The 57,671-nt window shown below is 67.2% G+C and carries 46 protein-coding genes and 2 pseudogenes (2 of these 48 running past the window's edge); 40 read left to right on the top strand and 8 right to left on the bottom strand.

Annotation, left to right across the window (positions count from 1 at the left end; translation table 11 throughout):
* Positions 1-210 carry the 5' end (the start) of a hypothetical protein gene (locus F3J15_RS11250; RefSeq protein WP_166890814.1) on the bottom strand. It extends 390 nt beyond the left edge of the window, so only the first 210 of its 600 coding nucleotides appear in the window; its start codon is at positions 208-210; its stop codon lies beyond the left edge, outside the window.
* Positions 211-594: 384 nt separating this feature from the next.
* Here F3J15_RS11250 and F3J15_RS11245 point away from each other — a divergent pair, with 384 nt between their 5' ends.
* The 3 genes from F3J15_RS11245 (at position 595) to F3J15_RS11235 (ending at position 5,259) form a co-directional block, all read left to right on the top strand.
* Positions 595-2,100 carry an aldehyde dehydrogenase gene (locus F3J15_RS11245; protein ID WP_166890811.1) on the top strand — a complete coding sequence of 502 codons (1,506 nt, stop codon included), beginning with the start codon at positions 595-597 and terminating at the stop codon, positions 2,098-2,100.
* A gap of 81 nt (positions 2,101-2,181) precedes the next feature.
* On the top strand, positions 2,182-3,573 hold the full coding sequence (locus F3J15_RS11240; RefSeq protein ID WP_166890808.1) for an aspartate aminotransferase family protein: 1,392 nt from the start codon (positions 2,182-2,184) through the stop codon (positions 3,571-3,573).
* 300 nt (positions 3,574-3,873) lie between these two features.
* Positions 3,874-5,259 carry a cytosine permease gene (locus F3J15_RS11235; protein WP_166890806.1) on the top strand — a complete coding sequence of 462 codons (1,386 nt, stop codon included), beginning with the start codon at positions 3,874-3,876 and terminating at the stop codon, positions 5,257-5,259.
* Between the two features lie 48 nt (positions 5,260-5,307).
* Here F3J15_RS11235 and F3J15_RS11230 read toward each other — a convergent pair whose 3' ends face one another.
* The gene (locus F3J15_RS11230; protein WP_166890802.1) at positions 5,308-6,324 is read right to left on the bottom strand and encodes an AraC family transcriptional regulator; all 1,017 of its coding nucleotides are present in this window, start codon (positions 6,322-6,324) and stop codon (positions 5,308-5,310) included.
* A 144-nt stretch (positions 6,325-6,468) separates the two neighbouring features.
* On the opposite strand from F3J15_RS11230, the gene F3J15_RS11225 reads away from it, so the two are divergent.
* From F3J15_RS11225 to F3J15_RS11215, 3 genes are read left to right on the top strand one after another with little or no spacing between them, the layout of a single operon-like run.
* Complete coding sequence (locus F3J15_RS11225) at positions 6,469-8,136, top strand: acyl-CoA synthetase (RefSeq protein WP_166890799.1); 1,668 nt, start codon at positions 6,469-6,471, stop codon at positions 8,134-8,136.
* Positions 8,137-8,158: 22 nt separating this feature from the next.
* Positions 8,159-8,926, top strand: coding sequence for a 3-hydroxyacyl-CoA dehydrogenase (locus F3J15_RS11220; RefSeq protein ID WP_166890796.1), 768 nt, complete (start codon positions 8,159-8,161; stop codon positions 8,924-8,926).
* 18 nt (positions 8,927-8,944) lie between these two features.
* A complete protein-coding gene (locus F3J15_RS11215) occupies positions 8,945-10,135 on the top strand; it encodes an acetyl-CoA C-acyltransferase (RefSeq protein WP_166890793.1) in 1,191 nt (396 codons plus the stop codon).
* Positions 10,136-10,248: 113 nt separating this feature from the next.
* On the opposite strand, the gene F3J15_RS11210 is transcribed toward F3J15_RS11215, so the two are convergent.
* Positions 10,249-10,941, bottom strand: a complete 693-nt coding sequence (locus F3J15_RS11210; protein WP_166890790.1) for a TetR/AcrR family transcriptional regulator — start codon at positions 10,939-10,941, stop codon at positions 10,249-10,251.
* Positions 10,942-11,297: 356 nt separating this feature from the next.
* Between F3J15_RS11210 and F3J15_RS11205 the strand changes: the two genes are divergently transcribed.
* The 8 genes from F3J15_RS11205 (at position 11,298) to F3J15_RS11170 (ending at position 22,000) form a co-directional block, all read left to right on the top strand.
* Entirely contained in the window at positions 11,298-12,578 is a 1,281-nt protein-coding gene (locus F3J15_RS11205) for a Zn-dependent hydrolase (RefSeq protein WP_166890787.1), read from the top strand.
* 135 nt (positions 12,579-12,713) lie between these two features.
* On the top strand, positions 12,714-14,051 hold the full coding sequence (locus tag F3J15_RS11200) for an NAD(P)-dependent oxidoreductase (protein ID WP_166890784.1): 1,338 nt from the start codon (positions 12,714-12,716) through the stop codon (positions 14,049-14,051).
* Between the two features lie 64 nt (positions 14,052-14,115).
* Positions 14,116-15,432, top strand: coding sequence for an NAD-dependent dihydropyrimidine dehydrogenase subunit PreA (gene preA, locus F3J15_RS11195; protein WP_166890781.1), 1,317 nt, complete (start codon positions 14,116-14,118; stop codon positions 15,430-15,432).
* A gap of 100 nt (positions 15,433-15,532) precedes the next feature.
* The gene (locus tag F3J15_RS11190; RefSeq protein ID WP_166890778.1) at positions 15,533-17,041 is read left to right on the top strand and encodes an NCS1 family nucleobase:cation symporter-1; all 1,509 of its coding nucleotides are present in this window, start codon (positions 15,533-15,535) and stop codon (positions 17,039-17,041) included.
* Between the two features lie 34 nt (positions 17,042-17,075).
* Positions 17,076-18,533, top strand: a complete 1,458-nt coding sequence (gene hydA, locus F3J15_RS11185) for a dihydropyrimidinase (protein WP_089449087.1) — start codon at positions 17,076-17,078, stop codon at positions 18,531-18,533.
* A gap of 338 nt (positions 18,534-18,871) precedes the next feature.
* The gene (locus F3J15_RS11180; protein ID WP_069249965.1) at positions 18,872-20,146 is read left to right on the top strand and encodes a NupC/NupG family nucleoside CNT transporter; all 1,275 of its coding nucleotides are present in this window, start codon (positions 18,872-18,874) and stop codon (positions 20,144-20,146) included.
* A gap of 38 nt (positions 20,147-20,184) precedes the next feature.
* Positions 20,185-21,501: a thymidine phosphorylase gene (gene deoA / locus F3J15_RS11175; protein WP_166890775.1), complete on the top strand. Its 1,317-nt coding sequence runs from the start codon at positions 20,185-20,187 to the stop codon at positions 21,499-21,501.
* A gap of 109 nt (positions 21,502-21,610) precedes the next feature.
* On the top strand, positions 21,611-22,000 hold the full coding sequence (locus F3J15_RS11170; RefSeq protein ID WP_089476578.1) for a cytidine deaminase: 390 nt from the start codon (positions 21,611-21,613) through the stop codon (positions 21,998-22,000).
* Positions 22,001-22,034: 34 nt separating this feature from the next.
* Here F3J15_RS11170 and F3J15_RS11165 read toward each other — a convergent pair whose 3' ends face one another.
* From F3J15_RS11165 to msrB, 4 genes are all read right to left on the bottom strand, one after another.
* A complete protein-coding gene (locus F3J15_RS11165; protein WP_166890772.1) occupies positions 22,035-23,150 on the bottom strand; it encodes an aromatic ring-hydroxylating dioxygenase subunit alpha in 1,116 nt (371 codons plus the stop codon).
* Between the two features lie 256 nt (positions 23,151-23,406).
* Positions 23,407-24,102 (bottom strand): peptide-methionine (S)-S-oxide reductase MsrA, encoded by a 696-nt coding sequence (gene msrA, locus F3J15_RS11160; protein WP_166890840.1) that lies wholly within the window; start codon positions 24,100-24,102, stop codon positions 23,407-23,409.
* A gap of 123 nt (positions 24,103-24,225) precedes the next feature.
* Positions 24,226-26,094 carry a cytochrome c biogenesis protein DipZ gene (locus F3J15_RS11155; protein ID WP_166890769.1) on the bottom strand — a complete coding sequence of 623 codons (1,869 nt, stop codon included), beginning with the start codon at positions 26,092-26,094 and terminating at the stop codon, positions 24,226-24,228.
* 37 nt (positions 26,095-26,131) lie between these two features.
* Positions 26,132-26,662, bottom strand: coding sequence for a peptide-methionine (R)-S-oxide reductase MsrB (gene msrB, locus F3J15_RS11150; protein ID WP_166890766.1), 531 nt, complete (start codon positions 26,660-26,662; stop codon positions 26,132-26,134).
* A gap of 1,419 nt (positions 26,663-28,081) precedes the next feature.
* Here msrB and F3J15_RS37755 point away from each other — a divergent pair.
* Positions 28,082-28,159 (top strand): annotated as a pseudogene (locus F3J15_RS37755) (GlxA family transcriptional regulator); the annotation flags it as partial.
* A gap of 561 nt (positions 28,160-28,720) precedes the next feature.
* Here the strand turns inward: F3J15_RS37755 and F3J15_RS11140 are convergent.
* Entirely contained in the window at positions 28,721-28,966 is a 246-nt protein-coding gene (locus tag F3J15_RS11140) for a hypothetical protein (RefSeq protein WP_144020748.1), read from the bottom strand.
* Between F3J15_RS11140 and F3J15_RS11135 the strand changes: the two genes are divergently transcribed.
* The 25 genes and pseudogenes from F3J15_RS11135 to F3J15_RS11015 all read left to right on the top strand — a co-directional run.
* A complete protein-coding gene (locus F3J15_RS11135; RefSeq protein ID WP_089449094.1) occupies positions 28,965-29,975 on the top strand; it encodes an isocyanide synthase family protein in 1,011 nt (336 codons plus the stop codon). The two genes, F3J15_RS11140 and F3J15_RS11135, sit on opposite strands and share 2 nt — an antisense overlap.
* Positions 29,976-30,018: 43 nt before the next feature.
* Positions 30,019-31,212: a multidrug effflux MFS transporter gene (locus F3J15_RS11130; protein ID WP_166890763.1), complete on the top strand. Its 1,194-nt coding sequence runs from the start codon at positions 30,019-30,021 to the stop codon at positions 31,210-31,212.
* A gap of 29 nt (positions 31,213-31,241) precedes the next feature.
* A complete protein-coding gene (locus F3J15_RS11125; RefSeq protein ID WP_089449096.1) occupies positions 31,242-31,712 on the top strand; it encodes a protein tyrosine phosphatase family protein in 471 nt (156 codons plus the stop codon).
* Entirely contained in the window at positions 31,709-33,562 is a 1,854-nt protein-coding gene (locus F3J15_RS11120) for an L-tyrosine/L-tryptophan isonitrile synthase family protein (protein WP_166890760.1), read from the top strand. Before F3J15_RS11125 ends, F3J15_RS11120 begins: the two co-directional genes overlap by 4 nt.
* A 25-nt stretch (positions 33,563-33,587) precedes the next feature.
* Positions 33,588-34,877 (top strand): nucleotide disphospho-sugar-binding domain-containing protein, encoded by a 1,290-nt coding sequence (locus F3J15_RS11115; RefSeq protein ID WP_166890757.1) that lies wholly within the window; start codon positions 33,588-33,590, stop codon positions 34,875-34,877.
* A gap of 130 nt (positions 34,878-35,007) precedes the next feature.
* A complete protein-coding gene (locus F3J15_RS11110) occupies positions 35,008-37,395 on the top strand; it encodes a hypothetical protein (RefSeq protein ID WP_166890754.1) in 2,388 nt (795 codons plus the stop codon).
* A 10-nt stretch (positions 37,396-37,405) separates the two neighbouring features.
* Complete coding sequence (locus F3J15_RS11105; RefSeq protein WP_089449100.1) at positions 37,406-38,086, top strand: class I SAM-dependent methyltransferase; 681 nt, start codon at positions 37,406-37,408, stop codon at positions 38,084-38,086.
* A 17-nt stretch (positions 38,087-38,103) separates the two neighbouring features.
* Entirely contained in the window at positions 38,104-39,522 is a 1,419-nt protein-coding gene (locus tag F3J15_RS11100) for a UbiA family prenyltransferase (RefSeq protein WP_166890751.1), read from the top strand.
* Positions 39,519-40,898: an FAD-binding oxidoreductase gene (locus F3J15_RS11095; protein WP_166890749.1), complete on the top strand. Its 1,380-nt coding sequence runs from the start codon at positions 39,519-39,521 to the stop codon at positions 40,896-40,898. The genes F3J15_RS11100 and F3J15_RS11095 overlap by 4 nt, the downstream gene beginning before the upstream one ends.
* Positions 40,895-41,635, top strand: coding sequence for an SDR family oxidoreductase (locus F3J15_RS11090; RefSeq protein ID WP_166890746.1), 741 nt, complete (start codon positions 40,895-40,897; stop codon positions 41,633-41,635). Before F3J15_RS11095 ends, F3J15_RS11090 begins: the two co-directional genes overlap by 4 nt.
* The gene (locus F3J15_RS11085; RefSeq protein WP_060362602.1) at positions 41,632-42,567 is read left to right on the top strand and encodes an NAD(P)-dependent oxidoreductase; all 936 of its coding nucleotides are present in this window, start codon (positions 41,632-41,634) and stop codon (positions 42,565-42,567) included. The genes F3J15_RS11090 and F3J15_RS11085 overlap by 4 nt, the downstream gene beginning before the upstream one ends.
* Positions 42,568-42,577: 10 nt before the next feature.
* Positions 42,578-43,873 carry an NAD(P)/FAD-dependent oxidoreductase gene (locus F3J15_RS11080; RefSeq protein WP_089449104.1) on the top strand — a complete coding sequence of 432 codons (1,296 nt, stop codon included), beginning with the start codon at positions 42,578-42,580 and terminating at the stop codon, positions 43,871-43,873.
* On the top strand, positions 43,870-44,319 hold the full coding sequence (locus F3J15_RS11075; protein ID WP_089449105.1) for a GtrA family protein: 450 nt from the start codon (positions 43,870-43,872) through the stop codon (positions 44,317-44,319). Before F3J15_RS11080 ends, F3J15_RS11075 begins: the two co-directional genes overlap by 4 nt.
* Before the next feature lie 276 nt (positions 44,320-44,595).
* A pseudogene (locus tag F3J15_RS37750) lies at positions 44,596-44,855 on the top strand (integrase); the annotation flags it as partial.
* Between the two features lie 424 nt (positions 44,856-45,279).
* Entirely contained in the window at positions 45,280-45,669 is a 390-nt protein-coding gene (locus F3J15_RS11065) for an FAD-dependent oxidoreductase (protein ID WP_240158971.1), read from the top strand.
* A gap of 92 nt (positions 45,670-45,761) precedes the next feature.
* On the top strand, positions 45,762-47,288 hold the full coding sequence (locus F3J15_RS11060; RefSeq protein ID WP_166890743.1) for a ferritin-like domain-containing protein: 1,527 nt from the start codon (positions 45,762-45,764) through the stop codon (positions 47,286-47,288).
* 9 nt (positions 47,289-47,297) lie between these two features.
* The gene (locus tag F3J15_RS11055) at positions 47,298-48,734 is read left to right on the top strand and encodes a hypothetical protein (RefSeq protein ID WP_166890740.1); all 1,437 of its coding nucleotides are present in this window, start codon (positions 47,298-47,300) and stop codon (positions 48,732-48,734) included.
* Entirely contained in the window at positions 48,724-49,587 is an 864-nt protein-coding gene (locus tag F3J15_RS11050; protein WP_089449108.1) for a hypothetical protein, read from the top strand. The genes F3J15_RS11055 and F3J15_RS11050 overlap by 11 nt, the downstream gene beginning before the upstream one ends.
* 277 nt (positions 49,588-49,864) lie before the next feature.
* A complete protein-coding gene (locus F3J15_RS11045) occupies positions 49,865-50,989 on the top strand; it encodes a radical SAM protein (protein ID WP_240158980.1) in 1,125 nt (374 codons plus the stop codon).
* The gene (locus F3J15_RS11040; RefSeq protein ID WP_166890735.1) at positions 50,986-52,500 is read left to right on the top strand and encodes a tryptophan 7-halogenase; all 1,515 of its coding nucleotides are present in this window, start codon (positions 50,986-50,988) and stop codon (positions 52,498-52,500) included. Before F3J15_RS11045 ends, F3J15_RS11040 begins: the two co-directional genes overlap by 4 nt.
* 864 nt (positions 52,501-53,364) lie before the next feature.
* A complete protein-coding gene (locus F3J15_RS11035) occupies positions 53,365-54,264 on the top strand; it encodes a LysR substrate-binding domain-containing protein (protein WP_069249971.1) in 900 nt (299 codons plus the stop codon).
* A 158-nt stretch (positions 54,265-54,422) separates the two neighbouring features.
* Positions 54,423-55,172, top strand: a complete 750-nt coding sequence (locus F3J15_RS11030; RefSeq protein ID WP_166890732.1) for a glucose 1-dehydrogenase — start codon at positions 54,423-54,425, stop codon at positions 55,170-55,172.
* A 74-nt stretch (positions 55,173-55,246) separates the two neighbouring features.
* Complete coding sequence (locus F3J15_RS11025) at positions 55,247-56,572, top strand: MFS transporter (RefSeq protein WP_166890729.1); 1,326 nt, start codon at positions 55,247-55,249, stop codon at positions 56,570-56,572.
* A 40-nt stretch (positions 56,573-56,612) separates the two neighbouring features.
* Positions 56,613-57,458: a transketolase gene (locus tag F3J15_RS11020; protein WP_089449113.1), complete on the top strand. Its 846-nt coding sequence runs from the start codon at positions 56,613-56,615 to the stop codon at positions 57,456-57,458.
* Positions 57,455-57,671 carry the 5' portion of a transketolase family protein gene (locus F3J15_RS11015; RefSeq protein WP_166890726.1) on the top strand. Its footprint extends 782 nt past the window's final position, so the window shows 217 of its 999 coding nt (coding positions 1-217); it begins with the start codon at positions 57,455-57,457; its stop codon lies off the right edge, out of view. Before F3J15_RS11020 ends, F3J15_RS11015 begins: the two co-directional genes overlap by 4 nt.

The following is a 57,671-nucleotide window of genomic DNA, read 5'->3' as shown; positions in this document are numbered from 1 at the left end:
TGCCGTGCACCACGCGGACGGCCCGGCACCCGCGACGAACTGGCCGGCAGCCGCGATCGCCGTGACGACCGACCACACGAGCCATGTGAACAGATGCGGACGAACCGTGCGCCGGTAGATTGCGAGCGCATACGGAATCGCCGCCAGCAAGGACACGGCCGTTCCGATCACGCCAAAGATCGAAGCGGCGCCCTGATCGACACTCATCATCGATGCACCCTCGTTCGCGCAGGCCGACCAGTATGTGGTCGGACGGGCCGGGGCGCAATGGCGTACCGGCCAGGTGTCGTCGCGGATGACACGTCGACTCTCATCGGAAAGCCGATGCGATCACACGCAAAACAAACGGCACCGGGATTGCGACGCGGCAGGAAAACCCACTGCACGACCGCGGAATGAATAGAAATAACCTCTTCAATGAGAAGAAAAACTGTTCTTTCGAATCTCATTTTGATGACCGACAGTTTGCCAACCGGACGACTGCGGCGATGCGCGGCGGTCATGGGCATCGGCCGTGCCCGCTGGGTCTTTCGTCGGGTCGAGTTCAGGTGGAGAACAACGCATAAACGCCTGGTCGTCAAAACGGAGTCTTGAATGAACCCAACTTCAGCAGAAAATCGTCAGCACGCGGACTGGAGACGTCTCGCGGTGCAAGTGGTCCCGAGAACGCTCGCGCATATCGGCGGCCGCGGCGTGCCGGCCCGAAGCGGCCGGACGTTCGCCGCGATCAATCCGGCGACGGAGGCCGTCATTGCGGAAGTCGCGTCGTGCGATGCACCGGACGTCGACGACGCAGTGCGTGCCGCGCGTCACGCGTTCGAATCCGGCGTCTGGTCACGTTGCGCACCGGCAGAGCGCAAGCGCGTGCTTTGCCGGCTTGGCGAACTCATCGCATCGCACGGTGCGGAGCTCGCGCTGCTCGACTCGCTCAACATGGGCAAGCGCGTGGCGGACGCGTTCAGCATCGACGTGCCGGCCGCGGGCGGCCTGTTCAGCTGGTACGGCGAAGCCGTCGACAAACTGCATGGCGAAGTCGCGTCGACGGACCCCGGCAACCTCGCGGTCGTCACGCGCGAACCGTTGGGCGTGGTGGGCGCCGTGGTGCCGTGGAATTTTCCGCTCGACATGGTCGCGTGGAAGGTCGCGCCGGCGCTGGCGGCCGGCAACAGCGTCGTGCTGAAGCCGGCGGAACAATCGCCGCTGTCGGCATTGCGTCTCGCGGAACTGGCGCTCGAGGCCGGCCTGCCGCCGGGCGTGCTGAACGTCGTGCCGGGCTACGGCGAGACGGCGGGGCGTGCGCTCGGGCTGCATCCCGACGTGGACGTGTTCGCCTTCACGGGATCAACGGCCGTCGGCAAGAAATTCCTCGAGTACGCCGCGCAGTCGAACATGAAGCAGGTGTGGCTCGAGTGCGGCGGCAAGAGCCCGAACCTGGTCTTCGACGATACGGACGATCTCGACCTGGCCGCACGCAAGGCGTGCTTCGGCATTTTCTTCAACCAGGGCGAGGTGTGTTCCGCCAACTCGCGGCTGCTGGTCCAGCGTTCGATTCACGATGCATTCGTTGACCGGCTGGTTGCGCATGCCGCCGCGTTCATGCCGGGTGATCCGCTCGATCCGGCGAGCGGGATGGGCGCCATCGTCGACGAGCAGCAGCATCGGCGCGTGCGCGAGTGGATCGCACGCGGCCGCGATAGCGCGACGCTCGCGATCGGTGGAGGCGCGCCGCGCGTCGACGGCAAGGGCTACTTCATCGAGCCGACGATCTTCATCGACGTGAAGCACGACGACGCCATCGCACGCGAGGAGATCTTCGGGCCGGTGCTGTCGGTGATGGCGTTCGACACCGAGGACGAGGCCGTCCGGCTCGCGAACGACTCGATCTATGGGCTGGCCGCGTCGCTCTGGACCGGCAGCCTGTCGCGTGCGCACCGTGTATCGGGGCGGCTGCGTGCCGGCACGGTGTCCGTCAACACGGTCGATGCGCTGAGCGCGCAGACGCCGTTCGGCGGGTTCCGCCAGTCGGGCTTCGGCCGCGATCTTTCGCTGCATGCGATCGACAAGTACACGGGCCTCAAGACGACCTGGATCAGTTACTGATTCGACGCGGCAGGCCGCACGCGGTTGCGCCGCGCAACACGACAACGCTTTTTATCCACAAAACGAACCGGAGACTCGCCCATGAATGCGCCCAACTTTCCGCATCGTACGACGCAAGACTATCAACGCAGCGACGCCGCGCATCACCTGCACGCATTCGTCGACCAGAAGGCGCTGAACGAGGAAGGCGCGCGCGTGATGGTGCGCGGCGAAGGTGTCCATCTATGGGACAACGACGGCAACCGCTACCTGGACGGCATGTCCGGGCTGTGGTGCACGAACGTCGGCTATGGGCGGCCGGAGCTGGTCGACGCCGCCGCGCGGCAGATGAAGGAACTGTCCTACTACAACATGTTCTTTCATACGACGCACCCATCGGTGATCGAACTGTCGGAGCGGCTGTTCGCGTTGCTCGGCAATCGCTTCAGTCACGTGGTGTATACCAATTCGGGATCCGAATCGAATGAAGTGCTGATTCGCACCGTGCGGCGGTTCTGGGACGTGATAGGCAAGCCGCAGAAGAAGGTACTGATCGGCCGCGTGAACGGCTATCACGGCTCGACGGTGGGGAGCGCGTCGCTGGGTGGCATGGCGTTCATGCATGAAATGGGCGACCTGCCGATTCCGAACATCACGCACGTGGACGAACCGTACTGGTACGCGAACGGCGGTGACCTGAGCCCCGAGGCATTCGGCAAGCAGGCGGCGCTGTCGCTCGAGCGCAAGATCCTGGAGATCGGTGCGGACCGCGTGGCCGCGTTCGTCGCGGAGCCGTTCCAGGGCGCGGGCGGGATGATTTTTCCGCCGGACGGCTACTGGCAGGAGATCGAGCGCATCTGCCGTCAGTATGACGTGCTGCTCTGCGCGGACGAGGTGATCGGCGGCTTCGGCCGCACCGGCGAGTGGTTCGCGCACCGTCACTTCGGCTTCGAACCGGACCTGATCTGCATGGCCAAGGGGCTGACCTCGGGCTACGTGCCGATGGGCGGGCTGATCATGAGCCGGCGCGTCGGCGATGCGCTGGTCGACAAGGGGGGCGTCTACGCGCACGGGCTGACCTATTCGGGGCACCCGGTCGCGGCCGCCGTCGCACTGGCCAACCTCGACGTGCTCGAGCGCGAAGGCCTCGTCGAGCGGACGAAGACGGATACCGGGCCGTACCTGCAGAAGGCGCTGCGCGATGCGTTCGGTAACCATCCGCTCGTCGGCGAAATCCAGGGCGTGGGCGCGGTCGGCGCGATCCAGTTCGCGAAGAACAAGGCGACGCGCGAGCGCTTTGCGAACGAGGCCGACCTGACCTGGCACAGCCGGACCGTCGGGTTCGAACTCGGCGCGATCGTGCGTTCGACGAACGGCCGACTGATCGTTGCACCGCCGCTGGTGATCGATCATGCGCAAATCGATGAACTGGTCGACACGATGCGCAAGGCCGTGGATGCCACCGCGCGTGAAGTGCTCGGGATCGACTGCTGACGAGGTGAGCGGCGCGCTTTCGTCCGATGAGCGTCGGGCGCAAGCGCGCCAAACCACAGGATCCGGTTCGGAGACGAGTCGACTGCGCGCGGCCACCGGAGTGGCAATCCGGCAGAGCGAAGACCGGGTATCGTGGGCGATGGTCGCAATAAAGCGATGTTCCGCCGGCTGCTTATTGATAAGGAATGCAAATGGTATAGTCGGCGGATCGAAGCGCGCACGCTTTGAGCCAGCCACGTATTCCTGGTCACCCTTCAATCCCCGAATCCACGAACATCACAACAGAAACAAGGAGACGAAATGAGTCAGGGCGAGTCCATTGCTCATCTCGAGGAAAGCACCATCCAGCCGATTCCGCTCACCGAGCGGCACGGCAGCGCGAAGGACCTGTTCACGATCTGGTTCGGGTCGAACATCATGATGCTGACGATCGTCACCGGATCGCTCGCGACCACGGTGTTCAAGCAGCCGTTCTGGTGGGCGGCGCTCGCCACGCTCGTCGGCAGCCTGATCGGCGCGGTCTTCATGGCGCTGCATTCCGCGCAGGGGCCGCAGCTCGGCGTGCCGCAGATGATCCAGACCCGCGGGCAGTTCGGGTCGTTCGGCGCGCTGCTCGTGGTCGGGCTGGTCGTCGTGATGTATGTGGGCTTCTTCGCATCGAACTGCGTGTTCGGCGGGCAGGCGCTGCACAGCCTGAGCACCGGCATTCCGCTCGATGCGGGCGTCGTGGTGATCGGCCTGATCAGCCTGCTCGGATCGATCTACGGCTACAAGCTGATCCACGCGTATGCGCGGCTTTTGAGCTGGTGCTCGGGCAGCGTGCTCGTGCTGGCGTTCGTGTGGATCATCTTCGTGCACGGATTGCCCGCCGATACATTCTCGAAGCATTCGCTGAACCTGTCGGGCTTCCTGGGCGCGATGTCGGTCGCCGCGCTGTGGCAGATCGCCTATGCGCCTTACGTGTCGGACTATTCGCGCTACCTGCCGCCCGATACCGGGCCGCGCACGGCGTTCTGGTCGAGTTACTGGGGCTGCGTGCTCGGCTCGTTCTTCCCGATGCTGCTCGGTTGCCTGGTGGGGCTCGCGACGCCCGACGGCAATGTCGTGAGCGGCCTCACGGGCCTCACGCAAGGGATCAGCGTGCTCGTGATCGTCGTGCTGTCGTTCGGCATCGCGGCCAGCAATGCGATGGAACTGTATTGCGGTGCGCTGTCGGCCATCACCGTGCTGCAGACGCTCTTCCCGTCGTGGTCGGGCAAGGCGCGTGCGCGGGCGATTACCGCGATCGTCCTGTGCGGCATCGCGCTCGCGATCGCGCTGTTCGGGCAGGACAATTTCCTCGCCGGCTACACGAACTTCATCCTGCTGCTGCTGTACGTGCTCGTTCCGTGGACCGCGATCAACCTCGTCGACTACTACCTCGTCTGTCACGGCGAGTACGACGTAGATTCGTTCTTCCGGCAGGACGGCGGCATCTACGGACGCTTCAATACGATCGCCGTTGGCTCGTATTTCATCGGTATCGTCGCGCAGGCGCCGTTCATGGCGACCGATCTCTATACGGGAGAGCTGGCGAGCCGGCTCGGCGGCGCGGACGTGTCGTGGATCGTCGGTTTGTCGCTGACGTCGCTCGTCTACTACGCGGGGTGCAAGCTGTTCTCGCGGCCGTTGCAGGGCGTCGCGTGAGCGTTTCCGTGCCGGCCGGGCATGCAGTGTTGAAGACAGCCCGCCGCATCATCCGCTCGCCACCCCCGGCTCCTCCGCCGCATGCACGTCCCGCCGGAACGCACCCGGGCTCGTGCCCGTCCATTTCCGGAATGCGCGATGAAACGCGCTCGGCTCGGTGAACCCGAGCTCGGCCGCGATCTCCGCGACACTGAGCGCATGCCCGCGCAGCAGCGACTGGGCCAACGCACCGCGCAGCTCGTCCTTGATTGCCGCGAAGCTTTGCCCTTCGCTGCGCAGACGCCGTCGCAGCGTCGCGGGCGTCGTGCCGAGGCGCACGGCCAGCGTATCGAAGTCGGGCCACTCCGCGGCCGGCAGCGTCTTCAGCTGCGCGCGCGTCTTCGCGACCCAGCCCGTATCGTGCCGGTAGCGGACCAGCAGGTTGCCGGGCGCGCCGCGCAGGAAGGTCTTCAGTGCCTGCTCGGAGCGGATCGTCGGCAGCGCGAGGTACGCGGCATTGAACGCAAGCCGGCTGTCGGGCCGGTCGAAATGCACGGGCACGCCGAAGAACTGGTGATAGTCGCTGCGCTGGTCGGGGCTCGGGCACGCGAAGTCGATGCGCTGCAGCGGGATGCGCCGGCCGATCAGCCAGCACGCGACACCGAGCAGGATCAGCCAGAACGTCCGGTACGCGAACGCCGGATAGGGCGCGCCCGTCTGTGTCAGCACGATCTGCGCCTGTCCATCGGCCACGACGAGCTCGCCATGCGGCTCGTCCAGCACCACGCGCAGGAACTGCAGCGCGCGCCGCAGCGCCTTGTCGAGCGTGCCGGCGTGCAGCACCGCATGGCACAGCAGCGTGAAGCTGCCGCGCCGCATCGGGCGCGCGGCGAGCCCGAAGAATTCGTCGTCGAGCGCACCGGCGATCGCGAGCCACAGCCGGCCGTACTGCTGCGGCGTGACGGGCTCGCGTACGACGGCCGGCAGGCCGGCGGCACGCAGCACGGCTTCCGTCGGAAGGCCTTGCCGGCGCAGGCACGCGAGCGCGTCGTCGACGAAATCCGGCGAAATCATCTGCGGCCCCATTTTCCTGCATCCTCCCAACATGGCAAAAGCGATCACGATTCTAGATTCTGTTTGTCATTGATTGCAATGTACGGGCTGTCTACTATCGAACTATCCCCGTCGCGCCCCTGGCTCGCCGGCGGCCATAACGCACAGGAGACACGCATGTCTGATGGAGCTACCGCCCGCGCGGTGCCGGCCTACGCCGACGCCGTGGCCCGGTTCAGTATCGAGACCGCCGCGCAGCAACTGCACGGCGACCTGGAGCGCGGCCTGAACGCGTGCGTGGAATGCTGCGACCGGTACGCATCGGCGGATGCGATCGCGCTCGACTGGATCGACGCCGGCGGGCAGCACCACCGCTACACGTTTGCGCAGATGAAGGCGCTGTCGGCGCGCGTCGCGAACCTGCTGGTCGCGCAGGGCGTGAAGCCGGGCGACGTGGTGGCAGGCCTGTTGCCGCGCACGCCGGAACTCGTCGCGACGATCCTCGGCACGTGGCGCGCGGGCGCCGTCTACCAGCCGCTGTTCACCGCATTCGGCCCGAAAGCGATCGAGCACCGGCTGCGCATGAGCGACGCGCGCCTGGTCGTGACCAACGTCGCGAATCGCGCGAAGCTCGACGAGATCGCCGGCTGCCCGCGCGTTGCGACGGTGCGCGAGCCGGGCGAGACACTGCCCGAAAACGACATCGATTTCCGCGCGGCGCTCGACGCGCAGTCCGACTCGTTCGAGCCGGTGCTGCGCAAGGGCACGGACCTGTTCATGATGATGTCGACGTCGGGCACGACGGGTTTGCCGAAGGGCGTGCCGGTGCCGCTGCGCGCGCTGCTCGCGTTCGGTGCGTACATGCGCGAGGCGGTGGACCTGCGTGCCGGCGACCGGTTCTGGAACATCGCCGATCCGGGCTGGGCGTACGGCCTCTATTACGCGATCACGGGCCCGCTGCTGCTCGGCCACGCGACGACGCTCTACGAGGGCGGTTTCACGGTCGACAGCACGTACGACGTGATCGAACGGCTCGGGATCACGAGCCTCGCCGGCTCGCCGACGGCGTACCGGATGCTGATGGCGGCCGGGACGGAAGCGGCGGCGCGTCTGAAGGGCAAGCTGCGCGTGGTCAGCAGCGCGGGCGAACCGCTGAATCCGGAAGTCGTGCGCTGGTTCGACGCGGCGCTCGGCGCGCCGATCTACGATCACTACGGCCAGACCGAACTCGGGATGGTCGTGAACAACCACCATGGCCTCGCGCATGTGGTCCACGCCGGTTCGGCCGGCTTTGCGATGCCCGGCTACCGCGTCGCGGTGCTCGACGACGCGAGCCGCGAGCTCGGCCCCGGCGAGCCGGGCAACCTCGCGATCGACATCGCACGCTCGCCGCTACTGTGGTTCCACGGCTACTGGCGGCAGGACACGCCGGCGATCGCGGGCGGCTATTACCGGACCGGCGACAACGTCGAGCTGGAGCCGGACGGCACCGTGAGCTTCATCGGCCGCGCGGACGACGTGATCACGTCGTCCGGCTACCGGATCGGCCCGTTCGACGTGGAAAGCGCGCTGATCGAGCATCCGGCCGTGAGCGAAGCCGCCGTCATCGGCGTACCCGACGCGGAGCGCACGGAGATCGTCAAGGCGTTCGTCGTGCTGTCGAAAGACTATGACGGCACGCCGGCGCTGGCCGAGGAATTGAGCCAGCACGTGAAGCGGCGGCTGTCCGCTCACGCCTATCCACGCGCGATCGACTTCGTCGACGCGCTGCCGAAAACCCCGAGCGGCAAGATCCAGCGCTTCGTGTTGCGCAAGATGGAAGCCGAGAAGGCCGCTCAACCCTGAACACAACCTGTACGGACTGCGAATGGATATCAAGGATCGCGTTTTTCTGATTACGGGCGCCGGTTCCGGCCTCGGCGCCGCGGTGGCGCGCATGGTGGTCGCGGAAGGCGGCAAGGCCGTGCTGCTGGACGTCAACGAAGAAGCAGGTGCGGGCCTCGCGCACGAGCTTGGCGCGGCTGCACGCTTCGTGAAGACCGACGTGACGAGCGAAGCCGACGGCCAGGCGGCCGTTGCCGCCGCGCGTGACGCGTTCGGCCGCATCGACGCGCTCGTCAACTGCGCAGGCGTCGCGCCGGGCGAGAAGGTGGTGGGCCGAGATGGCCCGCACTCGCTCGACCGCTTCGCACGCGCGGTGTCGATCAATCTGGTCGGCACGTTCAACATGATCCGGCTGGCTGCCAACGCGATGTCGACGCAGGACGCCAATGCGGAAGGCGAGCGCGGCGTGATCGTCAACACGGCGTCGGTCGCGGCGTTCGACGGGCAGATCGGGCAGGCCGCGTATGCGGCATCGAAGAGCGGCGTGGTCGGCATGACGCTGCCGATCGCGCGCGAGCTCGCGCGGTTCGGCATTCGCGTGGTGACGGTCGCGCCGGGCATCTTCGCGACGCCGATGATGGCCGGCATGCCGCAGGACGTGCAGGATGCGCTCGGCAAGAGCGTGCCGTTCCCGCCGCGGCTCGGCCGCCCGGAAGAATTTGCGGCGCTGGTGCGCCACATCGCCGAGAACACGATGCTGAACGGCGAAGTCATCCGTCTCGATGGCGCGTTGCGCATGGCACCGCGCTGACACTGGAGGAAGCGAATCATGACGACTCAGGATCCGATCGTAATCGTTGGAATGGCGCGTACGCCGATGGGTGGTTTTCAGGGCGACCTGGCGGCTGCCAGCGCGAGCGACCTCGGCGCGGTGGCGATTCGCGCGGCGCTCGAGCGCGCGAACGTGCCGGCCGAGCGCATCGATGAAATCGTGTTCGGCTGCGTGCTGCCGGCGGGCCAGGGCCAGGCGCCGGCGCGGCAGGCCGCGCTGAAGGCCGGGCTGCCGCTCGCCGCGGGCGCGACCACGGTCAACAAGATGTGCGGCTCGGGGATGAAGGCCGCGATGTTCGCGCACGACCTGCTGCTGGCGGGCTCGGCAGGCGTGGCCGTCGCGGGCGGGATGGAGAGCATGACGAATGCGCCGTACCTGCTGCCGAAGGCGAGGGCGGGGATGCGCATGGGTCACGGGCAGGTGCTCGATCACATGTTCCTCGACGGGCTCGAGGACGCGTACGAGAAGGGCCGCCTGATGGGCACGTTCGCCGAGGATTGCGCGCAGGCGTACCAGTTCACGCGCGAGGCGCAGGATGCGTTCGCGATCGCATCGCTGACGCGCGCGCAACGGGCGATCGCCGACGGGCATTTCGTGTCGGAAATTGCGCCGGTGACCGTGAAGGCCGGCAAGACAGAAACGGTCGTGTCGATCGACGAACAGCCGGGCAAGGCGAAGCTCGACAAGATCCCGACGCTGAAGGCTGCGTTCCGCGATGGCGGCACGGTGACGGCCGCGAATGCGTCGTCGATCTCGGACGGCGCGGCCGCGCTCGTGATGATGCGCCGCTCGGAAGCCGAGCGCCTCGGCCTCACGCCGAAGGCCGTGATCGTCGGGCATTCGACCTACGCGGACAAGCCGGGCCTGTTCGCGACCGCGCCGATCGGCGCGCTGCGCAAGCTGTCGGAGAAAACCGGCTGGAACCTGCGCGACGTCGACCTGTTCGAGATCAACGAAGCGTTCGCGGTCGTGCCGATGGCCGCGATGCGCGATCTCGACCTGCCGCACGAGAAGGTCAACGTGCATGGCGGCGCGTGCGCGCTTGGGCATCCGATCGGTGCATCGGGTGCGCGCGTGATGGTGACGCTGCTGGCCGCGCTCGAAACCTATCGGATGAAACGCGGCGTCGCATCGCTGTGTATCGGCGGCGGCGAGGCAACGGCCATCGCGATCGAGCGCATCGTGTAACGCATCACGCAGTACATCACGCGTAGTCGGCAAGTGGCGACGCGTACGACGGGTATCGCACGGGAATTACCGGTGCGATACCCGTTTTGCTTATGGCGGATCGCGTGGTCCCGCTACGCCTTCGCGCGCGGCGACACCGCCCCGCACGCACGAAGCACGAGCTGCACGACCTGTTCGGTCTGCTCGTCGTACGCCTTCTGCGTGAACGTCCGCTTGCCGCTCAGCGCGCGGACCTGTGCATCGAAATCCGCGTAGTGCTGCGTGGTTGCCCAGATCAGGTACATCAGCGCATGCGCGTCGATCGGCGCGAGCAGCCCGCGCGCGATCCAGCCGTCGATGACCTTCACGCGCGTATCGAACCACGGCTTCACGCGTTCCGACAGGATGTCCTGCATGTGCTCCGCACCGTGGATGATCTCGTTGGCCCAGACCTTCGAGCCGAGCGGGCGCCGCCGCGACAGCGCCATCTTCGCGCGCACGTAGGCACCGATCGCTTCGACGGGATCGTCGTCGGCCTCGAACGAACCGGCCGCGCGATGCCAGTCCTCGAACAGGTCGTCGAGCACGCGGCGGTACAACGCAAGCTTCGTCGGGAAGTAGTAATGCAGGTTGGCTTTCGGCAGGCCGGCGCGCTCCGCGATCATCGCGGTGCTTGCACCGTCGAGCCCGCGTTCCGCGAACACGGCCTCCGCGCAGGCGAGCAGATGCGCTTCGTTGGACTCGCGGATGTGCGCCTTGCGTCGCCGCAAAGGCGCGGGCGTTTCGTCGCTGTCGGTGGCTTCGGTTGCCGCCTCGTCATGTCTCATCGTTGCCCTCGCGCGGCGGGCGTGCCGCGTTGGGCTTCATTCTAGCCGCTGATTCGCATCGAACGCACGCGTGCTGATCTCGTGCATCCGTCGCCATGCTGCGTTGCGATGGCACGTTTCTCGCTCCATTCATTCACGCAAGAAAGAGATTGATTTGGTGATTTTGATCGTCTAAAACCTGTCCAATCGGACAGGATTCGACGAGCGGCGGAAACCTGTCAACCCGATTCGTCGGACGATCTTCGCGAACGACCGGGGCATGCACCGCGCTTGGGCGGCATTGCCCCAAAACAGGCATGACACGCACCGGCACAGACCGGGCTGACGACATCACCGACCCCACAGGAGCGATACGAATGAACGCGGTATCGGAAACAGTGAAGCGGGCAGCTTTCGACACGTCGATCAAGGTCGACGGCAAGCGGTTGTGGGACAGCCTGATGGAAGTCGCGAAGATTGGCGCGACGCCGAAGGGCGGCGTGTGCCGCCTTGCGCTGACCGATCTCGACAAGGCCGGCCGCGACCTGATCGTCGGCTGGGCGAAGGCCGCCGGCTGCACGGTGACGGTCGATACGATGGGCAACGTGTTCATGCGCCGCGCGGGCCGCGTGGCCGATGCGGCGCCGGTCGTCACGGGCTCGCACGCGGATTCGCAGCCGACGGGCGGCCGCTTCGACGGCATCTACGGCGTGCTCGGCGGCCTCGAGGTGATTCGCAGTCTCAACGATCACGGCATCGAGACCGAGCATCCGGTCGAGGTCGTGATCTGGACCAACGAGGAAGGCTCGCGCTTCGCACCGGCGATGGTAGCGTCGGGCGTGTTCGCGGGGGTGTTTTCGCTCGAATACGGACTGTCGCGCAAGGACGTGGACGGCAAGACGATCGGCGAGGAGCTGGCGCGCATCGGCTACGCGGGTGACGTGCCGTGCGGCGGACGCAAGCTGCACGCGGCGTTCGAACTGCATATCGAACAGGGACCGATTCTCGAAGCGGAATGCAAGACGATCGGCGTCGTAACCGATGCGCAGGGGCAGCGCTGGTACGAGATCACGTTCACCGGCCAGGAAGCGCACGCGGGGCCGACGCCAATGCCGCGGCGGCGCGACGCGCTGCTCGGCGCATCGCGCGTGGTCGATCTCGTCAACCGGATCGGCCTCGATCATGCGCCGTTCGGCTGCGCGACGGTCGGCATGATGCAGGTCTACCCGAACTCGCGCAACGTGATTCCGGGCCGCGTGTTCTTCACCGTCGATTTCCGTCATCCGGACGACGCAGTGCTCGCGAAGATGGATGCCGCATTGCGCGACGGCGTGGCGCGCATCGCGGGCGAGATCGGGCTCGAGACCGATCTCGAGCAGATTTTCTATTACAAGCCGGTCGCGTTCGACGCGGCCTGTGTGGAAGCGGTGCGCAGCGCGGCCGACCGCTTCGGCTTCTCGCATCGCGACATCGTGTCCGGTGCCGGACACGACGCGTGCTACCTCGCGCAGGTCGCACCGACGTCGATGGTGTTCGTGCCGTGTGTCGACGGCATCAGCCACAACGAGATCGAGGACGCGACGCCCGCCTGGATCGAGGCCGGCGCGAACGTGCTGCTGCACGCGATGCTGTCGCGCGCATGCGAGCCGGTTTCATGACGCCGCGACCGTAGCCGCCGGCAGGCTGCTCGACGCCCGATAGCCTGACCGTAGGACGCCTAACAACGACCGCCCCGACTGTGCATTCGCAGCCGGCGGGGACGGCTTTGTCTCCACCCAGTCGAAGGAACGCGTATGACCACCAAGCCAACCGGCGATATCGCCGCGCATCGCCTGTCGTCCACGCAACTCTCGTGCGAATTCGCCGACATCGCGCCGCTGCTCGATCCGACTGCCGCGGCGGCGGCGGCCAGCCGCTGCCACTACTGCTACGACGCGCCGTGCGTGCAGGCCTGCCCGACGCAGATCGACATCCCGAGCTTCATCCGCAAGATCGGCAACGGCAACCTGAAGGGCGCCGCGACCGACATCCTGTCGGCGAATCCGCTCGGCGGGATGTGCGCACGCGTGTGTCCGACCGAGATCCTGTGCGAAGGCGCGTGCGTGCGCAACCACCAGGATGCGCAGCCCGTCGCGATCGGCGCGCTGCAGCGGCATGCAACGGATTGGGCGATGGAGACCGGCGCGGTGCGCTTCACGCGCGCGCCGGACACGGGCCGCCAGATCGCGGTGGTCGGCGCGGGGCCGGCCGGGCTCGCGTGCGCGCACCGGCTCGCGCTCGCCGGGCACCGCGTCACGCTGTTCGACGCGCGCCCGAAGGGTGGCGGCCTCAACGAATACGGGATCGCCGCATACAAGACCGTCGACGATTTCGCGCAGCGTGAAGTCGAGTGGCTGCTGTCGGTGGGCGGCATCACGTTGCAAACCGGCGTCGCGCTGGGCCGCGACATCACGCTCGACGCGCTGCGCGAGCAGCACGACGCGGTGTTTCTCGCGATTGGGCTCGGCGGCGTGCGGGCGCTTGCGATCGATGGCGAGCAACTGAACGGCGTGATGAACGCGGTCGATTTCATCGTGCAGGTGCGGCAGGCCGATGCGCTGGAGAACGTGCCGGTCGGGCGGCGCGTGGTCGTGATCGGCGGCGGCAATACGGCCATCGATGCAGCGGTGCAGAGCCGCAAGCTCGGCGCCGAGCGCGTGACGATGGTGTACCGGCGCGGCGTGGATGCGATGAGCGCGACGTGGGCCGAGCGCGAGTTCGCGCAGAAGAGCGGCGTCACGCTCGTCACGCATGCGAAGCCGGTGCGCATGGCAGGGGAGAACGGGCAGGTGACGGGTGTCGAGTTCGAGGCGGCATCGGGCGAGCGTTTCACCGTCGATGGGGACATGGTGCTGAAGGCGATCGGCCAGACGCTGGTGCCGGACGCCATCGACGCCGCGCTGCTGACGGCGGACGGCGCCCGCATCGCGGTGGACGCCGACGGCCGCACCGCATGGCCCGACGTGTGGGCCGGCGGCGACTGCGCGGCGACGGGCGGCGTCGACCTCACGGTGCAGGCCGTGCAGGACGGCAAGCGCGCGGCCGCGTCGATCGACGCAACGCTCGCGCAGCGCGACGCGAAGGCCGCGTGACCGCACCACGCGCGTCACGCACCACGAGCACAACCAACACGACCCCACTCTCACGGAGCCGACCATGGCCGACCTTCGCTGCACCATCGCTGGCATCACTTCGCCGAACCCCTTCTGGCTGGCGTCCGCGCCGCCGACCGACAAGGCCTACAACGTGAACCGCGCGTTCGAGGCGGGCTGGGGCGGTGTCGTCTGGAAGACGCTCGGGCTCGATCCGCACGTCGTCAACGTCAGTTCGCGCTATGGCGCGGTGCAGTGGAACGGCCAGCGCATCGCGGGGCTGAACAACATCGAGCTGATCACCGACCGTCCGCTCGACGTGAACCTGAGAGAGATCGCGCAGGTGAAGCGCGACTGGCCGGACCGCGCGCTGATCGTGTCGCTGATGGTGCCGTGCAACGAGCGGGACTGGAAATGGATCCTGCCGCTCGTCGAGGATACGGGCGCCGACGCGGTCGAGCTGAACTTCGGCTGTCCGCACGGGATGAGCGAGCGCGGGATGGGCGCGGCGGTCGGGCAGGTCCCCGAATATGTGGAGATGGTCACGCGCTGGGTGAAGGAAGGCACGAAGCTGCCGTGTCTCGTGAAGCTCACGCCGAACATCAGCGACATCCGGATGGGGTCGCGCGCCGCGTACAAGGGCGGTGCGGACGGCGTGTCGCTGATCAACACGATCAACTCGATCGTCGCGGTCGATCTCGACCATATGGCACCGATGCCGATGGTCGACGGCAAGGGCACGCACGGCGGCTATTGCGGCCCGGCGGTCAAGCCGATCGCATTGAACATGGTGGCGGAGATCGCGCGAGACCCGGAAACGCCGAACCTGCCGATCTCGGGCATCGGCGGCATCTCGTCATGGCGCGACGCGGCAGAGTTCATGGTGCTCGGCGCCGGCAGCGTGCAGGTGTGCACCGCCGCGATGCATTACGGATTCCGGATCGTGTCGGACCTCGCCGACGGGTTGTCGAACTGGATGGACGAAAAGGGCTACGCGACGCTCGACGACATCCGCGGCCGCGCGGTGCCGAACGTGACCGACTGGAAATACCTGAACCTGAAGTACGACATCAAGGCGCGCATCGACCAGGACCGCTGCATCCAGTGCGGGCTGTGCCATATCGCGTGCGAGGACACGTCGCACCAGGCGATCACGGCGACGAAGGACGGCGTGCGCCACTTCGAAGTGGTGGACTCGGAGTGCGTCGGGTGCAATCTTTGCATGCATGTGTGTCCGGTCGAGCAATGCATCACGATGGAGCGTGTCGATTCGGGCGACTACGCGAACTGGACCACGCATCCGAACAATCCGGCGAGCGCGGAGGCGGGGGCGAGTGCAGGCGCGGGGGCATCCGAGAAGCACGCGAAGAAGGCTGCTTGACGGCGTCCGGCGAGGCAGGTCATCCTGCATCGCCGCCTTTCGTTCCACCCGGGCCGGCATCGGACGATGCCGGCGCTGACGTTTTCGTGGAGTGAGTCAGATGAATCACGCAGCGAATCCCGCCGATCCCGATAGCGCCGCGGCGCAGGGCGGCAGCCTGTACAACGACGACCTCGCGCCGACGACGCCGGCGCAGCGCACGTGGAAGTGGTATCACTTCGCGGCGCTATGGGTCGGGATGGTGATGAACATCGCGTCGTACATGCTCGCGGCCGGGTTGATCCAGGAAGGCATGTCGCCGTGGCAGGCGGTGATGACCGTGCTGCTCGGCAACCTGATCGTGCTCGTGCCGATGCTGCTGATCGGCCATGCGGGCGCGAAGCACGGGATTCCTTACGCGGTGCTCGTGCGCGCGTCGTTCGGCACGCAGGGCGCGAAGCTGCCGGCGCTGTTGCGGGCGATCGTCGCGTGCGGCTGGTACGGGATCCAGACCTGGCTCGGCGGCAGCGCGATCTATACGCTGCTGAACATCCTGACCGGCAACGCACTGCATGGCGCGGCGCTGCCGGTCATCGGCATCGGGTTCGGGCAGCTCGCGTGCTTCCTCGTGTTCTGGGCGCTGCAGATCTACTTCATCTGGCACGGCACCGATTCGATCCGCTGGCTCGAGAGCTGGTCCGCGCCGATCAAGGTCGTGATGTGCGTGGCGCTCGTGTGGTGGGCGACGTCGAAGGCGGGCGGCTTCGGCACGATGCTGTCGGCGCCGTCGCAGTTCGCCGCGGGCGGCAAGAAGGCCGGGCTGTTCTGGGCGACCTTCTGGCCGGGACTCACCGCGATGGTCGGCTTCTGGGCGACGCTCGCGCTGAATATTCCCGACTTCACGCGCTTCGCGCATTCGCAGCGCGACCAGATGATTGGGCAGTCGATCGGGCTACCGTTGCCGATGGCGCTGCTGTCGGTGGTATCGGTCGTCGTGACGTCGGCGACCGTCGTGATCTACGGCAACGCGATCTGGGATCCGATCGACCTGACGAGCCGGATGACGGGCATCGGCGTGGGTATCGCACTCGTGATCCTCACGCTCGACACGATGTGCTGCAACCTCGCCGCGAATCTCGTCGGCCCGGCCTACGACTTCTCGAGCCTGTGGCCGAAGGCGATCTCGTACCGCACGGGCGGGATGATCACCGCGACGATCGCGATCGTGATGATGCCGTGGAAGATCCTCGCGACGACGGACGGCTACATCTTCACCTGGCTCGTCGGCTATTCGGCGCTGCTCGGGCCCGTGGCGGGGATCCTGATGGTCGACTACTTCCTGATCCGCGGCACGCGCCTCGACACGCGCGCGCTGTTCGACGAGCGCGGCGGCTTCAGCTACGCGCGCGGCTGGAACCCGGCCGCGCTGGCCGCGCTCGCCGTCGGCGTGCTGCCGAACCTGCCCGGCTTCCTGCATACGGCTTTTCCGGCATCGTTTCCGAACGTGCCGGCGTTCTTCAACACGCTTTACACGTACGCGTGGTTCGTCGGCCTCGTGCTGGCGTCGTGCGTGTACGGCACCTGGATGAAGTGGCGCGCCGGACAGCACGCGCAGATCGCGAGCGCTTGATGCGGCACCCGACAGTCAACGAGGAGGCAACCCCATGGCAATCCTGATTCGCGGCGGCACCGTGGTCGATGCGGACCGCTCCTATCGCGCGGACGTGCTCTGCGCAGCCCCGGAGGACGGCGGCACGATCCTGCAGATCGCCGAGCAGATCGACGCACCGGCCGGCGCGACCGTCGTCGATGCGCACGACCAGTACGTGATGCCGGGCGGCATCGATCCGCATACGCACATGGAACTACCGTTCATGGGCACGACCGCGAGCGACGACTTCTACTCGGGTACGGCCGCCGGGCTCGCGGGCGGCACGACGAGCATCATCGACTTCGTGATCCCGAGCCCGAAGCAGCCGTTGATGGATGCGTTCCACGCATGGCGAGGCTGGGCCGAGAAGGCCGCGGCCGACTACGGCTTCCACGTGGCCGTGACGTGGTGGGACGAGAGCGTGCACCGCGACATGGGCACACTCGTGCGCGAACACGGCGTGTCGAGCTTCAAGCACTTCATGGCGTACAAGAACGCGATCATGGCCGACGACGAGGTGCTCGTGAACAGCTTCTCGCGTTCACTCGAACTCGGCGCGCTGCCGACCGTGCACGCGGAGAACGGCGAGCTCGTGTTCCAGTTGCAGAAGGCGCTGCTCGCGCGCGGGATGACAGGGCCGGAGGCGCATCCGCTGTCGCGGCCGCCGGAGGTCGAGGGCGAAGCCGCGAACCGCGCGATCCGCATTGCGCAGGTGCTCGGCGTGCCGGTGTATATCGTGCATGTGTCCGCGAAGGACGCGGTCGATGCGATCACCAAAGCGCGCAGCGAAGGGCTGCGCGTGTTCGGCGAGGTGCTGCCGGGCCACCTGGTGATCGACGAGGCCGTCTATCGCGATCCGGATTGGACGCGTGCGGCCGCGCACGTGATGAGCCCGCCGTTCCGCTCGGCCGAGCATCGCGAGGCGCTGTGGCGCGGGCTGCAGGCGGGGCAGCTACATACGACGGCAACCGACCACTGCGTGTTCTGCGCATCGCAGAAGGCGATGGGCCGCGACGACTTCACGAAGATCCCGAACGGCTGCGGCGGTGTCGAGGATCGCATGTCGGTGCTGTGGCATCACGGCGTGAATCACGGCCGCATCACGCCGAACGAGTTCGTGCGGATCACGTCGACGAACGCCGCGCAGATCTTCAACCTGTATCCGCGCAAGGGCGCCGTGCAGGTGGGCGCCGATGCCGACCTCGTCGTGTGGGACCCGGCCGCGACCAGGACGATCTCGGTGAAGACCCATCACCAGCAGGTCGACTTCAACGTGTTCGAAGGCATGACGGTGCAGGGCGTCGCGACGCACACGCTCACGCGCGGCGCACTCGCTTGGGCCGACGGCGATCTGCGGGCCGTGCGCGGCGCGGGCCGCTATCTGAAGCGCCCGCCGGCGGCCAGTTACTACGAGGCCGCGCGGATCGCGAACCGGTTGCGTGAACCGCATCCGGTCGAACGCGCCGGTTGAGCGTTGCGTGTCGCGCGGGGCGTGTCGGTTCGAACGGCACGCCCCGCGCATGTTCGAGCGTGCGTTTCCATTCGTGCCGGCACCGCTCCTGCCTCCTCCCCGCGTCACGCCAATTCTCTCAGTATTTGGGACGAATGGAGCGTGATCCCGCCTCTCCGATCGCCCGGTACATAGAAGAACTTAGCAAGTTGACGCAACCCGCGACGTCGCGCAAATGCGACCATTTTGTTTGCGTTGTCGGCGTGCATGCCCGCGAGTAATATCCACCGACGGCGTTGCGCAGGCGTGCCGGGCCGCCCGCCGAACAATCCAACAACATTGAGAGCAAGGAGTACGAGGTGGATATTCTGCGCAGTCTCCTGGGTATGCTGTTCCTGCTGCTGGTTGCCTATCTGCTGTCGAACAACCGGCGCGCGGTAAGCGGCCGGACCATGATCGCCGCGCTGTGCACGCAGCTGGCGATCGGCGCGCTGGTGCTGTTCGTGCCGGCGGGCCGCGCAGCGCTGGCGGGCGCCGCGAACGGTGTCAATCGCGTGCTCGACATGGGCAATCACGGCATCGCGTTCGTATTCGGCGGGCTCGTCGACAGCCGGATGTTCCAGCTGTTCGGCGACGGCGGGTTCGTGTTCGGCCTGCGCGTGCTGCCGATGATCATCTTCGTGACCGCGCTGATCGCGGTGCTGTACTACATCGGCGTGATGAAGTGGATCGTCGCGATCCTCGGCGCGGCGCTGGCGAAAGTGCTCGGCGTGAGCCGCATCGAGGCGTGCTCGGCGGTCGCGACGATCTTTCTCGGGCAAAGCGAGATGCCCGCGCTCGTGAAGCCGTTCGTGCGGAACATGACGAGCGCCGAGATCTTCACGGTGATGGCGAGCGGCATGGCGTCGGTCGCGGGTTCGGTGCTGGTCGGCTACGCCGGCCTCGGCGTGCGGATGGAATACCTGCTCGCCGCGTCGTTCATGGCGGTGCCGGGCGGGCTGCTGTTCGGCAAGCTGCTGTATCCGACGGTCGAGCCGAGCCGCGTCGTGGTCGACGGGCTCGACTTCGACGACAAGCGGGCCGCCAATGTGATCGAGGCGGCGGCGTCCGGCGCGTCGGTCGGGCTGCGGATCGCGATCAACGTCGGCGCGATGCTGATCGCGTTCGTGGGGCTCATCGCGCTGATGAACCTGATCGTCGGCGGCGTGGCCGCGTTCGCGGGCTTTCCGCAGATCACGCTGGTCGGTATCATCGGCCACCTGTTCGCGCCGCTCGCGTGGATCATCGGCGTGCCGTGGCACGACGCGGCGCTGGCCGGCAACTTCATCGGCGAGAAACTGATCTTCAACGAGTTCGTCGCGTATGGCGACCTGTCGCCTTACCTGAAGGGCGGCGAGCACGTCGCGGCCGCCGGCCTGCAGGTGCTCGACCCGAAGACGCTCGCGATCGTGTCGTTCGCGCTGTGCGGTTTCGCGAACTTCTCGTCGATCGCGATTCTCGCGGGCGGCTTCAGCGCGGTCGCGCCCGAGCGTCGCTCGGAAGTCGCGCGGCACGGCCTGCGCGCATTGACGGCCGCGACGCTGTCGAACCTGATGAGCGCCGCGATTGCCGGCCTGTTCTTTTCCCTGCATTGAGCCCGCAGCGGCCATCGACCGATCGAGGAGAGGCAACGATGTTCTTACCGCAGGAATTCATTCGCCGGAAGCGCAACCGGCAGCCGCTCGATCGCGACGAGATCGCCGCGTTCGTGCGCGGCGTGACCGACGGCAGCGTGACCGAGGGCCAGGTGGCCGCGTTTGCGATGGCCGTGTATTTCAACGACCTGAGCACCGACGAGCGCGTTGCGCTGACACTCGCGCAGCGCGACTCGGGCGACGTGCTCGACTGGCGCGCGCTCGAGCTCGACGGGCCGGTGATCGACAAGCATTCGACCGGTGGCGTCGGCGATGTCGTGTCGCTGATGCTCGGGCCGATGGTGGCCGCGTGCGGCGGCTATGTACCGATGATCTCGGGGCGCGGGCTCGGCCATACCGGCGGCACGCTCGACAAGCTCAGCGCGATTCCAGGCTACGACGTCACGCCCGATACGGACGCGTTTCGCCGTACCGTGCGCGACGTCGGCGTCGCGATCATCGGGCAGACCGCGCGGCTGGCGCCGGCCGACATGCGCATCTATGCGATTCGCGACGTGACGGCGACCGTCGAGTCGGTCGCGATGATCACCGCGTCGATCCTGTCGAAGAAGCTCGCGGCCGGGCTCGACGGGCTCGTGATGGACGTCAAGGTCGGCTCCGGCGCGTTCATGCCGACCGCCGAGCAATCGGCGGAACTGGCGCGCAGCATCGTCGACGTCGGCAACGGCGCCGGCATGAAGACGACCGCGATCCTCACCGACATGAACCAGTCGCTCGCGCCGTGCGCGGGTAATGCGCTCGAAGTGGTGTGCGCGATCGACTACCTGACGGGCAAGTCGCGTCCGGCGCGCCTGCATGAGGTCACGATGGCGCTGTCGGCGGAGCTGCTCGTCACCGGCGGGCTGGCATGCGACGTCGCAGCGGCGCGCGCGAAGTTGCAGCAGGCGCTCGATACGGGTGCGGCAGCGGAACGCTTCGCGAGAATGGTCACGGCGCTCGGCGGCCCCGCGGACCTGATCGACGCACCTGCGCGTCATCTGGCGCGGGCGGAGGTGATCGTGCCGGTACCGTCGCGCGAGAGCGGCGTGGTGCAGCGGGTCGATTGCCGCGCGCTCGGGCTCGCGGTCGTCGCGCTCGGCGGCGGCCGCACGCGCGCGGCGGATGCGATCGACTACAGTGTCGGCCTGACGGCGCTCGCGGAGATCGGGCAGCGTGTCGAGGCCGGCCAGCCGCTCGGTTACGTGCATGCCCGCGACGCCGCAACAGCCGCGCACGCGGTGGACACGATCCAGCGCAGCTACGTGCTGGGCGAGACGGGCGACGCGCCGCCGACCATTTATCAGCAGATCGGCTGACTGCTCGCCGGTGCGGGCACAGGCGATCACTTCACGTCACGGGGGTATCGCGACGGTCGGGGTTTGGCCGCGCCGATACCTCCCCGCACACAATCGAGGGTATGACGAGATGGAACGAAACGAACTGATCGAGGCGGCGAAGGCGGCGCGCGAACGCGCGTATGCGCCGTATTCGCGCTTCAAGGTCGGCGCGGCGCTGCAGGCGCGCGACGGGACGGTTTTTCACGGCTGCAACGTCGAGAACGCGTCCTACGGGCTCTGCAATTGTGCGGAGCGCACGGCGATGTTTTCGGCCATTGCCGCCGGTTATCGTCCGGGGGATTTCACGCGGCTCGCGGTGGTGGGCGACACGGACGGTCCGATCGCGCCGTGCGGCGCGTGCCGCCAGGTGATCATCGAGATCGGCACGCCCGATATCGAAGTGATCCTGGCCAACCTGAAAGGGGCCGTCGAGGTCACGACGGCCCATGCACTGCTGCCGGGCGCGTTCCGGTTGTAACGGCGCGCGCGACTCACGCCACGCGCCGCCCGCATCACGCGCCGTCGCGCGCGTCGCGGATCGGGATCACCGTGCGCGCGCCGCATTGGCGCAGCAGGTCGCGCAGCTCGTTGATGACCGGAAACACCTCGTGGTTCCAGTCGGCGCCTTGGGCGTCGTGCGCTTCCTGCTCGCGCTCGACGATCCAGCGATCCTCGCGGAAGATGCGTTCGGTGAACCAGACGAGCAGCGGCCACGCGAGATCGAGCGCGAACGGGATGCCGGGCTTGTGGATCGACAGCAGTCCGAACGTGCGGTTGGTACGCTGCTCGGCGTCGAGCGGCACGTAGACGATCCACAGGTCCATCACGAGCGTGCCTTCGCTCGAGCGGATCTGCAGCGTCTGGTACGGGTAGCCGGTGCGCACCGTCATCACGCTCTTGTCGGACTGGTCGGCCGGCTTCTTGCTGGCGCCGAACACCAGCGCTTCGCCCACCGGCTGCTTGCCTTCCATCCGCGCGAACGTGTAGTCGACCTCGACCCAGTCGTCGCCGCGGCGCCGGCCTACCGAGCGCGCGCGCATCTGCCCCATCTGCTTGCGATGCAGGAACTGATGGTTCATGTCCATCAGGTTCTCGTGCATGAACGAGTAGTGGCACTTGACCTCGCGGCCGAAGCGGCGCGTCTTGTATGCACGATTGTCCGCCGATTCGAGCGCGGGGAACGGCCGGGTGTCGGCGAGCGTCGCATCACCCGGGAACACGAAGATCAGCCCGTGCGCTTCGCGGCACGGATACGCGCGCACGCCGTTGGGCAGGCGCTCGCGGCCGAGGTACGGCACGTCGACGCAGCGGCCGCTGTCGCACGCGTAGGTCCAGCCGTGATAGCAGCAGCGCAGCGTCTCGCCGCTCACGACGCCCGCGTGCAGCGGCACCTGGCGGTGCGCGCAACGATCCTCGAGCGCATACACGGCGCCGGATTCGGTGCGCACGAGCACGATCGGATCGCCGGCGAAGCGCACGCCGAGCGTCTTGCCGCGTTTCAGCTCGCGCGACCACGCGAGCGGGTACCAGTGATCGGGATGAATCGGCACGCGGCGCAGGTCGCGCACGGCCGTGCCGGAAGAGGGTTCTACAAGGGTGCCGCTGTCAGGAATGGGCACTGCGCGCATGCGTGACGTCTCCTGGCTGAACTGGGATTCCGGGCGCCGCATGATGCGGCGGGGATCTGGAGAAGTCTACGCGAAGTTGCCTGCCGCGGCGGACGCGATGCGGGTTTGCCCCGGCACGGCGGTCGCCGTTTCGTTGATGCAGCGCAAACCGGGTCGAAGGCGGCGCGCGCCGGGTCCGGGGTGGCCGCACGGGCCCAGGCCGTGCGGCAGGCGCCACGCCGTCACCCCCTCACCCCGTCACGCGGCCGCTTGCCGGTCACGAGCGCGCATCGCGCCACAGTACGGCGTCGGTGCGGTACAGCGCCGGGAAGTGCTGCTTCAGCCCGGCGATCTTCGGCATGTCGTTGTAAGCGATGTACGGCGCGTCGGGGTGCAGTTCGAGGTAGTTCTGGTGATACGCCTCGGCCGGGTAGAACCCCTTGTAGTCCTCGACGCGCGTGACGACGGGCGCCGGAAACACGTGCGCGGTGCCGAGCTGCGCGATGTACGCGGTCGCGACCGCGCGTTGCTGCGCGGTGGTCGGGAAGATCGCCGACCGGTACTGCGGCCCTTCGTCGGGGCCCTGCCGGTTGAGCTCGGTCGGATCGTGCGCGACCGAGAAGAACACCTGCAGCAGCCGGCCGTACGTGATCTGGGTCGGATCGTAGACGATGCGAACCGATTCCGCGTGCCCGGTCAGCCCCGAGCCGACGAGCGCGTAGTGCGCGGTTTCGGACGCGCCGCCCGCATAGCCGGCCGTGACCTGCTTCACGCCTTTCACGTGCTCGAACACGCCCTGCACGCCCCAGAAGCAGCCGCCGGCGAGCACGGCCGTCTCGTCGTGCGATGTGCCGGGTGTTTCGTCGAGCGTCGGGGCGGGCACGGTGCGCATCGGCTCGGCGGAATTGACGATGCGCTGGTAGCCGAACACGGCGGCAGCCGCGACGGCGATGGCGCCGATGCGGCGCAGCATCGCCGTGCGCCGTTGCGGTGCGGGACCGCGGGGGGAGAGGGTGTTCACGGTGTGCTCCTTCGAAAGGCGGAATGGGAAGCGGGTGGCTCGGACGCGGCGCCGGTGCGCCACGTCCTGCCGGGATCAGCCGAACGTGAACGCATACGCATTCACGCCGGGATCGAGAAACTCGATCGAGAACGTACGGTCGGCGATCGCGCCGGGCTGCCGGACCAGCTGGTACAGGCGCTGCCCGGTCACGGTGCCGTAGCCTTGCGCATCGACGTCGCTGCCATGCGCGGCACCGGGCGCCGCGCCGTCGAGCGTCACGCGGAAGCGCACCGGCTTGCCGTCCTCGCCGGGGCCGAGCACCAGGTGCAGGTCGCGTGCGTGGAAGCGGTAGACGATGCGGCCGGCCGGCGCCGCGAGCGTCGCGCGTTCGGCGCCGACCTGCCACGTGCCGGCGAGGCCCCAGTCGTTGAGACCGGGACGGGCCGGCTCGGCGTAGTGGTACGCCGCATCGCGCACCACACCGCCCGGCGACATGAAGTCCTCGGCGCGTGCGTAGCCGACGTAGGTCTCGGGCGAGCGGACGTCCGCGCTGTCGGCCGCGGCGAGCGCACCCTTCGCGGGCGCACCGGCGAGCCCGATCGGCACGTTCAGCGCTTCCGGATGGCCGGCCTCGGCGAGCAGCGACTGGATCGCACGCTCCGATTCCGCGTATTCGCCTTCGCCGAAGTGGTGGCGGCGCACGCGCCCCTGCGCGTCGACGAAGTAGTGCGCGGGCCAGTATTCGTTGTTGAACGCGCGCCAGATCGTGAAGCGGTTGTCGATCGCGACCGGGAAGTCGATGCCGAGGTCGTGCACGGCCTTCTTCACGTTGCCGATGTCGCGCTCGAACGCGAACTCCGGCGCGTGCACGCCGATCACGACGAGCCCGTACGGCGCGTACTTGCGTGCCCATGCGGTCGTGTACGGCAGCGTGCGCAGGCAGTTGATGCACGAATACGTCCAGAAATCGACCAGCACGACCTTGCCGCGCAGGCCGGCCGCCGTCAGCGGCGGCGAGTTCAGCCACTGCACCGCGCCGTCGAGCGACGGCAGCGTGCCTTCGACGGGCAGCGCGGCAGGCGCATGCGTCGTATCCACCGCGCGCATCATTGCGCCCCCGGCGATCGGCCCGCCGTTGGCCTGGGTGCTATCGGCAGCCGCGGCCATCATCGCGCCGCCGTTCGTGTTGTCGGCGGCGTTGCCGGTCGCGGCCATCGCCGCCGGTGCGCCGTTCGAACGCCCGCCGAGCCGGTCGACCAGCTTCGTCTCGAGCCCGCCCGTCGTGACGGTCGACAGCTGCGCGAGCGCACCCGTATCGAGGCCGAGCGCGATCGCGCCGACGCCGGCCAGCAGCGCCACGCCGATTCCGCGCTTGATCCATTCGCCGGCGCCGAGCGAGCGCTTCATCGCGGCGAACACCTTGCCGCCGATCACGAGCGCGACGCCGAGCGACGTCGCCGCGCCGGCCGCATACGCGACCAGCAGCAGCGTCGTGCCGACGCTGGCGCCGCGCAGCGCGGCCCCGGTCAGCACGAGCCCGAGGATCGGGCCCGCGCACGGCGCCCACAGCAGGCCGGTCGCGACGCCGAGCAGCAGCGACGACGCGGGGCCGGCCGGACGGCCGTCGCGCTGCGCGAAGCCGGTGAGTCGGTTTCCGGCGGCGACGAGCGGGCGCGTCAGGTGCTCCGCGAGGCGCGGCATCAGCAGGGTCAGACCGAATATCGCGAGCAGTACGATGGCGACCCAGCGGCCGGCCTGGTTGGCCTGCGCGACCCAGCCGCCGCCGACGGCGGCGAGCGTCGCGACGACGGCGAACGTGAGCGCCATGCCGACGAGCAGCGGCAGGCCGCTGCGGACGAACGGCTGGTCGGCGCGCGCGAACACGAACGGCAGCACGGGCAGGATGCACGGGCTCAGGATCGTGAGCACGCCGCCGAGGTAGGCAAGGACGATGAGCAGCATGGTGCGTTCTCCAGTCGGTCGGGAGTTCGGGGCCGGATCAGGCGGCGGCGGGATGGAAGGTGAGCGCGAGGCCGTTCATGCAGTAGCGCAGGCCGGTCGGTTGCGGACCGTCGTCGAACACGTGGCCGAGATGGCCGCCGCAGCGGCGGCAGTGCACTTCGGTGCGGACCATCCCGAACGACGCATCGGTGTTCGTGGCGACCGCGTGGTCGAGCGGCTTCCAGAAGCTCGGCCAGCCCGTGTGGCTGTCGAACTTGGTGGCCGACGAGAACAGCGCGAGGTTGCAGCCGGCGCACGCGAACGTGCCTTGCCGGTGCTCGTCGTTCAGCGGGCTGGTGTACGGCCGCTCGGTGCCGGCTTCGCGCAGGATCGAATACTGGGCGGGCGTGAGCCGGCGATGCCATTCGGCGTCGCTGAGGGTGACTTCAAAAGGGGCGGCCGTCTGCGGGGTGGCCGGCGATGCGGCGAACGCACGGCCGACCAGCGCGCGGCGGCTGACGGACGACAGGGTCGCGAGCACGGCGAGGCCGGTGGCGCCGGCGAACAGCAGATGTCTGCGGGTGGGCATGATGGGCTCCTGGCAGCAGGTCCTGAAAACATGCGCCCATCGTAGTCAGCGGCCGGTGTCGAAGTCCTCACGGAAAGTTAAATGAATTGTGATGGTTGGGGGGCCTTGGGGGGCGGTGGAATTCGTCGAAGCGCCGGCTGGCACGGGTTGTCGAGCGGGTGAGCTGCTGAGGTTTCCGAGTATCTGTTCGCGCCGCGATTTTTAGTGTTCTTTGCGTTCCACGAGCGACGCGGTGAATCCGGACCTTGGCTTGCGATCGAATCGGATTGGGGCACGAGCGTTGTTCGATTGCGGTCGCGAATCACACCGAGCGTCTGATGCGCATTGATAGACCGGGAATTTGCAAACTAGAGCGATCGACGCGCGGTATGCGTGTGGACGCGGAAGCTTGACAGTTTCTACGTGGAAACTTCAGGAGCTGAGTTAGGACGTGCGCGGTTGTGCAGTGAAAGAGGGGCGCGATGCACTCCGCGGAAGTAATCCATATCGAGGCAGGATCAGGCGGAATAAAGGGGAACATAGTAAGGGCTATGTTCCCCTTCATTTCTGGACAAGCATGCCCCTGCGACTGAATTCGTGACTCGTTTTAACGGCTTTTTTATCTACCGCTGCGGGAGCGGCTGCTGCCGACACGGCAAGTGCGCATACCCGCCCGATTTCGCCGCCGGAAGATGACGTTGGGCGCATTCTCTCCGCGGCGCCGGGTGAATGCGGAAGCGCGCTCGCCAGGGTTCCGCCGCTGTCGAGATTCCGATAACGTGGCCATGGTTTGGCGCTGCCTGCCGGCACCGATTTCTTCGATTCAAATGTCGTAGCGGTAGCTAAATACAAATGTCGCATGTTTCATCGGTTTGCCCATCATTTACAGCGTTGAAGGATTGAGCTTGAAGCAGCAGGGCGCTTACGCTGATTCAGCCAGTCCTCGCAGACCGCCAGACGTCGTGGATCTGCGCGAAGGGAGAAGCGGTCGGTAGCCCTCGCGTCTTGTATCGGCAACAATCACCGCAGCGACCGACACTGTTCTCAATGACATACGTTGGTCGAGCCGCCTGAGATGGTCGAGACGCCCGGCGAGAGCACGCGAAGATGTGAACTTCGGTCGCGAGAACGGCTTCACCGTTCGTGTGCGGGCGGTGTCGCCCTCGCTCGCGGCATCTTGGCAGGCCTCAGTGCTCACCGGCCGCGTCCTGCCGAGCTACGCCGGCACCAACACCGACTGCCCGGTCTCGCTCAAGATCGAGCCGAGCCGAGTCGGCCGGAACCAGTTGTACCGTGAGGCGCGGGAAGCTGGTTACGCGGCCCGCCGCCGGATCCGAAGTCGAGTGGGACCAGCCCGGCGTTGCCGAGATGCCCATCGAGGCGGACCATCTGCCGTTATGGAGCGTAGAGCGAGTAGGTGCCGCCAGGCAGCTTGCGCCCGGTTTTCGCGACCGGCGCCATCTGCGCGGGGCCTTCGTGCGCGACTTCGGGGTGCCACCGCAGGCGATGCGGCGCTAGGCGAGGAGCGCCTAAAACCGATTCGATCGGAATCCTGAGCGTTTAGGGGCCGCGGCGAGAGGCGCGTTACCGGGCTCGCCTCGGTCGGATAGCCCAATCCCGATGTATGTAAAACAAAAAGCGGATGCCTTGCCGATGGCAATGGGAATGCCATTTGAAGTGGCCTGCCTGGATGCGAACCATGTCGAACGATTTTCTTGAAGGCTTCGCGGCAGAGGTTGGAATGTCAGGCCGGAATTTGTTAAAAGTTTAAGGTTAACTGATCGGCATACGGAATCCTCGTATTTCGTGAACAAATCTATCGATTGACGATGCGATATTGAATAAATGGTTCGTCAATATCCCGGCTCGATTCGTCGAGCTGATCGCCGCATGAAGTCGGAGAATGGCGGAAGGAAAATCGTCAACAAAATGACGGATTGTTGACCGCGGGATGTGCCCTTTGCAGCATGAGAATCGAGCCGAAAGCGACGAGAAACAATGCGCGTTAATGCACGCATCCCGCTGAACAATCACCCATTTCTTACCGGTTTGAAAATCCACTTGCGAGAAAAAAAGTCATTATTCCGGTGGCCAATTCCATGCTTCATTAATTCCGATATTTCTGTTGACGGAATGATTTTCGATATGTAAATTCCATTCCCGCAAATCAGATAAGTTAATTCCAAGGGTGAATAACCCGGTTGTGTCGTTGCTGCCGCCATTTCGATTCCATTCCCTGGCCGGGCGCGGAATGGCGGAATCAGAACGCCATGCGCGCGGCTTTGCGCGGTAATGGCGCGGACCATCCATCCTGAGAGAAATCATGTCTGTTCAACTAGGATACGCCGTCGTGCGCGAAGCACGGGATGACGCGTGGGCGGTCGCCGAGGCGATCGTTCGCGAAGTGTTCGTCTTGCGCAACCTGCACCGCTCCGAGGACGAGACGCCGTACCGCTTTGCCGAGGAGGCCCGGCATCACATCGAGGCGATCCTGCCGGTGGTGGAGCGCGGCGAGCCGGTGACGATGATCCTGCCGGCCTTTCCCGGCAAGTCGCCTAATCGCAGCAAGACGCTCGGCGCGCTGCCCGACCTGGCCGAGAAGCACGCGCTGGCGAACCTGGCGCGGCTCTGTCGGCGGATCGGCGCGCTGTATGCACCCGGCGCGAAGCTGATGATCTGCTCCGACGGCTACTGCTTCTCTGACGTCGTGAACATCCCCGATCCCGAGGTGCGGCAGTACCTGGACAGCCTGGAGGCCTATGCGGGGCGCCATTTCCCCGGCGTGTTCGAGTTCTTCGACCTCGACGACACCTTCTGCTATCTCGACGACCTGACCTCCAAGCGCGAGGAACTGCTGATCGTCCACAGCGATTCGGTCGACCAGATCAAGCGCCAGTGCGCCGAGGATCCGGCCGCGATCGCGATGTACCGCGGCATCACGCGCTTCCTGTTCGAGGACACGCAGGGCATCGAACGCTTCAAGGGTCTCAGCAACACGGCGATCCAGAAGATGGCGCGCAGCAACGCCTATCGCGTGATCCAGCGCAGCAACGCCTGGGGGCGGCTGATCGACCGCAGCTTCCCGAACAGCCTGCGCCTGTCGATCCACCCGCAGTTCCGAGCCTCGAAGAAGATCGGCATCCGCCTGGTCGACTGCGACGACGTCTGGCTCACGCCCTGGCACTCGGTGGCGGTGCGCGAGAACGACCGGATCGTGCTGAAGAAGCGCTCCGAGATCGATGAGCGCAATTCCGTACTGGTGTTTACCGACGGCATTCCCTGCCACTTCGTCCATTACCCGCAACCGGACCTGAGCGTTCTTCATCATGGTTAAACGGAATCTTCCGCCGGCGGCGCCCGCCGTGCGCCCGCCCCCTGTGATCTACCTGGCGCTGCTGGCGATCCTGTCGATGCTCGGCACCGACATCTACCTGCCCGCGCTCGGCGAGATCCAGGCCGAGCTCGGCACTTCGGTGTTCCTGGTCGGGCTCTCGCTGACCGTCTACGCGGCCGGCACCTGCGTGACGCAACTGCTCTACGGGCCGGTGTCGGACGCGATGGGGCGCAAGCCGGTGCTGCTGTTCGGGCTGCTGGTGTTCGTCGCCGCCACGCTCGGCTGCCTGTTCGTGCGCGATATCGGCGGCTTCCTCGCGCTGCGCTTCCTGCAGGCGTTCGGCGTGTGCGCGGCCACCGTGCTCTGGCAGCCGATCGTGACCGACGTGCACGCCGGCAACGACGAGCGCGTGCGCGGCATCTTCGGTTTCGTGATGTCCTTCGTCGGTATCTCGCCCGCGCTCGCGCCGCTCGTGGGCGGCGCCATCGCCGGCGCCTTCGGCTGGCGCTACACCTTCGTGGTGCTGCTGGCGCTCGGCGCGCTGATGCTGGCGTGGACCGCTGCGCTCTACCGCGAGACGCATCCGCGCGAGCGCCGCGCCGCGCGCCCGGCCGGGCTGCGTGCCGTATTCGCGCCGTATCGCACCTTGCTGGGCGACCTGGGCTTCCATCTCTATGCCTGGTCGGTGGCGGCCGCGGTGGGCGGCTACATGGCCTACCTGACGGTGGCGCCGTTCGCGCTCGCGCAGTTCGGCCTCGCGCCGGTGTGGATCGGCGTGAGCTTCCTGCCGCTGGCGGGCCTGTTCGGGCTCGGCGGCGCCGCCGCGAAATGGCTCGCCGCGAAGTACGGCGACGAGGGCGCTCTGAAGGTCGGCGCCTCGCTGGCGGTGGTGGCGGGTGCGTTGTTCTGGCTTTCGGTCGAGAGCGGCTTCGGTGCCACGCCGGTGCGCTATGTCGCCCCGTTCGGGCTGATGACCTTCGCGATCGGCATCACCATCCCGACCGGCTCGGCCGGCGCCATCGCGCGCTTCGCCTCGATCTCGGGCGCCTGCTCCAGCGCGATGAACTGCCTGACCTCGGTCGCGGTGTTGGTGGCCACCATCCTCGCCTCGATCGGCTACCAGGCGGCCGGCAGCCGGCCGCTCGGCGCGATCCTGGTGGTCGCCGCCCTAGTCTCGCTGGGCTGCGCGGCGGCATTGCGGCCGGCTCACGGCCGCCGGCACGTTCCCGCCCGCTGAAGCGGGCTTATTCGACGCACGGAGATTGCATGAAGCAATTCGGAATCAGCAATGAACGCTGGCTGGATGAACGCACGCTCACATCCGGCCAGCCGTCCGCCGAGCAGTTCGGCCGGCTGGCGAGCGAGGGGGTCGAGGTGGTGATCGATCTCGCGCCAACCGACGCGCGTTATTCGATCGAGGACGAGGCCGGGCTGATGCAGCGCCTGGGCATCGAATACCACTTCCTGCCGGTCAACTTCAAGGCCCCCACGCTGGCCGATTTCGTGCGCTTCTGCGCCGTGTATCACGCCAGCGCCGGTCGCCGGCGGCTGGTGCACTGCGCCGCCAACTATCGCGTCTCGGCCTTCGTCGCGCACTACCAGATGATCTACCACGGCTGGACCACTGAGCAGGCCGATGCCTGGGTCGCTGACATCTGGAAGGTGGCCGACTACCCGGTCTGGGAGCGCTTCATCCGCATGCTGCGCGACAACCTGTTCGTGGCGCGCGCGGCATGAACCAGCACGCCAGCCAACTCGAGGATCACGCCGCCGTGGTCGAGCGCTTCATGGCCGTGTTCGCGGCGCGCCTGTCGCGCGAGGGCGAGCTCACGCGGCTCTCGCCCGCGCAGCGCGACGAGCTGGCGACGAAGGCCCATGCCTTCGTCGCGCGCGGGGCGCCGATCCGACTCACGCTGCCCGGCTTTCCGCTGAAGGCGCCGCTTGCCTCGGGCAAGGTGCTCGGCGCGCTGCCCGATGCCGGCGAACGCGCGGCGCTGGCCTATCTCGACGCGTTCTGCGAGGAAGTGGCGGGATTCCATGCGCCGGGCTGCCTGATCGACCTGTTCAGCGACGGCCTGACCTTCCACGACCTGCTGGGCGTGCCGCGCGAGGTGGCGAACCGCTATCACCATGCGCTGCGCGAACTGCACGCGTCGCGGCACCTGGTCTGGCATTCATATTCGAGCGTCGATCCCACCTTCGAGCGCGCCACCGATAGCGCCGATCGCGCGCTCGCGCCGTACTGGCCCGAGCCGCGAGCGCTCCTCGGCGACGCCCGCCATGCGCGCCGCGTCGCCTTGCTGCGCGGCCTGCTGGCGCGCGAACGTGGCCTGGCCGGCGCGGCCGGGCAAGGTGCCGCTGGCGACGCCGCGGCCGGCTTGGCCGAACACCCGGCGCCCGACCTGGCGAATCACCCGATGGTGCCGGTTGGACAAGCCGCCGGCGCGCCTGCCGATCTCGAAACCGCCGCGCGCCGCATGGCCGAGCGCGGCATTGCGCTCGACGCCTTTCTTGCGGCGAGCCTGCCTGACGGGATCCGGCTCACCGTCCACGACCCCGCGCCCGAGCAGCGCAAGGTTCCTGTCCGGATGCATGCCCGCCGCGGCGAGGCCGCGCTGCCTTGGCATGGCGTCCTCGTGTATCGATCTAATGGAGAAACCATCATGCTGAGCAAACAAGCCGCCGTCGACGAACTGGACGTGGCCGTGATCGGTCGCGCCGGCCAACCCTGGTGCGGCGTGGAAGGCGCCGCGCCGCTGGCCGAGCACTGCGACATGGAAATCGTGCATGGCGAGGATTTCGGCCTGCTGGTCACACCGCGGGCCGGCAGCGGCCGCCTCGACTGCAATGCGCTGCCGCGGGAAGCGGTGGCGGCCCTCACGCGCCGCTACGGCTTCGTGGTGCTGCGCGGCTTCGAGGTGGCCGACGAGGATGCGCTGGTGGCCTTCACCTCGCAGTTCGGCCGTCCCTACATCTGGCAATTCGGCCCGGTGCACAAGGTGATCCCCGAGGAGCAGCCGAACGGCTATGTGCATTCCTTCGAATCGGTGCCGCTGCACTGGGACCTCAGCATGCTGCCGCTCACGCATCCGCTGGTGCAGCAGGACGAGCACTTCGCGGCCACCCTGTTCGCGCTGCATTGCCGCAAGGCGCCGCGGCCAGGCGAAGGGCAGACTACCCTGGTGGACGCGCGCGCGATCGCCCGCGATCTCGATCCCGCCACGCTCGCGCAGTGGGAGCGGCTGAGCCTGACCTACAACACGAAGATGACCTATTTCGGCGGCGTGCCGCGCACCTTCCCGCTGATCGCCGTGCATCCCGAGACCGGCGAGAAGCTGCTGCGCTACCAGGAGGGCAGCGAATCCTCGCTGCAGCGCTTCGAGGTCGGCGTCTCCACGCCGGGTCTGGTGCCCGAGGATTTCGTCGCGCGCGTCAACGCGCTCGCCTATTCGCCGAAGTACCTCGTCGAGCACGAGTGGCAGGACGGCGACATCGTGATGGTCGACAACTACAGCGTGCTGCACGGGCGCCGCGCCATGTCGCGCGATTCGGCCGCGCGCGAGCTGTGGCGCGTCCAGGTCTATTGAAGCGCCAGCGGCGAGGAATCCGATCTTGACTTTCGCGACCCGACCCCTGCGCGTGCTCTGCTTCGGCGAGGCGGCCACCTTCGCGCACGTGGCGCGGCCCTATTGCCTCGCGAAGGCGCTCGACAAGCGCGCCTTCGAGGTGCACTTCGCCTGCGACGCGCGTTATGCCGATGTCCACGACGATCCGGCGGTCCGCTATCACGAGATCCATTCGAAGAGCGCGCAAGCCTTCCTCGATGCGATCGAGACCGGCGCGGCCCTGTATTCGAAGCGGGAACTGATCGAGTACACGGAAGAGGATCTGGCGCTGATCCGGCATGTCGAGCCCGACGTGGTGGTCGGCGATTTCCGCCATTCTCTGTCGGTCGCCACGCGGCTGGCCGGCGTGCCCTACGTGGCGCTGATCAACGCCTACTGGAGCACCGGGGTGGACGATCCGGTGCTGCCGGTGCCCGAGATCCGCGGCCTGAACATGTCGCGGCTGCCGTTCGTGCCCAGGCTGATGCCGCTGATGGGACGCATCGTGCTGGCCTTCCAGGCCCGCGCGCTGGACGGCGCGCGCCGCCACTTCGGCCTGCCGCCGTTCGCCTCCTGCCGCGCCGGCTGGACCTTCGGCGATCGCGTTGGCTACTACGACTCGCCGTCGCTGGTGCCGCTCGCGGCGCTGCCGGCCGGGCACGCCTATCTCGGCCCAGTGAGCTGGTCGCCCGCCGTCGGCCTGCCCGACTGGTGGACCTCGCTCGACGAAGGCCGGCCGCTGGTCTACGTCTCGCTCGGCTCCTCGGGCGACGTGAGCCTGACCGACCGCATCGTCGACGGGCTGCTCGAGGCAGGCCTGCAGGTGGTGACCACCTCGGGCGGCCGCTACCTGCCGGCGCCGCGCGAGGGGCTGTACACCGCGAGCTTCCTGCCCGGTGCCGAGGTTGCGCGGCGCGCCGACCTGGTGATCAGCAACGGTGGCAGCCCCACCGGCTACCAGGCGCTCGGCGAGGGCACGCCGGTGATCGGCATCCCGACCAACATGGACCAGCTGCTGGCGATGCGCTACATCGAGCGCTACGGCGCGGGGCTGACGGTGAGGCCGGTGCGCGTGCGGCGCGGCGAACTGCCGGCGATCGTCGCGCGGATGCTGGCCGATCCGGCCTACGCGGCGCGCGCGCGGGAAGTGGCCGGCGCCTTCGCGCAGATGGATCCGTTCACGGCCTTCCCGGCACTGCTGCGCGAGGCGGTCGAGGCACACGGCGCGAACAGCGCGCAGGCCGCCGGCGCCGCCGTGCCGCGAGCGGCGATGCCGGCCGCCGCGACGGCGCACTGAGAAACGGCCGGCGTGGCCATGCATGCCGGTATCGAGACAAGCACGACGGCATGGCCGGACCCGCCGGAAGGCGGTCGGCGCCGATCGACGACGAGGGAGAGTGCAGGTGAGTGACAAGCATGATCTGACGATGCCGGCCTCCGCCGCAGCCGGCGGCATCACGCAGGCGCAGGCGCGGGAGCACGGCGAGGCGGGCCGGGGCGGCCTGGCGCTGGCCTGTCGATGGCTAGCGGTGCTGGCCCTGGCCGCGGTGATCCTGCCGTGGCTGCCGGTAATGCCGGGCGAGGGGCTCGATCCGTCGTGGATGGCCGCGCTGAACCAGGCGCTGGCGCAGGGCCTGGTGTTCGGCCGCGACATCGTCTTCACGCTCGGGCCGTATGCGGGCGTGTTCACGCGCGTGTTCCATCCCGCCACCGACGGCCTGATGCTGGCCGCCAGCGCGGTGTTTCTGCTCGGCTACGCGAGCGCGACGCTGCAGCTCACGTGCGGCGCCGGGCGCGTGCTGCCCCTGCTGCTAGCCTTGATGATCGCCGGCGCGCTGTCGCGCGACGTGCTGCTGCTCGGTTATCCGCTGCTGGTTTCGGCGGCCTGGTATCGCCATTGCCGCGGGCTCGACGCGCAGGTCGAGCCCGGCTCGGCCTGGCGCAAGCCGCTTGCCGCGCTGCTTATGTTCGCGCCGTTCGGCCTGCTGCCACTGGTGAAAGGCTCGATGCTGCCCGCTTGCGCGGCTGCGTTGCTGCTCTGCGTGCTGCTGCTGGCCAGCCGCCGCGCCTGGGGCGTCGCGCTGGTCATGCTGCTCGCGCCGCCGCTGGCCTCCATGGCGCTGTGGCTGGCGGCGGGCCAGCCGCTGGCGGCGCTCGGGCCCTACCTGCATTCGCTGGTGGCAATGATCTCGGGCTACGAGGAGGGCATGGCGCTGGACGGCCCGGCCATCGATCTCGCGCTCTACCTGCTCCCGGCGCTGGCGCTGTTCGCCGCGATCGCCCTGCGGCGCGGCGAGGCGTTCAGGCTGCGCGCCTTCCTGCTGCTGTCCTTCGCGGCCTTCCTGTTCCTCTGCTTCAAGGGCGGCTTCGTGCGCCACGACGATCACGCGCTGATCGCCGCCAGCGCTATCGCCTTCGCGGGTCTGGTGTTCGCGCTGGCCGCGCGGTCCTGGGCGGGCGCGGGGCTGGCCGTGCTCGGCGCGGCGGCGGGCTGGACGATCGCGCTGCACTACACCGAGGCGACGCCCGCGCGCTACGCGATGAACGTCGCGCGTACCGCGCTCGGCGTGAGCGAGGGCCTCGCACTGCGCGCGCGCGGCGATGCGCTCGCGCAGGCCTACCGGGCACGCCTCGCGGCGCTGCACCGCGAGCACGAGGTGCCGCTGATGAAGGGCAGTTCGGACATCTACTCGTTCTGGCAATCGGATCTGATTGCGGCCGGCAACCAGTGGAACCCGCGCCCGGTGATCCAGAGCTACGCGGCCTACAGTCCGATGCTGGCGGACCTGAACGCGGCGCACCTGGCCGGCGCGCGCGCGCCCGACATGGTGCTGATGCGGGTCACGCCGATCGACGGCAAGTACCCGACGCTCGACGATGGCCCGAGCTGGCCGGTGCTGATGCGCGACTACCGGCCGGTGGCGTTCCGCGACAACTTCCTCTATCTCGCGCACGCGCCGGCGCCAGCCAGTCCGCAGGCGCCGGTGCTCAAGGCCGACGCGATGCTGGGCGCGCCCGTCACGGTGCCCGATTCGGCCGTGCCGCTGATGGCGAAGCTGGACGTCGAACCGAGCCTGGCGGGGCGCCTGCGCGCCTTCGCGCTGAAGCCGGCCGCCCTGCGCATCCACGTCACGTTGCGCGACGGCAGCGAGCACGACTACAAGCTGGTCTCCGGCATGGCCCGCGCCGGCTTCGTGCTGAGCCCGCTGGTGCGCAATTCGACCGAGTTCGCGCTGATGTACGGCGCGCCCGGCACACTGCGCTCGCAGCAGGTGACGCGCTTCACGGTGGAGGCGGCCGAAGGCGGTGCCTATGCCTGGCAGAGCCATTACCGCGTGACGCTGACGCCTGCGCCGGTCACGCCGGCAGCCGATCCCGCCAGCCTGTTCCAGCACGACCCGCTCGGCGATCTCGCGCCGGCCGATCGCACCGCGCGGCGCCGCGAGGGCGCCTGCATGGGCGGCCTGCTGGTGCTCAACGAAACCTATCCGGCGCCAGCCAGCGCGCGTATCGAGCACGTGCTGTCGGCCGAAGGCTGGCTCGTCGCACAGCAGCAGACCATGCGGCCGCCAGAGCGCACCTACCTGAGCCTGACCGATGCGAGCGGCCACGTGCGCTATGCGCCGACCCGCGCCATGCCGCGCCTGGACGTGCAGGACATGATCGGCGCCGGCCCCTTGCCCGATCTCGGCTACACCGCCTATCTCGACCCGGCCGGGCTGCACGGCAGGCAGATGCTCGGCGTGGCCTATGCCAGCGAGGGCGAGCTGGTGTCGTGCAGCAATACGCGCGTGGCGCTGAAGTTCGCCGACTGAGGACCCTGAGATGAACCCGAACCAACTGGCACTGCTCTATCGCAAGCGCTTCGCCGATCACGTGCTGGCGCGCAAAAACGCGATCTGGCGGACAATCTACGGCAGTTTCCTGAAGCGCTACGTGGCGCCCGGCGACACGGTGGTCGACGTCGCCTCGGGCTACGGCGAATTCATCAACCACGTGCGGGCCCGGCGCCGCATCGCGATCGACCTGAACCCCGACGCGCGCCGCAGCCTGGAGGCTGGCATCGAGTTCCACCAGGCGGCGGCCACCCAGGTTGGCGAGCTGGTGGCGGGGCAGGCCGACCTGCTGTTCACCTCGAACTTCCTCGAACACCTGCCCGACAAGGCCACCCTCGACACCTTCCTGGGCTCGGTGCGGCGCGCGCTGAAGCCGGGCGGGCGCTACCTGATCCTGGGGCCGAACCTGCGCTACCTGGCGGGCGCCTACTGGGATTTCTACGACCACCACCTTGGCCTGACCGACAAGTCGCTGGCCGAGGCGCTCCACCTGGCCGGCTTCGAGATCGAGCGCTCGATCGACCGCTTCCTGCCCTACACGACACAGGGCGCGCTGCCCACGCATCCGGCGCTGGTCTGGCTCTACCTGCGCCTGCCGCCGGTCTGGCCGCTGCTCGGCAAGCAGTTCTTCATCGTCGCGCGCAAGCCTGCCGACTCCCGCGCGCGCTGATCCCGACGAGGCGATTCATGCAAGTTGACAAGATACTCGTCGTCGATCTCGACGGGACGCTGATCCAGTCGGACATGCTGGTCGAGTCCGGGCTCGCCTACCTGAAGCGCTGGCCGCATCGCTTCTATCGGCCGCTGCTGTGGCTGCTGCAGGGCGGTAAGGCCGGCCTCAAGCAACGCCTGGCCGAGGCCGCCAGCGTCGACGTGACGAGCCTGCCCTACAACGGCGCGGTGCTCGAATGGCTGCGCGCCGAGCGCAGCCAGGGCCGGCCGATCACGCTGGCCACCGCCAGCGCCTCGCACTACGCCAATGCGATCGCCGGCCACCTGGGCCTGTTCGATCGCACCTTCGCCAGCGACGGCGCCGTCAACCTGTCGGCCGACAACAAGCGCGACGCGCTGGTGAGCGCCTACGGCGACAAGGGTTTCGACTACGTCGGCAATTCCCGCGACGATCTTTCCGCCTGGCGCGCGGCCGAGCGTGCCTACGTGGTCAACGCGCCCCGGCGCATCGCGCGCGAGGCGCAGCGCAACGGCAACGTCGAGCACGTGATCGACACGCGTGCCGGCACCCTGCGCGTCTGGGCCCGCGCGCTGCGCCTGCATCAATGGCTCAAGAACCTGCTGGTGTTCGTGCCGCTGTTCGCCGCGCATCGCGCCGGCGAGCCGGCGATGTTCTTGCAGGGCCTGCTGGCCTTCTTCGCCTTCGGGCTGTGCGCCTCCAGCGTCTACGTGCTCAACGACCTGGTCGATCTCGACGACGACCGCCATCACCCGGTCAAGCGGCATCGGCCGTTCGCTAGCGGGGCGCTGTCGCTGCTCTCGGGCGCGATCGCCTTTCCGCTGTTGCTGGCCGCCTCCCTGGCGATCGCGCTGAGCTGCCTGCCGAGCGCATTTTCGTTGGCGCTGGCGGCCTATTACGCGCTGACGGTGGCCTATTCCTTCGTGCTCAAGCGCATGGTGATCGTCGACGTGATCACGCTGGCCGCGCTCTATACGGCGCGGCTCGCGGCCGGCACGGCCGCCTTCGGCATGCGCCTGAGCTTCTGGCTGCTTGCCTTCTCGATGTGCATCTTCCTGAGCCTCGCGCTCGTGAAGCGCTACACCGAACTGGTGGCGCTGGCCGGCGGCCAGGCGCGCGGGCGCGGCTACGTCAGCGATGACCGCGCCATCGTGCTGGCGCTGGGCGCGGCGGCCGGCTACCTGTCGGTGCTGGTGCTCGCGCTCTACATCCAGGATCCCGTCACCCTGATGCTCTACGCCAATCCGCAACGCATCTGGCTGTCCTGCCCGCTGCTGCTGTACTGGGTCAGCCGCACCTGGATCATCACCAATCGCGGCCAGATGAACAGCGACCCGGTGTTGTTCGCCGCCACCGATGCCACCAGCCTCGGCGTGGCTGCGTTGTTCGCGCTGGTCTTCGTCAGCGCGATATGAGCACGACCGGCCTGCGATCCTGGGCGCGCTATCCGCGCCATCCTCAGACGGGCGCGCCGGTGTACTGGCGCGACAGCCTGCCCGCGCTGCTGAGCGGACTGAGCGGGCGGCGGGCTTCGGTGCTGGCCTACGGCAACGGCCGCAGCTACGGCGACAGCTGCCTGGCCGTCTCCGACCAGGTGCTGTGGATGAAGTCGCTCGACCGCTTCATCGACGTCGACTGGCAGACGGGCCGCATCCGCGCGGAAGCCGGCATGACGCTCGACGTGCTGCTCGACGCGGCGCTGCCGCGCGGCTGGATGCTGCCCGTCACGCCGGGCACGCGTTACGTGACGCTCGGCGGCGCGCTCGCCAACGACGTGCATGGCAAGAACCATCACATACGCGGCACCTTCGGCCGCCATGTCACGCGTTTCGGCCTGGTGCGCTCCGATCTCGGGCCGCTCGAGATCGATGCGCGGAGCCATCCCGAGCTGTACGCGGCGACCATCGGCGGACTCGGCCTGACCGGCGTGATCAGCTGGGTCGAGTTGCAATTGATGCAGGTGCCCTCGGCTCGTGTCGATCTGCGCCAGATGCGCTTCGGCGGACTCGACGAGTTCTTCGCGCTGTCGAACGAGCACGATGCGCGCCACGAGTACAGCGTGGCCTGGATCGATTGCGGCAGCCGCGGCAAGGCGCTGGGTCGCGGCGTGCTGACGGTGGCCGATGCGGCGCCGGCTGAAACGCGTGGTCAGAGCGAGCAGGATGGGGGTAAGGGCAATGCGGCTGGCCGCTCCGGCATGCGTAGCCGGCCGTCGACGCGGCAGCTGGCGGTGCCGTTCACGCCGCCGTTCTCGCTGGTGAACCGCCTGTCGGTGCCGGCCTTCAACGCCCTGCATTACTGGCGCGCCGGCCGCGCCGCCGGCAGCGCGCGGGTCGACCTGCTGCCGTTCCTCTATCCGCTCGACGGCCTGCTCGAATGGCACCGTATCTATGGCCGGCGCGGTTTCCAGCAATACCAGTGCGTGGTGCCGGCTGCCGATGCGCGCGACGCGATAGGCGAGATGCTGGCGGCGATTGCGGCCAGCCGTGCCGGTTCCTTCCTGGCCGTGCTCAAGCGCTGCGGGGCGCTGGTCTCGCCGGGGCTGCTGTCGTTCCCGCTCGAGGGCACCTCGCTCGCGCTCGACTTCGCCCAGCACGACGCGCGCAACGCGGCGCTGTTCGCGCGACTCGACGCGATCGTGCGCGGCGCGCGCGGCCGTCTTTATCCCGCGAAGGACGCCCATATGTCGGGCGAGGACTTCCGGCGCGCCTATCCGGCCTGGACGCGCGTCGAGGCCTTGCGCGACCCGGCGATCCAGTCGCGTTTCTGGCAACGGACCACCAAGACATGAAGACCATCCTGATCGTGGGCGCGACCTCGGCGATCGCGACCGAATGTGCACGCCGCTGGGCCGGCGAGGGCGCCGCGCTGTGCCTGGCCGGCCGGCGCGCCGGCCGGCTCGAACAGATCGCCGACGACCTGCGCCTGCGCGGAGCGTCGCGCGTCGCGACCCTCGAATTCGACGCCAATGCGCTCGACACGCACGCGGCGATGCTGGAGGCGGCCGAGCGCGCGCTGGGCTCGATCGAGCTTGCGCTGGTCGCGCACGGCTCGCTGCCCGAGCAGGCCGCCTGCGAGCGCGACGCGGCGCTGGCGGTGCGCGAGTTCAGCACCAACGGGCTGTCCACCATCGCGTTGCTCACGCCGCTGGCCAACCGGATGGCCGCGCGCGGCGCCGGCACGATCGCGGTGATCGCCTCGGTGGCGGCTGATCGCGGGCGGCCCTCGAACTACCTCTATGGCGCCGCGAAGGCTGCCGTGGTGGCGTTCTGCGAGGGCCTGCGCGCGCGGCTCGCGAAATCGGGCGTGCACGTGCTGGTGATCAAGCCCGGCTTCGTCGCCACGCCGATGACGGCCCATCTGCAATTGCCGGGGCCGCTGGTGGCGCGGCCCGAGCGCGTGGCGGCCGACATCGTGCGCGCGGTGGCGCGCCGTCGCGACGCGATCTACACGCCGTGGTTCTGGGCGGGCGTGATGTGCGCGATCCGCTGGATGCCCGGCTTCCTTTTCAAGAGAGTGTCCCTGTGAACCTGCGAGTGATCCTGCCCGGCGGCGCCGGGCTCGTCGGACAGAACCTGGTGGCGCGGCTCAAGCGCCGCGGTGTGAAAGAGATTGTGGTGCTCGACAAGCATCGCGCGAACCTGGCGGTGCTGCGCCGGCTGCATCCTGACATCGTCGCCGAATACGCCGATTTGGCCGAGCCGGGCGACTGGTCCCGCCACTTCGAGGGCGCGGACGCGGTGGTGATGCTGCAGGCGCAGATCGGCGGGCCGACGCGCGAGCCCTTCGTGCGCAACAACCTCGACAGCACGCGCCAGGTGCTGGAGGCGATCCGCCTGCACCGCGTGCCGCATACGGTGCACATCAGCTCCTCGGTGGTCGAGTCGGTCGGCGACGATTTCTACACGCAGACCAAGCGCGAGCAGGAGCAGATGGTGCTGGCCTCGGGTATCGACTGCGTGGTGCTGCGCCCGACCCTGATGTTCGGCTGGTTCGACCGCAAGCACCTGGGCTGGCTGTCGCGCTTCATGCAGCGCGTGCCGGTGTTCCCGGTGCCGGGCTCGGGGCGCTTCGTGCGCCAGCCGCTCTACGCGGGCGACTTCTGCAACGTGATCGTGGCCTGCCTGGAGGCGCGCATCCGCGGCCAGGTCTACAACATCAGCGGCCGCGAGCGCGTCGACTACATCGACCTGATCCGCGAGGTGCGCCGCGCGGTGCGCGCACGCTGCGCGATCGTCAGGATCCCGTACCGGCTGTTCCATGCGCTGCTGACCATCTATGCCTGGTTCGATCGCGATCCGCCGTTTACCGCCGCGCAGCTGCGGGCGCTGACGGCCGGCGACGAATTCGAGGTGATCGACTGGGAGCGCATCTTCGGGGTGCGCGCCACCTCGCTGCGCGAGGCGGTCGGCGAGACCTTCGGCGACCCGGTCTACAGCCGCGTCCAGCTGGATTTCTGAGGGAGGCCCGATGGAGCGACGCAGCGACAAGCCGGCAGTGGCCGTGCTCGGCGCCGGGCCGATGGGGCTCGGCGTGGCCTACCAGCTCGCGCGCGACGGGCGCCGGGTGGTGGTGTTCGAGGCCGACGACCGGATCGGCGGGATGGCCGCCTCCTTCGATTTCGGCGGCATCGACATCGAACGCTATTACCACTTCCATGCCGCTTCGGACCATGCTTTCTTCGAGGTGTTGCGCGAGCTGGGCCTGGAGGACCGCCTGCGCTGGGTCGAGACGCGCATGGGCTACTTCTACCGGAACCGTGTGCAGCGCTGGGGCAATCCGCTCGCGCTGCTGCGCTTTCGCGGCCTGGGCTGGATCGCGAAGTTCCGCTACGGGCTGCATGCGCTGCTGGCGACGCGGCGCGACCATTGGCGCGACCTGGACCGCATCGAGGCGACCGGCTGGATCCGCCGCTGGATCGGCGAGGAAGCCTGGGAGGTGCTGTGGCGGCGCCTGTTCGACTACAAGTTCTACGAGCACGCGCAGGATCTCTCGGCCGCCTGGATCTGGAGTCGCATCCGCCGCATCGGCCGCTCGCGCTACAGCCTGATGCGCGAGAAGCTCGGCTACCTGGAGGGCGGCTCGGCGGTGCTGCTCGAGGCGATGCGCGCCGAGATCGAGCGCCGCGGCGGCGAGCTGCGGCTCGGCCAGCCGGTACAGCGCGTGCTGATCGAGGCGGGCCGCGTGAGGGGCGTGCTCACCGCCGCCGGCGAGCAGCGCTTCGAGCAGGTGATCAGCACCGTGCCGCTGGCTCACGCGCCGCGCCTGATGCCGGACCTGCCGGCCGAGATCCTCGACGCCTGGCGCGCGATTCCGAACGTCGCCGTGGTCTGTGTGATCGTCAAGCTGGCGAAGCAGGTGAGCGACAACTTCTGGCTCAACGTTAACGATCCCGCCATGGATATCCCAGGCATCGTCGAATACACCAACCTGCGCCCGCTCGATGCGCATGTGGTCTACGTGCCGTTCTACATGCCGGGCACGCATCCGAAGTACGCCGAGCCGGATGCGGCCTACGAGACCAAGGTGGTCAGCTACCTGAGTCGCATCAATCCGGCACTGAGCGCCGAGGATGTGCTGGAGGTGAGGGTGAACCGCTATCGTCACGCGCAGCCTGTCTGCGGCCCGGGCTTCCTCGATCGGCTGCCGCCGATCCGCACGCCGGTGGAAGGCCTGTTGGTGGCCGATACCTGCCACTACTACCCGGAAGATCGCGGGATCTCCGAAAGCATCGGCCTGGCGCGCCGGATGGCGCGCATGCTATGAGCGCGCCGGGTTCCGGAGCCGCGGGAGCGGGAACGGCGACGACGGCGGTCGGGAGAGAGGGCGCGCACCGCTTCGCGCGTTTTCTCGCCACCGGCGGCATCGCGGCGGCGGCCAACCTCGGCTCGCGCATGCTGTTCAGCCTATGGCTGCCCTATACCACGGCGATCGTGCTGGCTTGGGTGGTGGGCGTGAGCTGCGGCTACCTACTGGCGCGCCGCTACGTGTTCGGCGCGGGCGGCCAGCGCACTTGGCGCTCGGCGGCCGCCTTCACGGCCGTCAACCTGTTCGCGCTGCTGCAGACCTGGGCCGTCAGCATGGGGCTCGCCCAGCACCTGATGCCGGCCATCGGCTTCGGCTGGCATGCGCAGGACCTGGCGCACCTGGCCGGCGTCGGGGCACCTGTGTTCACCAGCTACTTCGCGCATCGAAACTGGTCGTTTCGCTGAGGCCGCGCGTCGAGCGGGCCCGGCCGTGGCTGGCAGGGACCCGTCGCTCAGCCGCTCAGCCGCGCGGCACCTGCGTGATCGCCCCGTCACGCTCGTGTGCGCGTCCAATGGCATCGCCGGCGAACTGTTCTTTTATCGCTACAGCACGATTGCCCAACCAAACGCAGGTTCAGCACAAAGCGGTAACCTGGTTCGTGACGAATGTGAGCGAGCCTTACGCGTTTGCGCCGGGCGCGGTGTATCACCTGCGCGAGCCTGACTTGAATCAGTAGGTCTACTACAGTTCATTGTCGCGATATCGTGAAGCAGATTTATGCTCAAGCGATTCTGCACGGCGGAAAATCGCGAACCCCGCTGACGGGGTTGGCGTCGCATCGATTGCCACGTTTATGCCGAAGGACCGGGTCCTGTCGACGTTGGAAATTCGGCTCATGCATCGACTGTTGGAGTAGGTGGCGACCTACCCGACGATCCGGCTCGCCCTGCGCCTCATTTTCCTGACGATGGTGCGCAAGAGCGAATTGATCGAGGCAACGTGAGATCAAGCAGCTTTTGAAGCTGCGGCTACCGGCCTGATCGAACTTGACTCGATGTCTACGGCCCGGGCGATTGGAGCATCCTTATCGATCCGGTCCGAGGTCATGTACCACACGTACATCGGCCACAAAAACATAGGAAGAAACCCTGATTCGCCGCGACGCACCGCGATTGAGATCTCACCTCCTGTCAGGATTGCCAGCTTGCTCACATACCGCCGCTCGCATGTAATTCGACCGCAGCGACTAGCTAAGCGTGAGACGGACGGCGACGCATCGCCAACCATGAAAATGGCGTCATCCATTCCGTTTTCCGAAGCCTCTCTGAAGCTCGCCTAGCGACTCGGCCATTGCTGCATCAATCGGGACCGTGATCTCACGGATCGCTGTAATCGATGTGCTTCCGGATGCCCTGGAGCCCCACATGCACGACGCAACGCAACGCTTTGACGTCATCGTTGTCGGTGGAGGGCCCATGGGCCTATCGACCGCTTACCATCTCGGCAAGCGCAAGGCCAGGACGCTGGTGCTCGAGCAGTTCACCTTCGTGAACCAGCTTGGCAGCTCGGCCGGCGTGTCGCGCCAGTTCCGCATTCCCTATCCCGACGCCTATATGGTCAAGCTGGTCAAGCAGTCGATCCCCTATTGGGACGAGTTGCAAGGCTTGAAGCCGCAGTCGCTCATGGACACGGTCGGCACCTTGTGGTTTGGCGATCCGTCAGTCAAGTCGACAGAGGGCAATATCCCCGCCGCCGGGAAAGACGAGCGGGAGGGGCGGCGACGCGCCCGCTCGAATGACCGCGCGGCTGGTTGAAAGACGTTTGGCGCGCATCAATACCGAAATACCAGCCATTCCCTGCAGTACTGCACGACCCTCTATTTCAGACGTAGCAATAAGGAGCGGCAATGCAATCTCTAAGACTGTGGCGGCATCTCGCGCCCGGCGGTTCATCCCTACGGCGGCTTGCGCTTGGCGAGCAGGTCGCCGAAGACCCTTCCACCAAGCCTCTGCACAAGCATGAGCTATCGACGCGCGACTACGTCACCTATCTGCTGTCCATCGACGCGGAAATCGAGCATTGCCTGATGGTGCAGTATCTGTACGCCGGCTATTCGCTGGGCGGGCCGCAGGTGCCGGAGGCGTTTCGCGACACGGTCCGCAATTGGCAGGAAACCATCCTCGGCATCGCCAAGGAGGAGATGGGCCACCTGATCACGGTGCAGAACGTGCTGCGCCTGATCGGCTCGCCCTTGCATTTCGAGCGTGACGATTACCCATGGGATACGCCGTTCTATCCGTTCCCTTTCATGCTCGAACCGCTGACGCTGGATTCGCTCGCGAAATACGTCTATACGGAGGCGCCGCTCCATTGGGACGGCGGCGAGCTGGGCAAGGATATCCGCCGGCGCGTCGGCGAGCAGGCCTCCAATCCTCATCAGGTCACCGAGCTGTTTCATACGCTGATTCCGCTCGTCAAGCACCACCTGCCCGATGATGTCTTCCAGGCCGACACCTACCGCTGTCAGGCGGATTTCGCCGAATGGGGACGCGGGTACAAGGGCGGCCACAGGGGCGGCGGCGGTCGCTCTCTGGGCGGAACGCCGGACGTGCTCGTGATGCCCGCCACCTCGCGCGACGACGCGGTGAACGCGCTGGATAAAATCTCCAAGCAAGGGGAGGCGCCCCACGGCAAGGATCCCTCGCATTTCGTACGTTTTTTGCGGATCTATGTCGAGATGCTCGCGGTCCTCGAAGGCAGGCTGTGCGGCGTCGACATCTGGCTTGCCGCACGCCCCGACGACTTTCTCGAAGAAGCCTGGACGGAAGCGTACCCGGCAGCGGCGGCCGAGCTGCACGCGGCGAAGGTGCACGACACTTGGCGGCCTTCGCGGCCTGTCGCGGTCAATCCCTACGTGGCGCTCGACCCGGACCTCGAGCCGGAGCAGGGCGGCGCACCCGTGACGCCGATCACCGAGCCGGTGACTCAGCTGTGGGCGTCGCTGTTCAACCTGCGCTACCGCATGCTGCTGCAGTACTTGATCCACAGCTTCACGCTCTACGGCGGGCTCAATGCGGCCGGGCAGTTCACGCCGCGCGGCACGATCGTCAATGCGGCGTTCGGCGAGATGTACAACCTGCGCGCACTCTCGGAGATCCTCATGCAGTCGCGCGTGTCGATCGCGCCGGACGCACCGCTCGCGGGGCCGCCGTTCCAGATGCCCTATACGCTCGACAGCCCGTTCGGTGAGGCAAACCGCTGGCGCGGGCACCTCGATCTGCTCGCGGCATCGGAGAACCTCGTGGTGGACTTGCTGGCCAAGACCGATGCCGGACGCCATCCGTATTTGCTCAGTCTGCGCGAAGCCGACAGGAACCTGGCCGCCGTCGCCAGACGCATCCTGTCCGGCGACGTCGACCTGGCGCTACTCTAGGAGCCGCACATGCCGATACTGGAACTCCGGATTTTGCCGCCCATCGCGGTCGGCAGGCTGGGCGCTGCGGCGACGCCGCTGGAAGCGTTCGACCTCGTCGTCGATCCCGACAACCCGCTCGATTTTCGACGCATTGTGCCGCGTACCACGCTGGAGGTGGATCCCGAAAGCGGCGAGATCGTGAAGGCCTATGTGCCCGACACGATTCGCTTCAAGGACGAGAACAAGAAGGTGCGGCCCGTCGCGCCCTTTCTCGAAGTGTTTGCGCGCACGAGCGAGGCGCCTGATACGCTGCAGCCGCTCACGCTGCAATTGCTCGCGGCCGAACAACTCGATCTCGACGCCCTGCATTGGGACATCCATCTGGGCAACATCAAGATCTACCGCCGCACCAACGACGCGAACGACAAGATCCACGCGAACCTGACCGGCCTCAAGGATCACAAGCGGCACGCGATGCATGGCCATTGCGAGCACTTTCGCCCGGGGCGGCATCTTCCGCTCGGCCACGTCCAGTTCGTCAAGCCGACGGCGCAGTTCCCCGAGATCCGCCTGCGCTACACCCCTGCCGCCGGTATCGTGTACGGTACGCGGCTGGTGCGCCGCACCTCGGACAAGGAACGCGAAGACGAGCTGAAGCTCGATCCCGTCATCGATCGCGACCATCTCCTGCTCTACGCCGAGACGCCGGGCAAGTGGCTCGGCTTCAGGGAGGCGGGCGGCCCCACGAAGGAGCATCCCGCGCCGACCAACCCCGCGCAGATTTTTGCCGGATACGCCGACAAGGATGGCAATCAAGTCAGCTGGGGCTATCTCGACGACGAATGCGATGGCCACGTGCAAGTCGTGCTGACGAGAAAGGACGGCTCCACGCTGCGCGCGCACGGCTATATCGGCGCCGGGCCGCCGGCCTATGCGCCCGATACCATGCCGGTGCGCGTGGTGTCTGACGAGATGGAGCAGATTCTCCACGGCATCCATGTCCCGGAAGAGAGCGTATCGATCGACGAAGCCACGGAGATCGTCCTGCGTGCGCTCGAAACGATCCGCCTCATGAACACCGCCGTCATGAACGGCAACCCGGTCAACGGAAGGCTCAACGTCGCGAGCACGATGGTGCGGCAGAACACGGCCGACTTCGAGCGCTATTACGAGCCGATCGCCGCCGAATCGATCGTCGACAATCTCGCGCTGCGTGCGCTGCACGAGCGCGTGTTCAGCACGCTGGCGGCGGGTGGCGCGCCGTGGTTCGCCAAGCTGCTGCGCCAGCCCGAGGACATCGGCGACCTGACCGCCGAGGGCCTGCGCAAGATGCCGGCCCTGATGCGCGGGGCGGATGGCCGTAGCCTGACGCTCACGCGCCGCCACATCAATCTTGTGATCAAGGCGGCGCGAGACGCGATGTTCGGACAACCTGATCCGAAGGGAGACAAGCATGTCGGCTAACGACCCGAACGTTCCGAAAGACCTCGAGCAGCCCGGCAACGGGGAAATCCGCGCGTCCAACCTGACCGCGCAGATTCACCATCGCGGCGTGGGCAACCCGGCCTCGGTGATGCCGCGCACGGCGATTTCGAATTGCTTCCCGGGCCTGGAGTTCGATTTCCGCAATTTCTGGCGGCGCGCATTCGTCGGCATCACCCTGGTCGAGAACAACAACTACGTCGTCGATGCGGAGCCGGGCTACGAGCATCTCAAGACGCGCCGCCTGCTGAGCTTCGACGGCCACAAGGTCGGCACGATGGTCCTCACGACAGGGCCGGTGCTGCCAGGCGGGGATCCTGTCACGCTGGCGAGCAAGCCCAACCCCAATGCGGTGTCGTTCATGGAGTGGTCGAACTCCATCGCCCGCATCGTGCATTTGCAGGGCAAGCCGGTCGAATGCGAATTCACGGCTCACGAGAACGCCCTGGAAGAGGTGTACTACGACCACGGCAAAACCGAGACACTGAAGACGACGCTCACGCTGAGGCACTTTTTCGAGGGCGACACCGCCAGCTTCAACCTCGAGATGCTGAAGCCGGGCGAGCTGACGCAAGGCCTCTGCGCGCCTTGGCAGAACGACTATCGCGAATGCGCGTGCTACTACTGGGCCGCGTCGCGACCCGACTTCGTCAATGTCGAGCCGGGCGACGACGGGCTGGCGCGCGGCGACATGTGGCTCTCCAAGCGCCGCACAGGCACGTACGTGCCGGACAATCGCGTCGACACGCGGTTGTGGTCCTACGACGATCTGTTCCGGTCCTGGCAGGAGGATCTGCAGTTCGTGATCCGCGGCAAGGATGCCGATGAAACCTGACCCCACCGTCGAGCCGCTCGCGCCGCTGGCGTCGGCGATGGCGGCGCGTATCGTCGAGGCGTCGCGCCCGCGGCATCCCGGGATCCACGTGGTCGAGGATGCGGAGGGCGCGCAGCTGTTGCTCGTGAACGGAAGCCGCCTGTTTCATGTGCCGCATGATCTGCATGACGCGTTTCAGGCGGCGATCGAGGACGGGGACGAGCAGGCCGTCGCCTCGCTGGTCGCGAGCCGCGGGCTCGACATGCGTCCGGCGATCGACGACGATCCGTTGACCGAGATGCCGGTGCACGCGTTGTCGCTTGCCGTCGCGCAGAAATGCAATCTCGGCTGCACCTATTGCTACGCCCAGCAAGGGGAATTTGGCGGCAAGGCGAAGAACATGCCGCTCGAAACCGCGCTGGCGGCAGTCGACCTGCTGATCGGGCAGGCGAGCGAGGGCGGCAAGATCAATCTTGCATTCATGGGCGGTGAGCCGCTCGCCAATCGCGCGGTGCTGCGCGCGGCGACTGTCCACGCGCGGGAGCGCGCCGATGCCCGCGGAATCCGATGCCAGTTTTCAGTGACGACGAACGGCAGTCTGCTGCAGGAAGATGACGGAGCGTTCTTCGAAGAGCACGGCTTCGCTGTCACCGTCAGCCTCGACGGCCCCGCGCCCGTGCATGACCGCTTGCGTCCGTTCAAGGGCGGCATGGGCTCGTTCGATCACATCGTCGAGCGCGTGACGCCGTTGCTGGCGCGCCAGCGGCGCATGCAGGTCTCGGCGCGCGTGACCGTCACGCCGTTCAATCTCGACTTGCCGAGCACGCTCGATACTTTCGTCGCCATGGGGTTCCACAGCGTCGGCTTCTCGCCGCTGCTGCGGGCTTCGAACGGCCGCGCGGAAATGGGCCCGGACGATATGGCAGACATGCTGCAAGGGATGATCGCCTGCGGGCTTGCGTTCGAGCAAAAGGTCATGCGCGGCGAGCGCTACCCGTTTTCGAACATGCAGAACGCGCTGCGCGAAATCCAGCGCGGCACGCATCGGCCGTATCCGTGCGGCGCAGGGGCGGGGTATTTCGGCGTCTCCGCCGATGGCGAGCTGGCGGCGTGTCACCGCTTCGTCGGCGACGAGGCCGGCGTCATGGGGCATCTTTCCACGGGCGTCGATCAGGCGCGCCAGACGACCTGGCTCGCCGAGCGTCACGTGCACCAGCAACAGCCCTGCAATACATGCTGGGCGCGCTATCTTTGCGGCGGCGGATGCCATCACGAGGTCCTCGAGCGCGGACGCAGCGCCTGCGATTACATCCGCGGCTGGCTGCACTATGCAATCGGCGCGCACGGCAGGCTCGCGCGCTATGCGCCGGCCTGGTTTGCCGGTTCGCCTGGCGCGTCGTCCAGCGGTGCGGGAACGGCGTGAATCGCGCGTTCGACATGCTCGTGACCGGCGCCGGTCCCGCTGGCCTGTGCGTGGCGCTGCGCTTGAACCATCTCGGGCATCGCGTGCTGCTCGTCGAGCGAAGCCCGCTATGGCCTCGTCCGCAGATCGGGGAAGCGCTGACGCCGGGTGTCAGAAACATCATCGACTACCTCGACGCGGACGAGGTGCTCGAATCCGTTCCCATCCTCGCAGGCAAGCCCACGAGCGTACGTTGGACGAGCGAATCGATCGAGACGGTGGCGCACGACGGCGCCGTCGTGGAGCGCGCCGCATTCGATGCGGCGCTGCTGCACCTGGCCGTGGCGCGCGGCGTGGAAGTGCTGCGGCCGGCGAGCCTCGCGCAAGTCGACGGAGCGCCCGGTGCCTGGTGCGTGCAAATTGCTACGCCCGACGGGCTGCGGACCGTCGAGGCGCACGTGCTGCTCGATGCCCAGGGCCGGCAGAGCCGGCGCGAGCCGCAGCGCTTGCACGCGCCTCGGTTGTCCACGGTATGGGCCGAAGCCGCGATGGAAACACCGGCTGCGCATGCCGATGCCGCCACGCGCGTGGAAGCACTCGATGACGGATGGATGTGGGGTGCTGCGCTGCCGGGCGGCCGTTACCGCGTGATGTTCACGTTCGATCCCTCCGCACGGGACGACGCGCTCGAACGCGAGCCGGAGTCTGTCTTGCGCAACGCCTGCACGCGAAGCGCCTTGTTCAAGGACATGGCAGGTGTGCGTTGGTGCGATTCGCCGCGCATGTGCGTATCGACGCCCTACGTCGACGCGCTCTCCTGGCAGGACGGCCGCATCAAGCTCGGCGACGCGGCGTTCGCGCTCGACCCGATCTCGTCCTCGGGCGTCGAGAAGGCGATGCGCTTCTCGCTCCAGGCCGCTATCGCGATCAACACGTGGTGCCGGGCAAGCGATGCCTCGGAGCGCGAACTGGCTCGGCGCTTTTACGAATCGCGCCTGATCGAAAGCGCGGCGCGTCACCTCGCATGGACCGCCGGGTACTACCGTCAGGCATGGTGCGCCGAATCGCCTTTCTGGCGCCTGCGCTCGACGCCCGCATTGACGTCCGATCCGGTTGCGACGTCCTCGCCCGGCGACGAAATCGCGGCGCGCGTAGACCTCATGACGCGCGCGCTGCAAGAGGAATGGGCGCGCGTGCCGTCGGACCAGCCGCAGCCCGGCGAGCCCGTGCCTCCGTTGTCCTTGCACAGTCCGATCCGCTTCGCCCGCAATACCGGCATCGTCGTGGTGCCTTGCGCGACCGGCGACCGCGTCACCGCGCATCGCGCCTTGCAGCATCCGAGTCTTGATCGACCCGTCGCGTTCTGGAATGGCGTGGCGCTGTTTCCGCTCCTCGACATGCTGACGCGGGCAACGCATCCACTCGAGCTGATTGCGTTTCTCGGCAGATCGATGGAAGCGGCCAGGGCGCAACAGCTGCTCGAATGGCTGTGGAGCAAGCAAATGGTCGAGCCCGCTGTGTTCGGTGCGTGAATGCCTGTTATTGGGCGGCGCAAGCACACTCGCTTCGTGACCGCTTGTCCCGTCGCGCAGCGATACTTTCCGGACCATCGCTCGTCCGTTGCGGGAACGCGGTTTGAACTGCTGAGGTTTTCTGATGAGCTGGCGAGCGCTCAGCACTGACTCGAGCGTGCTCGAGTCAGCCATCGGGAGATGACGGTTCATCGAATCACTTTGCGACGAGGCAAGAGGCCCGGTGCCGGTGGCAGCCCTCAAAGATCCGCCGAAGTAGCGAGCCCCGGCATCTGAGCGCGACTGGTTCGGTCGAGGAAAGGCACTCCGCGAAGGAGGATTTCGCGGACTGCCTGATCAAGCGTTTCGGGCAAGTAGCCGAGTGCGAGTACACGGCTACTTTCGACGTGTCGGCCTCGAAGGTCGTGGGGATGCAGCTGACCAAGTAATCGTGCCGATCGCTAATACACGACGAGTCGTTCGGATGCTGCCGAGAACGCTGCCGACTTCCCGCGCTCGCCGGATCCAGGGCTTCGTCGCGTCCGCCTTTCAGTTGTTTTTTTAGTGTTCGGACTGGGGTAAGGGAAGTCCGGTTTTGGGGGCTGGAGCGCAAGGCCTTGCTGGCATTGCCTTGGAACACATTCGCGATTCGAGGTTTCTACGTAGAAACTTCAGGAGCTGAGTTAGGACGTGCGCGGTTGTGCAGTGAAAGCGGGCGCGATGCGCTCCTCGCAAACGAGGACAACCTTGTTTGGGTCTACGGTGAACGGAGGTCCTCCGGCGCCCTGGAATTGACGCGTAATATATTGGACTGGCTTTGCCTGGATGATCGCCCGAGCGCGATATCGCTTTGCCGGCGTTCTGCAAATTTCCCAAGACTCCAACATGCGTATCCCGCCGCTCAAGGCCATCATCGCGTTCGAAAGCGTCGCCCGGACCAAAAGCGTCAACCGCGCGGCGGAAGAGCTCGGCCTGACCGCGTCCGCCGTCAGTCATCAGCTCAGCAACCTCGAATCGCAGATCGGTCAGCCGCTGTTTCAGCGCTCGGGGCGCGGCCTCGTCCTCACGCCGACCGGCGAACGCTATTTGGCCGACGTCACCGGCTCGTTGGCCGATCTCAGCCGCGCGACCGAGCGCGCGTCGAGCCGCACCGAAGTCGATATCCTGCGCGTGCATTCGAGCCCGAGCTTCGGGTTGATGTGGCTGCTGCCGCGGTTGTCGTCGTTTCAGGAGGCGAACGGCGATATCCAGCTGAACCTCGCGTGCTCTTACGAAAACGTGTCGTTCTCGAACGGCTTCTACGATATCGACGTCCGGCACGGCTATGGCAACTGGGATAACCTCGAGGTCCGGACCGTGCGCGGCGAGTTCATCGCGCCGCTCGCGTCGCCGCGCTATCTCGAACGGCATCCGGTCAAGGCGCCGGAAGACCTGTTAGCGCATCGTCTGATCTATTCCGAAACGCCGCTGGTCCAGTGGAAGCAGTGGTTCGGCCGGACCGGCGTGCCGCAGGCGGCCCAGAAGACCTTCGATTTTTCGTTCGACCGTTCATACATGTCGCTCGAAACCGCCGCGCTCGGCCTCGGCATTGCGCTCGAAAGCCTGATGCTCGCGTCGGTGAAGATCCGCGAAGGGCTGCTGGTGCCGGTGTTCGGCTCGGCCCATGCGGTCGAAGTCGGCGCACATCATCTCGTTTACCCGCGGCAGAACGCGGAGCTGCCGCGCGTGAAGCGCTTCCTTGCCTGGATCGAGCGAGAAGTCGCGGCTCATCAGCAAACGGGTTGAGCGGGCCGTTCGGCCGCGCCCCCGGGGATATCGTGCTGCAGCACCGGCCGCGCGCCGTCATCTGAATTTTTCTCAACTATGGCTGAGCGTTTCCGCGTTGATGCGGGTGTCAGGGGAGCCGACACTCCATGCACACATCAACACACAGGAGACGACCGATGTTGCTCGACCAGAAGACCATCATCGTGACCGGCGCCGCGTCGTCGCGCGGTATCGGCAAGGCCACTGCCCGGGCACTGGCCGCCCACGGCGCACGCGTGGCGATCCTCGACCTTCGTCGGGAAGACGCAGAGGCGGCAGCCGCCGAACTCGGGCGCGACCATCTCGGCCTGGCCTGCGACGTGACCGACCGCGACGCATGCGTGGCCGCAGCCCGTGCGACGCTGGAACGCTATGGCCGCATCGACGGCCTCGTCAACAACGCCGGCATCACGCAACCCGTGCGCACGATGGAGATTTCCGGGCGCGACTTCGATGCGATCGTCGACGTGAACCTGCGCGGCACGCTGTACATGTCGCAAGCCGTTCTGCCGGCGATGCAGGAGCAGCGCGGTGGCAGCATCGTGTGCATGTCGTCGGTATCCGCGCAGCGCGGCGGCGGCATCTTCGGCGGGCCGCACTACAGCGCCGCGAAGGCCGGGGTGCTTGGGCTCGCGAAGGCGATGGCGCGTGAATTCGGTTGTGACCATATCCGCGTCAATTCGATCACGCCGGGCCTGATCCAGACCGACATCACCGGCGACAAACTGACGCCCGACATGCGCGCGGACATCATCAAGGGCATTCCGCTCGGCCGCCTCGGCGAAGCCGACGATGTCGCCCATGCATGCCTGTTCCTGCTGAGCGACCTGTCGAGCTATCTGACGGGTATCACGCTCGACGTCAACGGCGGGATGCTGATCCACTGAAAACGGCGCCGCGACACGTGCGGCGCCGCCCATCATGCACCCGGGACAACCCGGGGCCGTGGCAGGAGACAAACATGAGAGCAAAGTATCCCGCACCGCCGGTTCACGGCGAGATGCTGCAACAGGGCGATGTACAGACGTTCGAAGCGGCGACCTATGCGAAGGTCGCGCGCCGGCTGATCCCGTTCCTGATGTTGTGCTACCTCGGTGCCTATCTCGACCGGGTCAACGTCGGATTCGCGAAACTGCAGATGCTCAACGACCTGCGGTTCAGCGAGACCGTGTACGGAATGGGCGCAGGCATATTTTTCCTCGGGTACTTTCTGTTCGAAGTGCCGAGCAACCTGATCCTGCATCGGGTCGGGGCGCGCCGCTGGCTCGCGCGCATCATGCTGACGTGGGCCGTGATATCCGCGAGCTTCGTGTTCGTGAAGTCGCCTACCGCGTTCTATGCGCTGCGGTTTCTGCTCGGTGTCGCCGAAGCGGGCTTTGCGCCGGGCGTGATCCTGTACCTCACGTACTGGTTCCCGTCGGCGCGGCGCGCGAAGGCGCTGTCGCTGTTCTTCATGGCGATTCCGCTCGCGGGGATCATCGGCGGGCCGCTGTCCGGCGCGATCATGCATTCGCTGCACGGCGCGATGTCGATGGCCGGCTGGAAGTGGCTGTTCCTGCTCGAAGCACTGCCTTCGTTCGTGCTGGGCTTTGCGATCCTGCTGTATCTCGACGACGGCATCGACCGCGCAAAATGGTTGACCGATGCCGAAAAGGCCTTGCTCGTGCGCAACGTATCGGCCGATGCCGCGCACACGACCGCTCACCTGTCGATTCGCGCATTCGTCGCCGATCGCCGGCTCTGGCTGATGGCCGCGATCTATTTCTGCGTCGTGCTCGGGCAGTACGGCCTGACGTTCTGGCTGCCCACGATCATTCGCAAGGCCGGTGTCGCCGATCCGCTGTGGGTCGGGCTGTTCACCGCGATTCCGTATGCGTGCGCGATCGTCGCGTTGCCGCTGATCGGCATGAGCGCCGACCGCCGCCGCGAGCGCCGCTTCCATCTCGCGGTGCCGATGCTGATCGCGGCGGCGGGTTTCGCGACGTTGCCGATGCTGGGCAGCGTCGGCGAATCGATCGTGTGCCTGAGCATCGCGTCTGCCGGCATTCTCGCGTCATCGTCGCAGTTCTGGTCGCTGCCGACGGCGCTGCTCGGCGGGATGTCGGCCGCCGCGGGCATTGCCGCGGTCAACTGCTTCGCGAACCTCGCGGGATTCTTTTCCCCGGCGATCGTCGGCTGGCTGAACGACCTGACCGGCAGGTCCACCGCCGGGCTGCTCTTCATCTCCGTTGCGATTGCGTTCGGCGCGCTGCTGGTGTTCCTGGTGCCGCGATCCGTGAACCGCTGATTCGACCTGCATACCTTCTGATCCAATACTGGAGTAATCGATGGATACCGAAACGATCCATGAAGCGGTCACGCTCGCCGAGCGCGCGTACTGCATCCGCAGAAACGCCGTGCTGATGGGCGAAGTCCAGGGCCAGGGCTACGTCGGCCAGGCGCTCGACATCGCCGACGTACTGGCCGTCGCGTACTTCGGCGCGATGCGCTATCGCCCCGACGATCCCGAGTGGGAAGGGCGCGACCGCTTCCTGCTGTCGAACGGTCACTATGCGATCGCGCTGTACGCCGCGTTGTTCGAAGCCGGCATCCTGCCGGCCGACGAACTCGAAACCTACGGCAGCGACGATAGCCGCTTGCCAATGTCCGGGATGGCGAGCTACACGCCGGGGATGGAGATGTCGGGCGGCTCGCTCGGGCAGGGGCTGACGATTGCGGTCGGTCGTTGCCTCGGTCTGAAGCACAAAGGCTCGGACGCATTCGTCTATACCCTGTTCTCGGACGGCGAACTGGACGAAGGCGCGATCTGGGAAGGGCTGATGTCGGCCGCGCACTGGAAGCTCGACAACCTGATCGCGATCGTCGACGTGAACAACCAGCAGGCCGATGGCCCGTCGACACAGATCATGGCGTTCGAGCCGCTGGTCGATAAGCTCGAGGCATTCGGCTGGTACACGCAACGCGTGGACGGCAACGACATCGATGCGGTGAAGCGCGCGTTCGACCATGCGCGCGAACATGACGCGCCGCAGCCGCGCATCATCGTCTGCGACACGAAAATGGGGTGCGGCGTGCCGTTCCTCGAAGCACGCGAGAAAAGCCATTTCATTCGCGTCGATGCGCACGAGTGGAAGCTCGCGCTCGACGCACTCGAAGCAGGGAGACACGCATGAGCACCGTCGACAACAAGCCGCGCCTGAAGACTTCCGCGATGATCGCGTCCATCGCGGCCGACGGGCAGGCGACCCGCGCCGCGCCGTTCGGCCATGCGCTCGCGAAGCTCGCGCGGACCAACGAGAACGTGATCGGCATGACGGCCGATCTCGGCAAGTACACCGACCTGCACATCTTCGCGAAGGAATTTCCCGAGCGTTACTACCAGATGG

This window comes from Burkholderia sp. Ap-955 (assembly GCF_011753045.1).
Lineage (GTDB): Bacteria > Pseudomonadota > Gammaproteobacteria > Burkholderiales > Burkholderiaceae > Burkholderia > Burkholderia lata_D.
Note: the sequence above shows the minus strand (reverse complement) of the source record. Positions and strands in the feature narration are given on the sequence as shown.

Coding starts and splice junctions, on each gene's coding strand:
- F3J15_RS11245 (WP_166890811.1), top strand. CDS start 595: ATGAACCCAACTTCAGCAGAAAATCGTCAGCACGCGGACTGGAGACGT.
- F3J15_RS11240 (WP_166890808.1), top strand. CDS start 2,182: ATGAATGCGCCCAACTTTCCGCATCGTACGACGCAAGACTATCAACGC.
- F3J15_RS11235 (WP_166890806.1), top strand. CDS start 3,874: ATGAGTCAGGGCGAGTCCATTGCTCATCTCGAGGAAAGCACCATCCAG.
- F3J15_RS11230 (WP_166890802.1), bottom strand. CDS start 6,324: ATGGGGCCGCAGATGATTTCGCCGGATTTCGTCGACGACGCGCTCGCG.
- F3J15_RS11225 (WP_166890799.1), top strand. CDS start 6,469: ATGTCTGATGGAGCTACCGCCCGCGCGGTGCCGGCCTACGCCGACGCC.
- F3J15_RS11220 (WP_166890796.1), top strand. CDS start 8,159: ATGGATATCAAGGATCGCGTTTTTCTGATTACGGGCGCCGGTTCCGGC.
- F3J15_RS11215 (WP_166890793.1), top strand. CDS start 8,945: ATGACGACTCAGGATCCGATCGTAATCGTTGGAATGGCGCGTACGCCG.
- F3J15_RS11210 (WP_166890790.1), bottom strand. CDS start 10,941: ATGAGACATGACGAGGCGGCAACCGAAGCCACCGACAGCGACGAAACG.
- F3J15_RS11205 (WP_166890787.1), top strand. CDS start 11,298: ATGAACGCGGTATCGGAAACAGTGAAGCGGGCAGCTTTCGACACGTCG.
- F3J15_RS11200 (WP_166890784.1), top strand. CDS start 12,714: ATGACCACCAAGCCAACCGGCGATATCGCCGCGCATCGCCTGTCGTCC.
- preA (WP_166890781.1), top strand. CDS start 14,116: ATGGCCGACCTTCGCTGCACCATCGCTGGCATCACTTCGCCGAACCCC.
- F3J15_RS11190 (WP_166890778.1), top strand. CDS start 15,533: ATGAATCACGCAGCGAATCCCGCCGATCCCGATAGCGCCGCGGCGCAG.
- hydA (WP_089449087.1), top strand. CDS start 17,076: ATGGCAATCCTGATTCGCGGCGGCACCGTGGTCGATGCGGACCGCTCC.
- deoA (WP_166890775.1), top strand. CDS start 20,185: ATGTTCTTACCGCAGGAATTCATTCGCCGGAAGCGCAACCGGCAGCCG.
- F3J15_RS11170 (WP_089476578.1), top strand. CDS start 21,611: ATGGAACGAAACGAACTGATCGAGGCGGCGAAGGCGGCGCGCGAACGC.
- F3J15_RS11165 (WP_166890772.1), bottom strand. CDS start 23,150: ATGCGCGCAGTGCCCATTCCTGACAGCGGCACCCTTGTAGAACCCTCT.
- msrA (WP_166890840.1), bottom strand. CDS start 24,102: ATGCTGCGCCGCATCGGCGCCATCGCCGTCGCGGCTGCCGCCGTGTTC.
- F3J15_RS11155 (WP_166890769.1), bottom strand. CDS start 26,094: ATGCTGCTCATCGTCCTTGCCTACCTCGGCGGCGTGCTCACGATCCTG.
- msrB (WP_166890766.1), bottom strand. CDS start 26,662: ATGCCCACCCGCAGACATCTGCTGTTCGCCGGCGCCACCGGCCTCGCC.
- F3J15_RS11135 (WP_089449094.1), top strand. CDS start 28,965: ATGTCTGTTCAACTAGGATACGCCGTCGTGCGCGAAGCACGGGATGAC.
- F3J15_RS11140 (WP_144020748.1), bottom strand. CDS start 28,966: ATGATTTCTCTCAGGATGGATGGTCCGCGCCATTACCGCGCAAAGCCG.
- F3J15_RS11125 (WP_089449096.1), top strand. CDS start 31,242: ATGAAGCAATTCGGAATCAGCAATGAACGCTGGCTGGATGAACGCACG.
- F3J15_RS11120 (WP_166890760.1), top strand. CDS start 31,709: ATGAACCAGCACGCCAGCCAACTCGAGGATCACGCCGCCGTGGTCGAG.
- F3J15_RS11110 (WP_166890754.1), top strand. CDS start 35,008: ATGCCGGCCTCCGCCGCAGCCGGCGGCATCACGCAGGCGCAGGCGCGG.
- F3J15_RS11105 (WP_089449100.1), top strand. CDS start 37,406: ATGAACCCGAACCAACTGGCACTGCTCTATCGCAAGCGCTTCGCCGAT.
- F3J15_RS11100 (WP_166890751.1), top strand. CDS start 38,104: ATGCAAGTTGACAAGATACTCGTCGTCGATCTCGACGGGACGCTGATC.
- F3J15_RS11095 (WP_166890749.1), top strand. CDS start 39,519: ATGAGCACGACCGGCCTGCGATCCTGGGCGCGCTATCCGCGCCATCCT.
- F3J15_RS11090 (WP_166890746.1), top strand. CDS start 40,895: ATGAAGACCATCCTGATCGTGGGCGCGACCTCGGCGATCGCGACCGAA.
- F3J15_RS11080 (WP_089449104.1), top strand. CDS start 42,578: ATGGAGCGACGCAGCGACAAGCCGGCAGTGGCCGTGCTCGGCGCCGGG.
- F3J15_RS11075 (WP_089449105.1), top strand. CDS start 43,870: ATGAGCGCGCCGGGTTCCGGAGCCGCGGGAGCGGGAACGGCGACGACG.
- F3J15_RS11065 (WP_240158971.1), top strand. CDS start 45,280: ATGCACGACGCAACGCAACGCTTTGACGTCATCGTTGTCGGTGGAGGG.
- F3J15_RS11060 (WP_166890743.1), top strand. CDS start 45,762: ATGCAATCTCTAAGACTGTGGCGGCATCTCGCGCCCGGCGGTTCATCC.
- F3J15_RS11055 (WP_166890740.1), top strand. CDS start 47,298: ATGCCGATACTGGAACTCCGGATTTTGCCGCCCATCGCGGTCGGCAGG.
- F3J15_RS11050 (WP_089449108.1), top strand. CDS start 48,724: ATGTCGGCTAACGACCCGAACGTTCCGAAAGACCTCGAGCAGCCCGGC.
- F3J15_RS11045 (WP_240158980.1), top strand. CDS start 49,865: ATGCCGGTGCACGCGTTGTCGCTTGCCGTCGCGCAGAAATGCAATCTC.
- F3J15_RS11035 (WP_069249971.1), top strand. CDS start 53,365: ATGCGTATCCCGCCGCTCAAGGCCATCATCGCGTTCGAAAGCGTCGCC.
- F3J15_RS11030 (WP_166890732.1), top strand. CDS start 54,423: ATGTTGCTCGACCAGAAGACCATCATCGTGACCGGCGCCGCGTCGTCG.
- F3J15_RS11025 (WP_166890729.1), top strand. CDS start 55,247: ATGAGAGCAAAGTATCCCGCACCGCCGGTTCACGGCGAGATGCTGCAA.
- F3J15_RS11020 (WP_089449113.1), top strand. CDS start 56,613: ATGGATACCGAAACGATCCATGAAGCGGTCACGCTCGCCGAGCGCGCG.